The sequence below is a fragment of the Corynebacterium uberis genome, from assembly GCF_020616335.1.
GTDB lineage: Bacteria > Actinomycetota > Actinomycetes > Mycobacteriales > Mycobacteriaceae > Corynebacterium > Corynebacterium uberis.
On the sequence record NZ_CP085051.1, the window covers coordinates 1,898,569 to 1,955,963 of the forward strand.

Below are 57,395 nucleotides of genomic sequence, written 5' to 3' on the forward strand. Positions count from 1 at the left end.
GACATCCTGGCGTTGCGCGCCGCGCACCAGGGCGCGGCCGGCATCATCACCGACGGCGGAGTGCGCGATGCCGCAGAGGTGGCAAGCATCCCGCTGCCGGTGTTTAGCCGCAGCACCCACCCGGCGGTGCTCGGGCGCAAGCATGTGCCCTGGGACCGCGACGTCCCCATCGCCTGCGGCAACGCCACCGTCATTCCCGGCGACATCATCGTGGGCGATAGCGACGGGGTGATTGTCATCCCCCGCGACATCGCCGAGGAGGTAGTCACCGCCGCCCTGCGCAAGGAACACCAAGACGCCTGGGTGGCCGAGCGCGTCGCCGAAGGCCACGGCCTCGACGGCCTCTTCCCGCCCAGCGGGCACTGGAAGCAGGACTACCAGGACTATGTCGCGGCCCACCCCGTGGAAGCGCTGAACGCACCAGACCAAGACGCAAAGGATTCCGATGCCGCGCAATGAGACCAAGACCCAGCGGGCCTACAACTACCTGCGGGGCAAGATCCTTGACCACTCCTACGCACCCGGCCACCGCCTGGTGTTGAGCACCATCGCGGAGACCCTTGACGTCTCTGTCATCCCGGTGCGTGAGGCCATCCGCCAGCTTGAGGCGGAAAACCTGGTCAGCTTCGAGCGCAACGTCGGCGCCAAGGTCACCATGGTCGAGTCCAACGAGTACTTCGACGTCATGGAGACCGTCGCGCTGCTGGAGTCCCGCGCCACGGCGCTGGCTGCCCCGTTGATCCGCGACACCGACATCTCCACGGCCCGGGAGCTCAACGAGAAGATGGAGCGCGCGCTCAGCGATGAAGACGGCTTCGAGCCGGCCACGTTTACCCAGCTGAACAAGAAGTTCCACGAGACCCTCTTTTTGCCCTGCCCCAACGAGCGCCTCATCGACCTGATCTACGCGGAGTGGCAGCGCCTGGACTACCTGCGCGAGTCCATCTTTTCCTTCATCCCCGAGCGCGCCCGCGAATCAGTAGTTGAACACGAGATGCTGCTGCGCCTGATCGAGGGCCACTGCGACGCCGCCTGGATTGAGTCCTACGCCCGCGATCACCGGCTGCGCACCTCCGCCACCTTCGCGGACCAAACAGGCGGCCACGATCACCGCACACCGCGCCGCCCCCAGCGCAACCGCCAGAGTTCCCGCCTGCACGAGCCCGGGTAATCCCCGCCCCGTTGCACCCCTCCCCCCCTGCCCTACTCGACACGAAAGGAACACCTCCATGCCACACTCAGCACGTCCGGAGAATCTTCCTGAGAAGCTGCGCCACTACATCGGCGGCCAGTACGTTGACTCCGTCGATGGCTCCACCTTCGAGGTCATCGACCCCGTGAGCAACGAGCCCTACATCGAGGCCGCCTCAGGAAAGCCGGCGGATATCGACGCCGCCGTCGCCGCAGCCAAGCAGGCCTTCGACCACGGCCCCTGGCCCACCCTGCTGCCGCGGGAGCGCGCCCAGGTCCTCTACGCCATCGCCGACCAGATTGAACAGCGCGAACCCGAACTCGCCGCCATGGAGTCCTTCGACTCCGGCCTGCCGATCAGCCAGGCCAAGGGTCAGGCCCGCCGCGCCGCCGAGAACTTCCGCTTCTTCGCCGACCTCATCGTCGCCCAGGCCGATGATGCGTTCAAGGTTCCGGGCCGCCAGATCAACTACGTCAACCGCAAGCCCATCGGCGTCGCCGGCCTGATCACCCCGTGGAACACCCCGTTCATGTTGGAGTCCTGGAAGCTGGCTCCCGCGCTGGCCACCGGCAACACCGTGGTGCTCAAGCCGGCCGAATTCACCCCGCTGTCCGCATCCCTGTGGCCGGAGATCTTCTCCGCTGCGGGCCTGCCCGACGGCGTGTTCAACATGGTCAACGGCTTCGGCGAGGAAGGCTACGCCGGCGATAGCCTGGTCAAGCACCCTGATGTGCCACTGATTTCATTTACCGGAGAGTCGCGCACGGGGCAGATCATCTTTGCCAACGCCGCGCCCTTCCTCAAGGGCCTGTCCATGGAGCTGGGCGGCAAGTCCCCAGCCATTGTCTTCGATGACGCGGATCTGGATACGGCTATCGACGCCACCATCTTCGGCGTCTTCTCCCTCAACGGCGAGCGCTGCACGGCGGGCTCGCGCATCCTGGTCCAGCGCGGCATCTATGACGAGTTCGTCGAGCGCTACGCCGCGCAGGCCAGCCGGGTCAAGGTGGGCCTGCCCGCCGACCCGGACACCGAGGTCGGCGCCCTGGTCCACCCGGAGCACTATGAGAAGGTCTGCTCCTACATTGAGATCGGCAAGAAGGAAGCACGCCTGGTCGCCGGCGGGGAGCGCCCCGCAGAGTTTCCCACCGGAAACTTCATCTCGCCCACCGTCTTCGTGGACGTCGATCCCTCCGCGCGCATCTTCCAGGAGGAGATCTTTGGCCCGGTGGTAGCCATTACGCCCTTTGACACGGAGGAAGAAGCCCTCGAGCTGGCCAACAACACCAAGTACGGCCTGGCCGCCTATGTGTGGACCTCCGACCTGCGCCGCGCCCACAACTTCGCCCAGGCGGTCGATGCCGGCATGGTCTGGCTCAACTCCAACAACGTCCGTGACCTGCGCACCCCGTTTGGCGGTGTGAAGGCCTCCGGGCTGGGCAATGAGGGCGGCTACCGCTCCATTGAGTTCTACACCGACCAGCAAGCAGTCCACATCAACCTAGGCGAGGTCCACAACCCCGTCTTTGGAAAGCAGTAATTCACGCCCCTTCTTTTCCCCCTCACCTGTCCCAAGGAGATCTGCCATGTCCACCCCCACCCACCTGCCTGCTTCTCGTACGTGCCCGGAAGGCGCCCCTGACATTCTGCGCTGCGCGTACATGGAAATTGTGGTCACTGACTTGAAAAAGTCACGTGAGTTTTACGTCGACGTCCTCGGCCTGGTTGTCACCGAGGAGGACGACAAAGAGATCTACCTGCGCTCCCTGGAGGAGTTCATCCACCACAACATTGTGTTGCGGGAAGGCCCGGAGGCCGCGATCGGCGTCTTTGGCTACCGGGTCCGCGGACCGGAAGATGTGGACCTTGCAGAAGAGTTCTACCGCTCCCGCGGCTGCCGCGTGGAGCGGCGCAAGGACGGCTTTGTCAAGGGCATCGGCGATTCGGTGCGCGTGATGGACCCGCTGGGCTTCCCCGTGGAGTACTTCTACGACGTCGAGCACGTTGAGCGCTTGGCCTGGCACTACGAGCTCTACTCGCCCGGCGCGCTGGTGCGCCTGGATCACTTCAACCAGGTCACCCCGGATGTTCCCACGGCCTGCCGGTTCATGGAGGACTTGGGTTTCCGGATCACGGAGACCATCACTGATTCGGAGGGCACCGAGTATGCCGCCTGGGTGCGGCGCAAGCCCACCGTCCATGACACGGCCATGACCGGTGGGGATGGCCCCCGGATGCACCACATCGCCTTTGCCACCCACGAAAAGCACAACATCTTGTCCATCTGCGACAAGCTGGGCGCGCTGCGGCTGTCTGACCGCATCGAGCGTGGGCCTGGACGCCACGGCGTGTCCAACGCGTTCTACCTGTACCTGCGCGACCCGGATGGCCACCGTGTGGAGATCTACACTCAGGACTACTACACGGGCGACCCGGATAACCCGGTGGTCAACTGGGACGTGCATGACAATCAGCGCCGGGACTGGTGGGGAACGCCCATCGTGCCGTCCTGGTACACGGATGCTTCCCGGGTCTTGGACCTGGACGGCAACCTTGTCCCGCTGGTGACTCGCACTGATGCCTCCGAGTTGGAGGAGACCATCGGCGCGGATGGTTTCTCCTACACCCGGCGTGAGGAAGGCACCGCCTCGATGCCGGCGTGGAAGCTGGGCGAATTCAAGCTGGGCAACCAGCTCTAGCCGGCGCCCCCACGCTGGCCCGGAAAAGTTTCTTGCAAGGCAAAGGAAGGAAGACTGGCCCTCATGCTTGATAAGCAGACACTGGTGGCCATCGCCGACGCGTTGCGCCAGGCGGAGGCTGACCGCTCCATGATTCCCCGGCTGACAGCCGAGTACCCCGATATGACCGTGGAGGACTCTTATGCGGTCCAAAACGTGTGGAGGCAGCGCGGTATTGCCGCCGGGCGCCGCCTGGTGGGGCGCAAGATTGGGTTGACCTCCAAGGTGATGCAGGAGGCGACGGGGATCACCGAGCCGGACTATGGCGCCATCTTCGCGGACATGGTCTACGACAACGGTGCGGTTATTGAGCATGGGCAGTTTTCCAACGTGCGCATTGAGGTGGAGCTGGCCTTCATCCTGGGCGCCGATCTTTCCGGGCCGAACGTCAGCATTTTTGATGTGTTGCGCGCCACCGAGTACGTGGTGCCCGCCTTGGAGATCTTGTCCTCTCGCATTGAGATGGAGGGGCGCACCATCGTGGACACCATCGCCGACAATGCGGCTATGGGGGCGATGGTCTATGGCGGCAATCCGGTGCGCCCGGACGCGGTGGATCTGCGCTGGGTGTCTGCGCTGCTCTACCGCAATGAGCAGCTGGAGGACACCGGCGTGGCCGCAGCGATTCTCAACCATCCGGCACGCGGGGTGGCCTGGCTGGCCAATAAGCTCGCCGAGCACGGCGATACGCTGCACGCTGGGGACATCATCTTGGCCGGGTCCTTTACCAAGCCCATGTGGGTGAACAAGGGGGATTCGGTGCACGCAGACTTTGGTTCTTTGGGGGCGATCACGTGCCGCTTCCAGTGAGCCTTCCCCCCACTTTCGCATCCGCGCTTGCCGGCCCGGATCCGCTCATCGGCCTGTGGGCGAGTGCGGGCAGCGCGGCGACCGCGGAGATCGTCGCGGCGGCAGCGGATTGGGTGCTTATCGACGCCGAGCACTCCCCCTACGACCTCTCCACGGTCACCGACCTGCTGCGCGCGGTGAGCGCCTACCCTGCCATCCCGGTGGTGCGGGTGCCCACGTGTGACACGGTGGTGATCAAGCGCTTCTTGGACCTGGGCGCCCAAAACCTCATGGTCCCGATGGTCCACTCGCCGAGCATTGCCCAAGAGGCGGTCGCGGCCATGCACTACCCCCCGCGTGGCGTGCGCGGGGTGGGCTCCGCGCTCGCGCGGTCCTCGCGGTGGAACGCCGTGCCGGACTACCTGGCCCGGGCGAGCGAGACGCTCAGCCTCACCGTTCAGATCGAATCACCGGAGGCCGTCGCCGCGGCCGCGGACATCGCCCGAGTCGACAGCGTAGATGCGGTGTTCATCGGCCCCTCCGACCTGGCCGCCACGATGGGCCACCTGGGCAACCCACAGCATCCCGACGTCCGCGCCGCGGTAGCCCAGGCCATCGCCGCCGTGCGTGCCACGGGCACCCCGGTGGGGGTCAACTCCTTTGACCTCGCCGCGGCCCGCGGTTACCTGGAGGCCGGCGCTACATTTGTCAATATCGGTGCAGATGTCCAGCTGCTTGCGCAGGCTGTGCGCGCCGCAGTGTCGCAGTTCTAAAGAAAGGTACACACACTCATGTCTGCCAACGTGGAAAAGCTCTTAAGCTCCGTGCCTACCGGACTGCTCATCGGCGGGCGGTGGCGGGGGGCGTCGACAAGCGAAACCTTCCCCGTGCACAACCCGGCCACCGGTGAGGTGCTCGCCGAGGTGGCCGCTGCCAGCAGCGACGACGCCCGCGCGGCCCTCGACGCCGCCGTGGCCGCCCAAGACCAGTGGGCGGCGACCGCCCCGCAGGAGCGCGCCGACATCCTGCGCCGCGCCTATGACCTCATCGGGGAACGCAGCGAGGAATTTGCCACCCTGATGACCCTGGAGATGGGCAAGCCGATTGCCGAGGCCCGCGGCGAGGTCACCTACGGCGCGAACTACCTGCGCTGGTTCAGCGAGGAAACCGTGCGCACCTACGGGCGCTACAGCCCCAACCCCGAGGGCACCCAAACCATGATCACCCGCCGCAAGCCCGTGGGCCCCTGTCTGCTGATCACCCCCTGGAACTTCCCGCTGGCCATGGGCGCACGCAAGGTCGCCCCGGCGCTGGCCGCCGGCTGCACAGTAGTACTCAAGCCGGCAAAACTCACCCCCCTGACCACCGCCCTGTTCGCCGCGATCCTCCAGGAGGCCGGCGTGCCAGCCGGGGTGGTCAACGTGGTCCCCTCCGCCCACGCCGCGGCCATCTCCGAGCCACTGCTTGCCGACGCCCGCCTGCGCAAGGTCTCCTTCACCGGATCCACCGCAGTGGGGCGCACCCTGCTCACGCAGGCCGCCGACAACATCCTGCGCACCTCCATGGAACTCGGTGGCAACGCGCCCTTCATCGTCTTCGCGGACGCCGACATCCCCGCCGCCGCCGACGGCGCCATGGCCGCCAAGATGCGCAACATCGGCGAGGCCTGCACCGCCGCCAACCGCATCTTGGTCCACCAGGACGTCGCCGAGGAATTCACCGCCGAACTTGCCCGCCGCTTTGCCGAGCTCACGATAGGAAACGGCCTGGATGAAACCGTCACCGTCGGCCCCCTGATCCAGCCCAGCGCCGTCGACCACCTCACCGAGCTGGTCGAAGACGCCACCGCCCATGGCGGAGAAATCGTCTGCGGCGGAAGCCCCCTCGAGCGCGACGGCTACTTCTTTGCCCCCACCATCATCACCGGCGCGGATACCTCCGCGCGCGTGTTCACCGAAGAGATCTTTGGTCCCCTGGCGCCCATCTTCACCTTCTCTGACGAACAAGAGGCCTACGCCCTGGCAAACGACACCGAATACGGCCTGGCCTCCTACGTATTTACCGCCGACTACGCCACCGCCATGCGCGCCGCCGACGCCCTGGAATTCGGGCTCGTCGGCTGGAACGCCGGCGCGATCTCCAACGCGGCCGCACCGTTTGGCGGGGTCAAGCACTCCGGCATGGGGCGCGAAGGCAGCGTCGAAGGCATCGAAGAATACACGGAGGTCCAGTACATCGCGGTGCCGCGCTAAGCGTTATGCCTCGCAAGGTTGTCAACGCTGCTTGCCCGGGCACACCCGAAACTGCCTTCGCTGGCCTCCGCTCACGCACCGCCGCCCCCGCCGGGCGCCTGCTTCCGGTTCAACTCATCAACAACGACGGATAGGGCGGCTCGTCTCCGCCCGCCACGGCGCTAGCACTGAGCTGTGCCCCACCCGTAGACTCAGCTGCACCTGCACCACAGGAAAGGAGTAGTCATGCCAGCATCGACACCAGATCACAACGAGTCTCATGCGGATACCCCATCATCGAGCGGGGACAAGCAGCATTCACCAGAGCACATCCAGCTTGCCCAGCAGGTCATGGACAAGATCCGCCAGGCCCAGGAGAGCGGAACCACCCTGCCCTCGTTTTTTGCGGTGCCTCGGACCAAAGATGAGACAGCCAAGAACGAAGACTCGGCGGACAGCGAGTAGGTATCTGGAGTCCTCCCCGGGCTCCCAAACCAAGCCGCGGCGTAGGCGGCGCGGCGCCACTTTCCGTCAGATGCGCCGCGCCGACTAAATCAGAACCCCTGGGCGATGCGGTGGTACACCGAGTTCCAGCGCAGGGAGTCCTCGAATCCCTCCACCGTGGAGTCCTCATCAATGACGGCCAGCTCCACGCCCGCGATGCGCGCAAAGTCCCGCCACGTCTGCACATCAATCGCCGTAGACAGCACCGTGTGGTGGGCCGCACCCGCAGCCAGCCAGCACGCCGCAGAGGTATGGAAGTCCGGCGCCGGCTCCCACACGGCACGCGCAACCGGCAGCTTGGGAAGCGGCGCATCCGGCTCCACCACGTTGACCACGTTGGCCGTCAGGCGGAAACGATCCCGCAGGTCAGACCACGCGACCACAACACCGGGGCCCGGATCCGTATCAAAGACCAGGCGCACAGGGTCAAGGCGGTTACCAATGCCCAGCGGGTGGATCTCCATCCGCGGCCGCGCACTGGTCAGCGACGGGCAGACCTCCAACATGTGCGCGCCCAGGATCTTCTCCTGGCCCGGCACCATGTTGTAGCAGTAGTCCTCCATCAGGCTCGCCCCGCCGTCCAGGCCGTAGCCCATGACCTTGGCAATGCGGATGAGCAGGCCCGTCTTCCAGTCGCCCTCCGCGCCGAAACCATAGCCGTCTGCCATGAGGCGCTGCACGGCCAGGCCGGGCAGCTGTTCTAGGGCTCCTAAGTCCTCAAAGCTATCCGTAAACGCCTGGGCACCAACCTCTTCCAAGAACCCACGCAGGGCGGCCTCCTGGCGGGCCGCGTAGCGCAGCGCATCGTGCTGCGCCCCTCCTGCCCGCAGTTCGGGGACGACGTCGTAAAGCTCCTCGTACTCGTCGATGAGGCGATCGATCTCGGAGTCGGCGACGGCGTCGATAGCCGCGGCGAGGTCGTTGACGGCCCACGTGTTGACTGAGGTGCCAAAGACGATCTCAGCCTCGGTCTTATCGCCCTCGGTGACGGCAACATTGCGCATGTTATCGCCAAAACGCACCAGGTTGAGGTGCTGTGCCTCATCCCAGCCGGCGGCGGCGCGCGCCCACGTGCCAATGCGCTTGGTCACGCGCTCTTCCTTGCTGTGGCCCACCACCGTCACCCGCGGGATGCCCATCCGGGTGAGGATGTATCCGAACTCCCGGTCGCCGTGGGCCGCCTGGTTGAGGTTCATGAAGTCCATGTCGATGGTCGCCCACGGCAGCTGCGCCTCATCCTGGGTGTGCAGGTGCAACAGCGGCTTGCGCAGCGCGTCCAGGCCCCGGATCCACATCTTCGCCGGGGAGAACGTGTGCATCCAGGCGATCACGCCGATGACTTCCTTGCGGGCGCCTGCCTCCACGAGGGTATCGGCAATAGCATCCGAATCCGTCAGCGTGGGCTTCCACACCACGGGCACGGGGATATTGCCCGCATCATTGAGGTTGCTCACCACCGCCTGCGACTGCTCGGCCACCTGACGCAGCGTTTCTTCTCCGTAGAGATGCTGCGAGCCGGTGAGAAACCAGATTTCCTTTCCCTCAAAGGGATTCTTCATAGCCATGATGTTCGGCTCCTTATCTTGAGTGTGTATCCCGCCGTGTTGGGGGCGGTCTTATTGCCCGTAGACGTTTTGGTAGCGGTCATACAGGTGGTCGATTTTGTCCTGCGGAATGGGGCTAAGCTCGCCGAGTTGGCGGGCAAGATGCATGGCCTTGGCCACCTCTTCGACCATCACGGCGGCCTTGACGGCCGCCCGGCCCGTGGCGCCTATGGTGAATGGCCCGTGGTTTTTCATCAGCACGGCAGGCGAAGGCGAATCGCGCAGCGTATCCACGATCCCGCGCCCGATGGAGTCATCCCCGATGATGGCAAACGGGCCCACCGGCACCGGGCCCCCAAACTCGTCCGCCATCATGGTCAACCCGCAGGGGATGTCCTCGCCGCGGGCAGCCCACGCGCACGCATACGTCGAATGGGTGTGGACCACTCCGCCTACGTGAGGCATGTGCTCATAGACGTAGGCGTGGGCGGCGGTATCCGAACTCGGCTTGCCCTGCCCGTCGATGAGCCGGCCCTTGACGTCACAGACCACCATGGACTCGGGCGTCAGCTCGTCATAGCTGACCCCGGAGGGTTTGATCACCAAAAGATCCTTATCCGAGGCCACCCCGCTCGGATCCACGACCACGCGCTCAGAGACGTTTCCGGCCGTCCATACCACCAGCCCCCAGCGCGGCAACTCCGCGTGCAACGCGGCCACCCGGGCGCGGGTGTCTGCCACGGCACGGCGCACCTCCGCCGAATACTCGTGCAAAGACTGCACAGACTGCTGACTAACCACTCGAATTCAACTCCACTTCTTCACATCTTTAGGAAGGACTCCCAGCGCCGCCGGGTGCGGGCGCACTAGTCCCCCAACAACTCCACCGCCACGCGCTGAATGCCCAGGCCGGCCTCATAGCGAGCCAAGAACTGTTCAAACCCCTCCACCGCGGCGGGACGGGGCTCCACCACCTCCGGGGTGGCGTTGGCAAAAATCTGCTTATCCAGGAAGTCCGGGAGGCTTAAGCCCGCCTCCGCGTCCAGGTAGCGCGCCAGGATGGCAATGCCCCAGGCGCCACCCTCCGCCGCCGATTCCGCCACCCCCACGGGCGTATTCAGGGCCGCCGACAACAACCGCTGGCCCACGCCCTTGGTGCGGAAAAGCCCACCGTGGGCAAAGAGGACGTCAATATCCGTGCCCTCCTCTCGCAGGATGCGCATGCCCAGCTCCAAGGTGGCAAAGGCGGCATAGACCTGGGCGCGCAGGAAGTTGGACACGCTCAGCGTGGAGGTCGGACCCCGGACGATCAAGGGACGGCCCTGATCCAACCCGGTGATGGGCTCCCCGGACAGGTAGTTGTAGGCAAGCAGGCCGCCGGCGTCTTCATCCCCGGCCAGGGCCTCGGTGAGCAGCACCTGGTAGACGTCATCCATATTGGCAATCTGGCTGTGGCCAAAAGCCACGGCCACCTGGGCGAACAGCTCCATCCAGGCGGACAGCTCATTGGTGCCGTTGTTGCAGTGGACCATGGCCACAGGCGAGCCGTCCGGGGTGGCTACCGGGTCAATCTCTGCGTGAACGGCCCGGGAGATCTCGTCTTGGACCACCATGGCAAAAATGCTGGTGCCCACGGAGACGTTTCCGGTGCGCGGACGCACCGCATTGGTGGCCACCATGCCCGTTCCGGCATCGCCTTCCGGCGGGCAGCACTGGATCCCGGGGCGCAAGGCCCCGGTGGGATCGATCAAGCGTGCGCCCTCGGCCGTGAGGGTGCCTGCCGGCTCGCCGGCGCTCAAGACCTCGGGCAACAGCTCGCGCAGCGGGGCGATCCGGGGGCCGGGACGATCGGCCACCAGGGCGTCGAAAGCAGACACCATGGTTGCGTCATAGTCGCCGGTGGCGGTGTCGATGGGGAACATGCCCACGGCATCGCCCACGCCTAAGACCTTGCGGCCCGTCAGCTTCCAGTGGACATAGCCGGCCAGGGTGGTAAAGAACGCCACATCGGCCACGTGCTGTTCGCTATCGAGGATCGCCTGGTAGAGGTGCGCGATAGACCAGCGCAGGGGGATGTTACGGCTAAACAGCGCGGTGAGTTCCTCCGCGGCCGGGCCGGTGTAGGTATCCCGCCACGTCCGAAACGGGACGAGCTGCTCGTCGCGGTCATCAAAGGCCAGGTAGCCGTGCATCATCGCGGACACCCCCAGGGCGCGGAAGCGCGGTTCGATGGTGTGCTCCGCGAGGGCGTGGGCGAGCTGGCTATAGGCCTGCTGAAGGCCCTTCCACACGTCGTCGAGAGGGTAGCTCCAGTGTCCGTCGACCAGGGTGTTTTCCCATTCCGAGGCGCCGGTTGCCACGGTGGTTCCGGAGGCATCCACGGCGCAGGCCTTGATCCGGGTGGAGCCGAGTTCTATGCCGAGGTATAGCGCATCGCTTGGTATGAGGGTGGGGGTTCCTGTGGAGGTCATGCCAGGGCTGTCCTTTCGCTCGAATGTGAACGCTCATTTGGCTTATCCATGGACTTTTTAGGGGTATAGCTGCAACGCTAGCATCTCCGGTCACATTCCTCTCCTTAAATGTGATCGCTCACATCCAGCGGTGAAGCCCGGAGCACCCACCGGGGAAGCGCCCGCACGCCCCCACGCCAGCCGCATGTACCTGAAAGCCTTAGGCTTGACCTTGCCCTTTGCCCGCCACCCCCAAGCCACTAGAAGGCAGCGTGACCATGCCTCGCCGAGACCACAGCCCCACAGGACCTTCCCCCCACTCGGGGGCATCCTCCTCCAGCGAGACCACCGAGACAGCCGAGGCCACCGAGACCACCAGCGCTCCAAGGACCGCTAGCCACAACCCCACCATGGCCGAGGTCGCCGCCGAGGCTGGGGTCTCCCACCAAACCGTCTCTCGGGTGATCAACGAGTCCCCTGGGGTACGCCCGCAAACCAAGCAGCGGGTGCAGGCAGCCATAGACAAGCTGGGGTACCGCAGGAATCTCGCCGCCCGGGCGCTGGTCACGCGCCAATCCGGGCTCATTGGGGTCATCGCTGTCGGCTCTTTTCAGTACGGGCCGACCAGCACGCTGGCCTCACTGGAGCGCGCCGCGCGGGAGAACTCCTACCTCACGCTGATTGCCACCATCGCCGAGACAAGCCACGAGCAATTTCGCACGGCCCTCAACGAGTTTTTGGAGCGCTCCGTCGAGGCCATCGTGGTCATTGCCTCGCGGGAGTCCCTGGTCTGGTTCGCCGGCGCGCTGAACCTGGCCGTCCCGTTGATCGTGCTGGGCCCGCGCCCCGCCGACCTAGAGGGGCTGACCTGCCTGAGCGTGTCCCAGGCGGGCGGCGCACGCCTGGCGGTCTCCCATCTGCTGGAGCTGGGGCACCGGGACATCACGCTGCTAACCGGCCCGAGCAATTGGGTGGATGCGCAGCGCCGCCTCCAGGGTGCGCTCAGCGAGTGCGAGGCCCACGGGGTGCAGCCGCGCATCGCCTCGGGCGACTGGAATCCGGCTTCTGGCTACGAGGCGGGCATGCGGGTGGCCGACTTGCCTCCCGCCGCCCGGCCGACGGCCGTGTTCTGCGCCAATGACCACATGGCGCTGGGCTTTTTGGCGGCCTGCCACACTCAAGGCATTCGGGTGCCGGAGGACATCTCGGTGGTCGGGTTTGACGATATCCCCGGCGTGGCCTACTACACCCCCGGCCTGACCACGGTGCACCAGGACTTTTCGGAGCTCGGCTCCCGGGCCATCGGTGCCGCGCTGGAGATGATCGCGGGGCGCACGCCGGTCACGGAACCGGTGCCTGCGACGCTGGTGATTCGCGGATCCACGGCCCCACCGCGGCAGTAGGGGCGAAGCGGGGGCACGGGGGCGTCGCCAAGCGGGATGCATGCGCAGCGCTACCCCTCAAAGGGGGTATTTTTTTCGCTTTTCGACGCCCCCTTCCGCCCGCGACCGAGCGCCCGGAGCTGCACCTTTGCCACTCCAGGGTTTAAAAGTGATCCCGATCACTAATTGTTAGCGCTCTCATTTGGATAACATCAATCCTCATACCATGTATGAACACGTTGTTAGCGCTCATTAGTTGGGGTACCGCACGGTACGCCCCTCGACCTGACCCTAGGAGGCCTTCATGAGCACTGCCCCCCAGCCCACCGAAAAGTCGATCCCCCGCGGCTTTATTTACTTCTTCGGTGCCTTCGGCGGGATCCTTTTCGGCTACGACATCGGAGTGATGACCGGCGCCCTGCCCTTCCTCCAACATGACTGGAACCTCCAGGACAACGCCGCCACCATCGGATGGATCACCTCCTCCCTCATGCTGGGAGCCGTGCTCGGCGGCGCGCTATCCGGCCAGCTCTCCGACCGCTTTGGCCGCCGAAAGATGATCCTGGTCGCCGCGATTATCTTCGCCCTCGGATCCATCCTCTGCGGCATCTCCCCCACCAACGGCACCCTCTACCTCATCGCCGTGCGCATCCTGCTCGGCCTGGCCGTCGGCGCAGCCAGCGCGCTCGTGCCCGCCTACATGTCAGAAATGGCGCCCGCAGAACTGCGCGGACGGCTCTCCGGACTCAACCAAACGATGATCGTCTCCGGCATGCTGCTCAGCTACATCATGGCCTGGTTCCTGCGCCACCTGCCGCACACCTGGGCCTGGCGCTCCATGCTGGCCCTGGCCGCCGTTCCTGCCGTCATCCTGTTCCTCGGCGTGCTCAAGCTGCCCGAATCCCCGCGATTCCTGGTGAAAAACGGCAACCACGACCAAGCCCGCCAGGTGCTCAGCTACATCCGCGCACCCGAAGACATCGACGCGGAGCTGGCAGAAATTCAGCGCAACGCCGAAATCGAGCAACAAGCCAACGCCAGCACCTCCTGGTCAACGCTGCTGTCGAGCCGCTACCGCTACCTGGTCATCGCCGGCGTGGGCGTCGCCGCCTTCCAACAATTCCAGGGCGCCAACGCGATCTTCTACTACATTCCCCTCATCGTGGAAAGCGCCACGGGCACCGCGGCGTCCGACGCCCTGATGTGGCCCATCATTCAGGGCGCGATTCTGGTGATCGGCTCGCTGGTCTTCCTGGTCATCGCAGACAAGTTCAACCGCAAGACCCTGCTCATGATGGGCGGATCCGTCATGGCGGCATCCTTCCTGCTGCCGGCAATTATCAACCTGTTTACGGACAACGCCAACCCCATGCTCATCGTGGTGTTCCTGTCGCTCTACGTGGCGTTCTACTCCTTTACCTGGGCACCGCTGACCTGGGTGCTCGTCGGAGAGATCTTCCCGCTGCTGGTACGCGGACGCGCCAGCGGCCTGGCCAGCTCCTTTAACTGGATTGGCTCCTTTGCCATCGGCCTGCTCTTCCCCATCATGACCGCCTCCATGCCCCAAGACATGGTCTTTGCCATCTTTGGCCTGATCTGCATCGCTGGCGTGATCTTTGTGGCCACCCGGGTGCCGGAAACTCGCGGTCACTCGCTCGAGGAGATCGAGGAAGCCCACGCGGGTGTGCAGCCCGCAGTGCAGTAGCCCGGCGCGGCGCGACCTGCGGTGCGGTGGGGATCCTCTCCCCCCGCCCCGCACCGGTGCTGCCTAGCCGGTGTGACCCCCTGATGGAAGTTGTCCACAGCCAGGTGCGAAACCTACCCACACCTTGTCATGGACTTGCTAGACTCCTGGCATGCTTCTTGCACGATGCTTACAACAAGCTGTAGGGCTGGGCATCGTGGCACTACTAACCGGGGGAATGCTCACTTCATGCACCGCGTATGTCCCCGCGTTTTCTGCCGCGAACTGCCCGGAGATTGAGCTTCCCGAGGGCACCCCAGCCGGTGATCGCGCCTCCTGGAACATGAACAGGCACGGCCTGGCCACCGAGTTGCAGCGCTGCCTGACTGATGCGGATGCGCGTGGGTTTCTTGCCGATGCCCACGGCGGCGCACTTCCCCCAGCCGAAGACGTCGGGGTGCCCCACCCCACGCTAGGCACCCCCACTGCCCCCAACGATCTTCCCGCCACTCCGCCTTCCCCGCCCGCGCCGAGCAGGCCAGAGCGAGCCCAGCCGCCGCGCAACCAGAACCAGGAGCCGAAGGCTCCCGCGCGCCCAGAAGTGATCAAAGACCGGAAGATCTACCGCAACAGTGAGGACTTTACGTTCCTCAACGACATGGGCCGCGTGGCCCCCGGGGCAAAGTACCAAACCGAGCGCGGCATGTGCTCCTTCGGCTGGGCCGTCGCCTACGCCTCCAGTCCCTCGCGGAGGTTCAACCTCACAGCGGGCCACTGCGGTGAGATCGGAGAAAAGATCTACATCCCCTCCACCGACGGGCAGTTCTACAACGTTGGGGAGTTCGTGTGGAAGCGCCTCGACGGGTCTGGAAAAACCGTAGGACCAGGCCCGGACTACGGGCTCATTGAGATCTACCCCGACTATTATCGCTACGTCGACGGCACTCCCCCAGTCACCTTGGGTGGTCAACCACTACGCCTCAAGGGGTGGAAGTCCGCACAGTGGCTGGCCGCCGAAAAGCCCTATATTTGCAGGCTGGGCTGGCGCTCGGGGCTCTCGTGCGGCAACTACCAGGCCATGCTCAACTCCATGACCCTGACGTTTGATGCCATTCAGGATCATGGCGATTCCGGCGGCGCCATCTGGGCGATGGACCCGGCCGACCCCACCAACACAACCGTCTTTGCCGTCGGGGTCGCCAGTTGGATGCGCAATGATGATGCCACCACCGCCGGCGCGAAGGTCATCGAGCCGGTGATGGAGTCCCAGGGTCTGACCATTATCCAGTAGTGCGCGCGGGCCGCTGGGCCGCTCCGATTCACCACCCCGGTGGAGCCGGCTGCCCCAACTCAGTAGTGTCAAGGATTATGCGCAAAGACCTTGTTGCCCAGGGAATTGACCGGATACTTGCCCAGATCGCGGACGGCACGTGGGCGGAGGGCGCTGCGCTGCCCCCGGAGTCCCAGCTGGCCGAGTATCTGGATGTCTCTCGGCCCACCATGCGTGAGGTGGTGCGCTCCCTGGCGGATCGGGGTGTGCTGGATGTGGTGCACGGGCGCGGCACCTTCGTCCAGCCGATTGACCGGTGGACGTCGATGGAAACGGTCATCCGCACGCTGTCTGCCACCACCAGCCAACGCCAGATGGGCCGGTGGCTGGTGCAGGTTCGGCGGATGATTGAGGTGGGCTCTACCGGCCTGGCGGCGCAGAATGCCACGGCGGAGGATTGTGCGCGGATGCGCGCTTCCTTGGAGGATTTCACGGCTGCCGACGCCGCCGGGGACGTCGCCCGCGCCGCCGCCGCGGACATGGAGTTCCACAGCAGGGTCATCGCGGCGACGGGAAACCCGCTGCTCAACGTGGCCATCGCACCGTTGGCTGAGGCGCTGACCCGCTCGCGGGAGGCCACCAGCTCTATTCCGGAGGTGCGCGCTCGGGCGTTGCATCACCACCAGACGATCGCCGCGGCGATTGCCGCGGGCGACCCCACGCGGGCCAAGAATGCCATGCGCGCCCACATGGAGCAGACCGCCCGGGATATTGAGTCCTTCCTGCCTGAATAGCAAGAGGTGGCGTGGCGGGGGTGACAAGCGGGGGCGTCGCTAAGCGTGAACATGCTATGGTTGCCCCAATGACACCAGACCTCTGAGGTCTAAGGAATTGGAGAGTTTCTATGGCACGCCCACGCACCCTCGACGAACTGCTGGAAGGCCACGCCCCAGCGCCCACCATCACCGCAGCCGAGGTCGCGCAGGCCCACCGCGACAGCAACGGGCCCACGCTCATCGTCCTCGACGATGACCCCACCGGCACCCAATCCGTGGCCGACCTCCCGGTGATCACCTCCTGGGACACCGCCGACCTGCGCTGGGCGCTCGACCAAGGCGCCCCCGCCATCTACGTGATGACCAACTCCCGCTCGCTCGCCCCGGACGACGCCGCCCGCGTCAACCGGGAGGTCGTGGCCGCCGCCACCGCCGCAGCGCAGGAGACCGGCACGGCGCTGGCCTTCGTGTCCCGCTCCGATTCCACCCTGCGCGGCCACTTCCCCCTCGAACCCGACGTCCTGGCCGAGGCCAGCCCCACCCCCATTGACGGGGTCATCATCGTGCCCGCCTTCGGGGATGCCGGGCGCATCACCATCGATGCTATCCACTACGCCGGCAGTCAGGCGGACGGGTTCATCCCCGTGGGCGAATCCGAGTTCGCCCGTGACTCCACCTTCGGATACACCTCTTCTGACCTGCGCGAATGGGTGGCCGAAAAGACCCACGGCGCGGTGCCCATCACCCGCGTGGCACACGTCGACCTGGATACCCTGCGCACGGACACTCAGGCCACCACCGCCATCCTGGCACAGGCCACCGACCGGCAGCCCATCGTGTGTGACATCGTCACCGAGGAGGACCTACGCGCCCTGGCGCTGGCCGTCATCGCCGCCGAAGAGCAAGGCAAGCATTTCATCTACCGGGTCGGCCCGCCATTCGTCCGCGCGCGCATCGGGCAGGAGCCCCCGGCCGTGGTCACGGCACCTCCGGCTTCGGCGGAACCGCCGGCATCGCAGGCACCGCAGGCTCAGGCTGATGCCCCCGCCGAATCCGCTCGCCCGGCAACTCGCGGCGGGCTGGTCGTCGTGGGATCGCACGTGCCCACCACCACCCGCCAGCTTTCCCACCTGGTAGACACCGCCCAGCCGCTGACCGTGGAGATCAACGCCCGGCGCGTGCTCGACGGCGAGCCCGGCTATCTGGACACGCTTGCCCAGCAGGTCTGCGCCGGGCTGGAGCAGACCACGGTGGTGCTGCACACCTCCCGCGAGCTCATCGAGGGCAGCGACGAACAAGACTCGCTGCGCATCGCCCGCGACATTTCCGCGGCGGTGGTGGGCGTGGTCAACCGCACCGTGCACACGGTCGCTCCGCGGTTTGTCATTGCCAAGGGCGGGATCACCTCCTCTGATGTGGCCTCCAAGGGCTTGGAGATGACCCGCGCGCGGGTCATCGGCCCGATGGAGCCCGGGATCATCTCCATGTGGCAGGCCCTCGATGGGCCCGCCGCCGGGGTGCCCTACATCGTGTTTGCCGGCAACGTGGGCACGGATGAGTCCCTGGCCCACGTGGTCAGCGTGCTGTCCTAATACCCCCTTCCCCCACCTTCTTCCTACTGTCAAGGAGTTTCCTCATGTCCCCCACTGATCAAGCAGTACCCACCACGATCACCGTCATCGGGTTAGGCGCCATGGGCCTGCCCATGGCCACCAACCTGGCCACCCGCTTTTCCGTGCGCGGCGTGGACATTGCTGAAGATCGCCTGGAGCTGGGCCGCTCCGCGGGCTTAAGCGTGTACACCTCCGCCACGGAGGCAGTCGCGGGCGCGGACGTGGTGCTGTTGGCGGTCCGTGACCAGGCTCAGCTGACCGAGGTGCTCTTTGGCACCACCGGAATTGTGGAGCACATGTCCCCCGGCTCCGCCATCATCTTGACCTCCACCGTGGGCATGGGTGCGGTGGAGGCCGTGGCCCCCGCGCTTTCGGAGGCTGGCATTCGGCTTATCGACGCCCCCATCTCCGGCGGTCCCGCCCGCGCCGGCGCCGGCGACCTGTTGGTCACCGTTGGGGCAACCCAGGAGGACTTTGACCACCTGGCCCCAGTGCTGGAGACCATGAGCTCCACGCTGGTGCATGTGGGTAACGCCCCGGGCAAGGGCCAGGCGCTGAAAACCGTCAACCAATTGCTGTGCGGCATCCACATCGCCGCCGGCGCGGAGGCGCTGGCCCTGGCCGACCGCCTGGGCCTGGACCAGAAGACGGCCCTGGATGCCCTCATGGCGGGGGCTGCTGCCTCCTTCATGCTGGGTGATCGCGGTCCGCGCATGCTTGAGGCCTATGACGAGCCGGGTGCAGAAGTAAAGTCCCGCCTGGACATCTTTGTCAAGGACATGGGCATTGTCACGGATGCGGCCCACGCTGCGGGTATGCCGGTGCCGATCGCCGCCGCCGCGGAGCAAACCTATGCCGCGGGCCTAGTCCGCGGCTGGGGTGCCGATGATGATTCCTCCATCATCCGCGTCAACGCCCCCACCCGTGCGGAGAACGCTTCATGACGGGTATGGCGCTATTAGGGGTGGGCATCGCGGCGGTTGCCCTCCTCCTCGCGCTGGTCATCTGGGTGCGGCTGCCTGCCTTCGTGGCGCTGATCTTGGTCTCCGTCATCACCGCCATCGTCGCAGGTATCCCCCTGGCTGATGCCACCGGAACGGTCACTAAGGGCATTGGCAACACCTTAAGCTCCGTGCTGGTGGTGGTTGGCCTCGGCGCGATGCTGGGCCGGATGATCGAGGCGTCCGGCGGGGCGGACTCGCTGGCCACCTATTTCACGCTGAAGTTGGGCAAGAAGCGCGTGGTTGCGGCGGTGACCATCGCCGCGTTCATCCTGGGCATCCCGGTGTTCTTTGACGTCGGCTTTATCATCCTGGCGCCGATCATCTTCGCCTTCGCGCGCGTGGTGGGCCTCAACCCGCTGAAGATCGGCCTGCCGGTCGCCGGCATCATGCTCACCGTCCACGTGGTCACCCCGCCGCACCCCGGCCCGGTGGCCGCCGCGGGCCTGCTCGATGCTGACCTTGGCCTGGTCTTAGCATTCTCGCTGCCGCTGGCCGCCCTTGCCGGTGTGGCCGGCTACTGGCTGGCCCGCCTCATCCGGGTAGACACTGTCACCTTGCTGGACTCACCAGCCACGGAGGCACCGCCGGTCTCCGATACGGTGCCGCCGCGCCCGGGCATTGTCATGGGGCTGATCTTGCTGCCCATCGCCCAGATCATGGTGGGCACCGTGGGCTCGTTGCTTCTCGACGACCACCCCATCATCACCTTCTTAGGCTCCGCACCCATCGCGCTCCTCACCGCCGTACTCGTGGCCTTTGTGGTCCTGGGCCGCGACCAAGGCTGGGACCTGACCCGCCGCTCGACGATCCTGGATTCGGCGTTGCCAGACGTTGCCGTGATCATCTTTGTCACCGGCGCCGGCGGTGGCTTTGCCAACGTGCTGGTAGAAAGCGGCATCGGCCAGGTGGTCTCCGACATGCTCATCGCCACCGCCATGCCCCTGATCCTGTTGGCCTACGTGCTCTCCTTGCTGCTGCGCGCAGCCCAAGGATCCGCCACCGTAGCCATCCTGACCACCGCAGGTCTGCTGCTCACCCCGATTACCGACGCCGCCCTATCCAACACCCAGACAGCCCTACTGGCCTGCGCCATCGGTTTCGGCGCCCTGGGCTTAAGCCACATCAACGACTCCGGCTTCTGGATTGTCACCCGCTACCTGGGCCTATCCGTTAAGGACGGCCTGCGCACCTGGACAGTCTTGTCCACCGGATTCTCCGTGGCAGGCTTCGCCCTGACCTGGGCGGCGTACGCGCTGGTGTAACGGTAGACAACTGCACACGTCGGCCTCGGGCACCTCACCATCGGGTGTCCGGGGCCAACCTATTCTCCACTGCGCTGCTCCCCCACTTTGGGGGAAGATGAGATTAATAATTCCTGTCTTCCCTGCACAAGGTCTTGTGAGGCTCCCCCCCCCCCCCGCAGCTAAGGTTGAACTTAATCACGCGGAGTTTCCGCGGCCAGTACGGATGGCCGTATCAGTTCACAGCCGTCCCCCTCCCCTGCCCGCTGCGCCCCGCACTCATCAGCTACCCGGAGGTGACCCATGAACACCACCCAAAAGAACATCCTTGCGTGCCTCTTCGCCGCGATCGCAGCACTCCTCTTAGGCGTCACTCTTGGGCACTCAGTTGCCTGGGCAGCCACTATCGGGTGGCTCCTGGCCCTGGCTTTCTTCATCGGCGCCGCTGCCTTCTGGGCCAAAGGCACGCAGCACAAGCAGCACCAGTAGCCACACCCCGGTAGGCTCACACCGCCGCGGCGCGCCTTAACATGACTTACGGCCCCGCCCTGCACTCACACTCGTGAGGTAGGGCGGGGCCATCATTGTGCCAGCTTAGCTCGGCGTTTTAGCCGTTGAGCTTACGGTAGTCAAAGACCTGATCGATGATGCCGTACTCCACCGCGTCGGCGGCGGTGAGGATCTTATCGCGGTCAGTATCGGTGCGGATCTGCTCCGGGGTGCGCCCGGTGTGGCGCGCCAGGGTTTCATCCATCTGGCGGCGCATGCGCTCGATCTCCGCGGCCTGGATCTCCAGGTCAGAGACCTGGCCCTGGGTGCCCTGGGTGGCGGGCTGGTGGATGAGCACCCGGGCGTTGGGCAGGGCTGCGCGCTTGCCCTTGGTGCCCGCTGCCAGCAGCACGGCCGCGGCGGAGGCAGCCTGGCCCAGGCACACGGTCTGCACGTCCGGGCGGACGTACTGCATCGTGTCGTAGATCGCGGTCATCGCGGTGAAGGAGCCGCCCGGGGAGTTGATGTACATGGTGATGTCCCGGTCCGGGTCGAGGCCCTCAAGGACCAGCAGCTGGGCCATGATGTCATTGGCGGAGGTGTCATCGACCTGGGTGCCCAGGAAGATGATGCGCTCTTCGAAGAGCTTGGCGTACGGGTTGGTTTCCTTGGTGCCGTAGGCGGACTGCTCGATGAAGGAGGGCAGCACGTAGCGTGCAGAGGGCATCTGGAAGGCGTTGGTCATGGTTTATTCAGTGCTCCTTAGTTTCCCACGCTCGTCTGAACGGTCTCAATAACATGATCAACCAGGCCGTAGTCGCGTGCTTGCTCGGCGGTGAACCAGCGGTCGCGGTCGGAGTCCCGGGTGATCTGCTCGTAGGTTTGGCCGGAGTGCTCGGCGATGAGCTGGGCCATTTCCTTCTTGGTCAGGGCGAACTGTTCGGCCTGGATGGCAATATCGGCCGCGGTGCCGCCCACGCCGGCTGACGGCTGGTGCATGAGGATGCGCGCGTGCGGCAGGGCGAAGCGCTTGCCGGGGGTGCCTGCGGTGAGCAGGAATTGGCCCATGGAGGCGGCCAGGCCCATGCCGTAGGTGGCCACGTCGCACGGGGAGTACTTCATCGTGTCATAAATCGCCATACCCGCGGTCACGGAGCCGCCCGGGGAGTTGATGTACAGCGAGATGTCCCGGGTGGGGTCCTCGGCGGACAGCAGAAGAATCTGGGCGCACAGCTTGTTAGCAATCTCATCGTTGACCTCGCTGCCGAGGAAGATGATGCGCTCGCGCAAGAGGCGCTCAAATACTGAGTCGCTCAAGTTGAGGCCGTTGTGGTCGCTCATAGTTGTATCTCCTTGTGCACGTGTAACCGGACTGGTGTTTCTTCACGGATCGCCTCACCCAGGCTACCCATCGCGGTGCCTAAGGGCCCGCTTTTTCGCTGTCAGCGTAGGGCGCCGAAAAGGCCCAGGCGAATGCGCCCGGGCCTTCCTGTGGCAAGAGGTAATTTTAGTCCTCCGCGGACTCCGTCACGGAGTCGCCGTCAACCTCAATGGTGTCCTCGTTGCCGGCCGCAGTGGGATCTTCCTCCTCGCCGAAGTACTCGGCGGGGTCGACCTTGTTGCCGTCTTCGTCGGTGACGGCAACGCGGCAGATGGCGGCGGCCAGGGCCTTGCCGCGGCGCACGTCAGAGAACAGGTTAGCAATCTGGCCGGACTGGCTGATCTGCTGGACGAACTGGTTGGGGTCCATGCCGTAGGACTGCGCGGTGAACATGATGTGGTCCGTCAGCTCCTGCTGGCTGACCTCGGGGGACTCCTGCTCGGCAAGCGCGTCGAGGAAGAGCTGGGTGCGCACGGCCTCTTCGGCGTTGGAGCGCTGCTCGGCGTCGAACTCCTCGCGGGTGGTGCCCTGGGCTTCCAGCACGGAGTTGAAGGCGGCCTCGTCGTGGGCGATCTGGCCCATGAGCTGGTGCAGCTGGGCGTGGACCTGCTCGTCGACAACGCCTTCGGGCAGCGGGAAGGAGGCGTCGGCCAGCGCCTTCTTCAGTACCTCGTCGCGGATGGCGGTGGCCTGCTCGGCCTTCTTGGACTCCTCGACCTGGGTCTTGGTGGACTCGCGCAGCTCATCAACCGTGTCGAACTCGGAGGCCATCTGCACGAACTCTTCGTCGAGCTCCGGCAGGACGCGCTCCTTGGTCTGCTGAACGTGCACGGCGATGGTGGCTTCCTCGCCCTTGTGCTCGCCGCCCTGGATCTCGGCGACGAACTCGGCGTCCTCGCCGGTCTTCAGGCCCTTGATGGCCTTGTCCAGGCCGTCGATGAGGTCCTTGCTGCCCACCTCGTAGGACAGTCCCTCGGTGGTGGCCTCGTCGATGACCTCGCCGTCGATGGTGGCGGTGAGGTCAATGACGGCGAAGTCGCCCTTCTTGAGCTTGCGCTCGGTGTTCTTCAGCTCGCCGAAGCGGGCGCGCAGCTTGTCAATCTCTGCGTCAACGTCGCCGTCTTCGACCTTGAGGGCCGGCACGGTCACGGCGTAATCAGCAAAGTCGGGGACGGTGATCTCCGGGCGCACGTCCACCTCTGCGGTGAACTCCACGTAGTCCTTGTCCTCGATCTTGGTCACGTCCACCTCGGGCTGGCCCAAGGGGGTGATCTCTTCTTGCTCTAATGCCGCCTGGTAGCGCGAGGGCAGCATGTCATTGACTACCTGCTCCAGGATGGGACCGCGACCGAAGCGGGCGTCGATAAGCTGACGGGGAGCCTTGCCCCTGCGGAAGCCGGGGATGGAGACCTGCTGCGCAATGGCTGCGTAGGCCTGATCGATCTCGCTGCTCAGCTCGTCGAACGGAACGTTGACGGTGAGCTTGACGCGGGTGTCGCTCAGCTTCTCGACGGAACTCTTCACGAGTCACTCTCCTGGATAAATGTGTGGTGAAAATAAGGTACGTCGGGGCGACAGGATTTGAACCTGCGACCCCCTGCTCCCAAAGCAGGTGCGCTACCAAGCTGCGCCACGCCCCGTACGGTGGGCTAGCTTACCGATGCCCCTTTGATCGCGCTGACACCGGGGTACAAAAAGCCCCCCTGGCCGGCTGACCAGGGGGGTTGAACGTGGAGGGAACGACGGGAATCGAACCCGCGTCTTCAGCTTGGAAGGCTGAGGTATTAGCCACTATACGACGTTCCCACGATGGCTGCGGCGCGCCCCGCCTTGGAGAAACGGCAGCGCAACAACCGCGCACCATGCTAGCCCAGCGCCCCGGCAAGCACCAAACTTTGCCCCACCCGGAACCATGCACACGCGCTCCCCGTTGAGTAGGGCAGATACCCGGATGACCCACAGAAAGGCACCATGGACCACTTCTCAACCCTGCTCATCATCGCGCTGGTCGTCGGCGGATTGTTTGTGGTCAACTCCAACCGCAACCGCCAGTCCGGCCAAGCCCGCGCCGCCTCGCTCGCCGACGCCCAGGCAGACGCCCGCCGCTGGATCGACCGGCTAGGAAACCAGGTGCTCACCCTCTCCGGATCCGACACCGCCTCCACACAAGCGCTTGCCGACGCCTCCGAGCGCTACACCGCAGCCTCTGCCGCGATCTCCGACGCCACCACCGTCAAGCAAGCCATGCTGGCCCGCGAATCCGCCCTGGAAGGCATGCACTACGTCCAGGCTGCACGCGAAATCATGGGACTTCCCGACGGCCCCGAACTGCCCCCGCTGGAAGGGCAGCGCCAGGCCGGCCGCGTCACCGAAACCCGCACCATCGAACAAGACGGCCAAACCGTCACCGCCTCACCTACCGCCAGCGCCGAAACCCCCAACTACTACCCCGGCGGACGTATCGCCGGGCGCCCCGTGCCCGCCGGCTGGTACTCCACCCCCTGGTGGGCACCCGCCCTGGCCACCGGCGTGTGGACCGCCGGCTCCATGATGATGTTCTCCGCCCTGTTTAGCGGCATGGCCGGCATCGGCGCCGGCGTGGCCCACGCCGCCGAATACGGCGACACCCCGGACAACTTCGATTCCGGCGATGCAGGCGACATGGGCGACTCGGGCGACATGGGCGATGCCGCTGGTGGCGACTTCGGCGGGGATATGGGCGACTTCGGCGGGGATGCCTTCGGCGATTTCGGTGGCGGGGACTTTGGAGGAGGCGACTTCGGCGGCGGATTCGACTTCGGCGGATTCGACTTCTAGTCGCCCCGCACACCCGCACTGATCGCACCGCGCGCAGGTCAGGGGGCGTCGACAAGCGGGACAGTACCCGGTAGGCGGCGCCTGCGCGCGCGGCCGGGTATGAACGAAGGTATGCGCACTGCAGACCTCATCGAACTCCACGACGGCCACCACATCCCCCAGCTGGGGGTGGGCACCTACAAGATCGACCCCGGCATCACCGAAAGGGTGGTCACCGAGGCGTTCGCCGCTGGCGTGCGCCACGTGGACACCGCCGCCTACTACAACAACGAGACCCAGGTAGGCCACGCCATCGCCCGCTCCGGGGTGCCGCGCGAGGACATCTTTGTCACCACCAAACTCTGGAACGACCGCCACGGCGACCCCGCCGACGCGCTGCGCGAATCCCTAGACAAGCTGGGGCTTGAGCGCGTCAACCTCTACCTCATCCACTGGCCCTGCCCCGAGCAAGGCCGCTACCTCGACGCCTGGGAAAAGCTCATCGAGCTGCGCGAGGCCGGACTGACCGACTCCATCGGCGTATCCAACTTCGAGCCCGACCACCTCCAGCGCATCATCGACGCCACCGGCCAGACCCCCGTGGTCAACCAAATCGAGCTCAACCCCCTGCGCCAGCGCCGCGAACTCGTCGCCGACTGCCGCGCCCGCGGCATCGCCATCGAAGCCTGGGCCCCACTCGGGCAGGGCAGCCACACGCTTATCGACGCCCCCGCCGTCACCGCAGCAGCCCACGCTCACCGCGTCTCAGCCGCGCAGGTGCTCATCCGCTGGCACCTCCAGCACGGCAACATCATCTTCCCCGGCTCCAGCAACGGCCAGCATCTCAAAGACAACGCCAACGTCTTCGGTTTTGCGCTGTCAGACAAGGAAATGGCGGCCCTGGATGCCCTGGACGGGCAGGCCGCCTAAACCCCCGATCCGCCCCGTCCCGTGTTTACGCCTCCGCCTCCGGGCGGCTGACGGACGGGGCGATTCCGGTGCGCTCATAGTTGGACAGGATGTCAATGCGGCGCTGGTGACGCTCCGCCTTGGACCACGGCTGCTCCACAAACGCATCCACGATGGCCAGCGCCTCATCCACCGAGTGCATCCGTCCACCTAAACCAATGAGCTGGGCGTTATTGTGCTCGCGGGCCAGGCGCGCGGTCTCCTCCGACCACGCCAACGCACAGCGCGCCCCCTTGACCTTGTTGGCGGCCATCTGCTCGCCATTGCCCGATCCGCCCATCACGATGCCCAGCGACCCCGGGTCATTGACCGTACGGCTGGCAGCCTCAATGCAAAATGCCGGGTAATCATCCTCCGGATCCAACTCGAAAGCTCCGCAGTCAATAACCTCATGGCCCGCCTTGGTCAAATGGTCCACTACGGCGCTTTTCAGCTCAAATCCTGCATGGTCAGCTCCAACATAAACTCGCATGTCACCGATGATAGACGAGCAGGTCCATTGCCGCCGGACTACCAGCGCGCTGCCAGGCCCGTTCGATGGATTCGAACAAGAAACGGCAGCCGCGTCCCACCCGTTTCCTAGGGTCTGGAATGTATCCACCGCCCGGTGGATCCCCACCACCCCGCATGGTGCATGACGCGCCTTTACGGGGTTCGCCCGAAAGGATGCAGTCTCCATGTCCCAGCCCAACCAGCCCAACCAGCCTGACGGTTCCGTGCCTGGCGCTCCCGGGGCTCCCGGCGCTCCCGCACAACAGGTTGTCTACGTAGAAAAACCCAAGAAGCCCTTTTATAAGCGGCTCGGGTGCATGATCCCGCTCGGCCTGGTTGCCGTGGTGGTCATCGCCGTGGCCGTCAACGGCGGCTCCAAGGATTCCACCCCGTCCACCACCGCAGGCAACAAGTCCGACTCAGGCGCCTCCGAGCCGGCCGCAATCGGCGATACCGTGCACATGAAGAAGGCCGACGTCACCTTAAGCGGCGTGCGCGAGCAGACCGACCCGCTGGGTGGCAACCAAATCTGCGCGGACGTCTCCTTTGTCAACACCAGCGACAAGGACAAGCTCACCCTCAACGGCCTGACCGACTGGGAGGCCCAAGATCCCAACGGGGTCAGCCGCTCGCTGGCCCTGGGTGGATCCGACTACGATGCCGTTGACATCGCCCCTGGCGGATCGAAGGATGGCGTGGTGTGCTTCGACAGCGACGGCCTGTCCGGCGACTACACCTTTACATTCAAGGAAGGCCTGAGCTTCAGCAACGATTCCGCCCAGTGGAAGGCCAGCCTCTAACATCGCGCTCACAGCTCCGTTCATAGGAATGACATCGCGCACGATTATGACCAGCACTAGCGCACAATAAAACCGGCGCGATATGTCATCTTCCCCAATCTGAGTTATCGTGAGAGCTAGGCCAATTGGCCCCTTTCCCATGACTCCTACAGAAAGGACGCCTATGAAGATTTCCCAGAAGGTTGCTGTGACTGTCTCCGGCGCCGCTCTCGCCCTGACCGCTATGACCGCCCCGGCTTTCGCCTACCCGGTCAACAACGGCACCGCAGAAATCCCCGACACCGCCCCGGTGGCCGAGGAGAAGCCCGCACTGGTGATCGGAGAGGTGCCCGACACCGCCCCGACCGCCGAAGAGAAGCCCGCGCTGGTTATCGGTGAGGTCCCGGCTACTGCCCCGACCGCACCGGAGAAGCCGGCTAAGCTTACCCCGCAGGAGCAGGCGGACCTGTCCGCCAAGCGCCTGGACAACGCCCAGAAGGGTGTTGCCACCGCCAACCAGATCGTGGACACCCTGGGCAAGCTCGGAGGCCTGTTCGGTCTGACCTCCGGCAAGTAAGCCACAGCCACACGGCTGCTGTCTTTCACAGCCACCCGCCACCCCCGGCGCCTGGATCACCTCCAGGGCCGGGGGTGACGCATATCTCAAGCCCCATGAACAAGCTCAACCGTAACGCTGTTTGTCTTTACACCGATGCATGGATTGTCTCCCCCTCTGCCTGCCGAAATGAGGCCCGCCTTGCGCCCCTTCGTTGCCATCGACTTTGAAACCGCCAATGAGACGCGCCGCTCAGCATGCGCCATCGGCCTGGCCCGCTTTGATGAAACCGGCCAGCTCACCGCCACGGCAACGAGCCTCATCCGCCCCCACCAGGACGTCTTCTACTTCAACCCCATCAACACCTGGGTCCATGGCCTGACCAGCAACGACGTTGCAGACGCCCCCGAATGGAACGCAATGGCGCAAGAGGTCCGCGAGTTCATCGGCGACGCCCCACTCGTGGCCCACAACATGGGTTTTGATGGCAGCGTTCTCAACCACCTCACCGAGCTCTACGGCACGGACCCGCTACCCAATCGGCGGCTATGCACGCTGCGCCTGGCCCGGCGCCTGTTGGCCGAACAGCTAGACCGCAAATCACTGGACAACGTCTATGACTACTACTTCCCCGGCGAGACCTTCGTCCACCATGAGGCCTCCGCGGATGCTGAGGCCGCCGGACGCATCTTTGCCCGCATGCAAGACGAGCACGGCTACGAGGAATTAGAGCTCCTGTGTCCCCCGACCCGCGCCCGGAGTCGAGGCATCGGCGGATCCGCGGCACATCGCAGCGCCACCCTGGCCACCGCGGCAGAACTCATCGACCAGATCGGCGCCACCGGTACTCCCCTGGCAGGACATCGCGTGGTTTTCACCGGGACCCTCCAGCGCGCCACCCGCGCGACCGCACAGGAGGTGGTCACCGCCTGCGGCGGGCAGGCCGATAAAACCCTCACTCGCAAAACCACCATGCTGGTGGTGGGGATCCCCAACCCACAATCGTGGCGAGAAGGCCAGCCAGGCTCCAGCAAGATGGTCAAGGCCGCCGCCCTTCGGGAAAAAGGCTCCCCCATCATGGTGGTCTCTGAAGAAGAGTTCTTCGCCCAGCTGGCTGACTAAGCACCAGCCCACCACTGGGGCTGGGAGTAAAAGTGCAGGGCCTCGGGAGGCGCGCGCCTGAACAGACGATCTTCCGTGGAAAAGCTCTCGCCGGCACACTACCTCCCCCTAGTCCGAATTCCGGTCACCCGAGGGGACTAAACCTCCCCGAAGCGAGAGACACTGATGCTGCGGTACCAAGGGCCGCCCTTTTGTCACCCCTAAATAAGGCTCACCATAAGACACTCATTCAATCTGCAAATCCGGTTTGGGTTTTGTTGCGTCAAGGTTCTCTGTACCTGTTCACTTCAAGCGATGCCCACCTGGACTGATACCCATCCCACCGAGATCACGCTCAACAGCATCGGCGGATCCGTGACCATAGGAGTGAGGCAGGATTCTTGGTCTCCGACGCCCGCACCCACAGGGCATCGCCACCACCCCGCCCCACTGTCGTGTACCGAATTTTATAGGGTCCACGAATCGTTAAGAAAAGCACTCATTTTGGTTTAGTCGCTCTCAAACGCCCTTACCTTGCAGATACCTGAAATTTGCCACGAAACCCATCGCAAGAAGGATGCTAGTTGGCTACTATTATTCGCAGGCCTCGGGCACAGTGCACGCCACACTTACACAAGCCACTCCCCCTTAATTTAGGAACGCCCGAGGTCACCACATACCTCCTAGGCAAATGGTTCCCACCCAATGCCTAAATGCTCCCCTACCCGAGAGGCTAATCCATATGAGCAAGACCCCTGAGACAAAAGCTGATTCCGGCACCAAAAAACCTGTTTTCCAACGCCCCTGGTTTCAACTCCTCGTAGCCGTCATTGTCGTCGTCGCTATAGCTGGAGCATGCGGGGGCAATGGTGACAAAGACTCCACATCGAGCAACACGACCTCGCAAAGCGACTCGAAAGAACAAAAGCAAGATCGGAAGAACGCCGAGCGTGAGGCGAAGGAGCAGCAGCGAAAAGAACAAAAAGCTGCTCAAGAGGCTGAAGATGCAGAAAAAGGCAAGCTAGCCGACAGTTGGTACAAAACGCAGATGGGCCTTTCTGATGACGCCAGCTGGATGAGCATGCTTGATCGCGGTCCAGAAGTCTCCAAGTACGCATCTATCCAAAGCATCACGATTGGTCACGGTAGCAACGTGGTTGTGGAAGCTCAGCTCGACCGCAAGACAGAGGAAGACGTAGCCAAGAGTATGGCCGAGACGATGGCCGGTCTTTTGCGCAACGTTCGAGAAAAGCCGGAATGGAGCAAGGATGTTTCTTTTGTGATCATCGAAGATGGCACAAATACGCACATGGCACAGGTCCGTATCTAACACCCCTCGGCACCCCTGACGTGGAATCACCGTCAGGGGTAATCCAATCACCACCTAGGGCTACACCCATTAAGATCACAGCTCACCGAAGCACCAGAACTACGCGTTTGCTGCACCGTAGGTGGCGCGGGGATATTGTGGGGACATCGCCGAATTTGAGCCTGGTTCACGGGCCTCAAAACTGCGTTTGGCCAGGTAGAACCACCTTTTACACCTGCGGATCCTCGGTGCGGGTGCGCTTGAGCTCGAAGAAGTAGGGGTAGTCGGACAGGGCGACGGCGGCGTCGAAAAGCGATCCTGCCTCCTCGCCGGTGGGAACGCGGGTGATCACGGGGCCAAAGAACGCGGTATCGCCCAGCTTGATCACGGGGGTGCCTACCTCGTCGCCCACGGCGTCCATGGCGCCCTGGTGGAAGGCGCGCAGGGCGTCGTCCCAGTCCTCGGTTTCGGCAACAGCGGCGTATTCGGGCAGGCCCACCTGCTCCAGGGCGTCGGCGATGACCTGCTTGTAGGCCCCGTAGCCGCCCTTGGCGGACTCGCCGCCGGGATGGACGATGGTGCCCATGGCGGTGTAGAGCTCATCGACCTTGTCGGGGTGTTCGGTCTTGACCGCAGCGAACACGCGTGCCGGGCCCCAGTTGGCCTTCATCTTGCCCATGTAGGCGGGGTCGAGGTCGCGGCCTTCGTTGAGCACGGACAGGGACATGGGTACCCAGTCGACCGTGATGTCGCGGACCTTTTCTACCTCCTTGATCCAGCGGGAGGTTTGCCAGCAAAACGGGCAGGAGACGTCGAACCAGAAGGTGACGGCTTGCGTGGACATATGCGGTGACTCCTTTGTTTTGAGGGTGCTGGGTGGACACTTCTGTGAACAACACTCCCACCATAAATTGGGGTGGTGCGTCGTCCTTGCCCACCTTAGACGCAGTTGTCTCCCCTTGGCCGGGCGTGCGCGGCTACCGTAGATAACCATGACGTCTACCAATCTCACCCGTACGGAAGCCGTCGCGCGCGCGGCGCTGATCACCGTCGAGCACTATGACATTTCCCTTGACTTAAGCGATAACTGTGGGGCGTCTGACTCCCCGCACCGCACCGCGACCTTCCCCTCCACCACAACGGTGACCTTCACCGCGCGCGAGGCCGGAGACACGTTCATTGACCTGCGCGCCACCGCCCTCGAGTCGGCCACGTTGGATGGTACGGACATCACCCCGGCCGGCGACTACGACGAGGAGCATGGCCTGGCGCTGACCGGCCTGACGGCGGGAACCCACGAGCTGACGGTGACCGCCCAGTGCGTCTATTCGCGCTCTGGCCAGGGCCTGCACCGTTTTGTGGACCCCGCCGACGATGAGACCTACCTGTACACCCAGTTTGAAACCGCGGACGCCAAGCGCATGTTCGCCTGCTTTGACCAGCCGGACATGAAGGCCACCTACGCGCTGAGCATCACGGTCCCGGAGCACTGGACGGTCATTTCCAACGCCGCCCAACAGGTCAGCGAGCCGGAAAACGGCACCCGCACGCACACCTCCACCATTGACTACCAGCTGTCCACCTACCTGGTGGCCGTGTGCGCGGGGCCCTACCACGAGGTGCGCGACCAGTGGGACGGCGAGCTGACCCACCACCCGGAGACGCCGGAGGATCAGCCCACTGAGCTCTCGGTCCCGCTGGGCTTGTACTGCCGGCAGTCGCTGGCCCAGTACTTGGACTCAGACCGGCTATTCACGGAGACCAAGCAGGGCTTTGACTTCTACCACCGCAACTTTGGCGTGGCCTACCCCTTTAACAAGTATGACCAGGTCTTCTGCCCCGAGTACAACATGGGCGCCATGGAGAATGCCGGGTGTGTGACCATTCGGGATGAGTACGTCTTTTCCTCCAAGGCCACGCACTATCGCTATGAGCGGCGCGCGGATACGGTGCTCCACGAGCTGGCCCACATGTGGTTCGGGGACTTGGTGACCATGCGCTGGTGGGATGACTTGTGGCTCAATGAGTCCTTTGCCACCTGGTCGGCGGCGATCTCCCAGGCGGAGGAGACGGCTTATGACACCGCGTGGGTGACCTTTGCCAACGTGGAGAAGGCGTGGGCCTACCAGCAGGATCAGCTGCCATCGACGCACCCGGTGTCCACGGATGCCTCCGATCTGGAGACGGTGGAGCAGAACTTTGATGGCATCACCTATGCCAAGGGCGCGAGCGTGCTCAAGCAGCTGCAGGCCTATGTGGGTCGGGAGAATTTCTTTGCCGGGGTGCGCCGCCACTTTGCCGCCCACCGCTGGTCCAACGCCACGTTCGAGGATCTGCTTAAGGCCCTGGAGGCCGCTTCCGGCCGGGACCTGTCTGATTGGGCCGGCCAGTGGCTCAAGACCACGGGTATTTCGCAGCTGTCCCCGGATTTTGCGGTCACCGACGGCCACTACTCGTCCTTTGCGGTCACCCAGGGCGGCGACGTTCGCACGCACCGCATTGCGGTGGGCTTGTATTCGCTTAGCGACGCCGCCGTCACCCGCACCCAGCGCGTCGAACTGGATGTCACGGGCCCGCGCACCGAGGTGCCCGAGCTGGTGGGCGCCCCGGCCGCGGACCTGGTGTTGGTCAACGACGATGATCTGACCTACTGCCTGATGGGCCTGGATGAGGCCTCCAAGGATTTCCTGCTGGCACACATCGCCGAGATCTCTGACCCCATGGCGCGCACGCTGTGCTGGTCTGCGGCCTGGGAGATGACCCGGGCGGGCCAGCTTCCCGCCCGTGAGTTCGTGGCCTTGGTGGCCCGGGGCGCGCAGGCGGAAACGCAGCTGGCCGTGCTGGAGAAGATTCTGGCGCAAGCCGCCACGGCGGTGTCGCGCTATGCGGATCCGCAGTGGGCGCACACGACCGGGCGCGACCTGCTGGCGAACGCCCTGTTGGATGGTGCCCAGAATGCCGAGCCGGAGGCCGCGCTCATCTTCGCGCGCCAGCTCGCCGCAGTGGAGCTCAACGACGCCGCCGCCGAGTTCCTGACCGGCCAGCTCGACGGCACGGACAGCGACAATGAGCAGCGCTGGCTCGCGCTGACCGCCCTGGTCTCCCACGGGTATGTGGGTGCCGATGAGGTGGACGGGCGCATCGCCACCCTGCGCGAGCAGGACCCCTCGTCGACCGGCGCGCAGTCCGCGCTGCGAGTCCAAGCTGCCCGCCCGGATGCGCAGGCCAAGCGCCAGGCCTTCGACGCCGCGGTGGGCACCGAGCTGTCCAACCTGGAATCCCGCTTTACCTTGGAGGGCCTGACTTGGCCGGGATCGGACGAGCTGCTGGCAGAGTTCAACGAGGAGTTCTTCGCGGTGGTCACCCGGGTGTGGAACGACCAGGTCTCCGAGATCGCCCAGCGCACCATCAACGCGCTCTACCCCTACTGGGATGTCTCCGAGGAAGGCCTGGAGCGTGCTGAGCGCTTCTTAGCATCCACGCCCTCCGCCGGTCTGGCGCGTCTGATTGTGGAAAACAAGGACCGGGTGGCGCGCGCGCTGCGGCTGCGTGCCATCGACGCGCAGGCGAGCTAGCGTGCCCGCCTAGACCTCGGTGATGACCTGCATTTTCACGACGTCGGAACGCAATACCGACTCGTCGTAGGCCACCGGGGTCTTGTCCTTGTTAAACATCTGGGTGTGGATGCGCAGCAAGGGCACGTTGCGCGGCACCGCGAGCTGGTTTTGCTCCACCTCCGTGGCCACGCTGGGGGTCAGCGTGTCCGACTTGCGCACCGGGGTCAGATGGGGGGTAGCCGCCAGGATCTCCGGCAGCGGGGCGGACAGTTCGCCCTTGCCCAGCCCCTCAGAGACCTCCTCCGGCAGGTAGATGTTCTCCACCATCAGGGGGTGCCGTCGACGTACCGGATGCGGGTTACCGCCCCGACCGTCTGCCCCGGCTCCACGCCAAGGCCCTGGGCCACGCGCGCGGAGGCCTCCACGGGGCTGTGGGACAAGATCTTGGTGTTGAGCGCGAAGCCGAGCTTTTCTAGCTGCGCGGCGATGCCAGACAGGCACGTCAGCTCCACCAGCGGGGCCAGCCCGCGGATGAAGGTACCCCCGGCGCGCCCGCGGCGCCGGTCGATCAGCCCTTCGAGTTGGAGAATGTCTAGCGCATGACGCACCGTCATTCGTGCAACTCCAAAGGTATCTACGAGGCTGCGCTCATTAGGCAGCCGTTCGCCTTCCCGGTAGTCGCCGCGCTCGATCCATTTTCTCAACTCGTCCGCGATCACGACGTACGCGGGACTCTTTCTCGGCATTCGCTCAAGCACCCGTCTCATCATACTAATTCATGTAAATTTCTGCATATAGCAAGCAAAAGGCCACCATGAGGCCACTTGGGTACCGCCCGCAGCCGCCGGTGGAATCCATTACAAGATGCTACTGGAAGTGTTCCACATTTGAGAACGCGCCACTGCAACTACAGCACGCAACTTGAGAAAAATCCCTTGTCGCCGGGCCTGTTCACCCAATTACGGGGGTAGCTGAGGGGATTCGCTCCAGGATATTTTCCGCAGAAATTAAACACATGGGTACGCCTACGCCCGGAAGAGTGGTCCCGCCTGAATAAAAAAGATTGCGCACGCGCCGCGACGCGTTCGAACCGCGTAAAAATGCAGACTGCCGCAACGTGTGCGCCGGGCCAATCGCACCGGCCTGCCACGCGTGATAACGCTCATGAAAATCCCCCGGCCCGCGCACCGACCGCACCACCACGCGCCGCGCCAGGTCGGGCACCCCGATGCGCCGCCCAAGCTGGTCCACCACCGCCTGAGCAACCTGCTCGGTGGCCCCATATCCCGGGTCCGCCGGCACCGGAACCAAGACGAACAAGTTTTCGTATCCCGCCGGCGCAACCGTGGGATCCGTCGCTGAAGGCCTACACACGTAGATCGACTGGGAATACCGCGGCCACGCTCCGGAGTAGACCGCATCAAAATCCGGGCGCCAATCCTCACTCAACAGCAGGTTGTGGTGGCTCAACTGGTTGAGGCTGCCGCGCACCCCCAGCATGACCAACACCGTCGACGGGCCCGGGTCTCGCCGCGCCCACCACCGCTCCGGGTAGCTGCGCGCAGCCCGCGGCAGCAGCGCCGTCTCCGTGTGGTGAAGGTCAGCGGCGGAGACCACATAGTCCGCAGGCACGTAGCCCGCGCTGGTGTGCAGGCCCCGGGCGCGCGATCCCGCGACGTCAATGCCGGTGACTTCACAGTCCGTGAGCACCCGCACCCCATGCTGGGTGGCCAAGCGGGCGATCGATTCCACCACCGCATAGAAGCCGCCGGTGGGATAGAACACCCCCTGGGTTAAGTCCGTGTGGCTCATCAGGTGGTAGAGGGACGGAATGGCCTCCGGGCGCGAGGAGAGGAACACCGCCGGGTATTCCAGGATCTTGCGCAGCACGGGGTGGCGGGTAACCGCGGCCGCTTTGGTAGATAGCGGCCGGGTGAGCAGGCTGGCCAGGCGAGGCAGGTGGCCGGCGATCTCGGGGACAAGGAAGTCCCGGGGCCGGGTGAAGGTGGTGTAGAGGAAGTGGCGCAGCGCCAGGTTGTAGGTCAGCGCGGCGCTGTCCAAGTAGGCGTGCAGGCGCGCGCCGGATCCGGGGTCGATGGACTCGAAGAGTTCTTCAGCATGCCCGGTGCGCACGGACAGCGCCGGCGCCGCGGGCGAGTTGCCGCTGAAGATCTGGTACGCCGGGTCCAGCCTGGTCAGCCCGAATTCCTGTTGGGGGGTGGTGCCAAAGTGCGCGAAGTAGTGCTCGAAGGCTTCCGGCATGAGATACCAGCTGGGCCCGGTGTCGAAGCGGAAGCCGTCGATGCTCAAGGTGCCCATGCGGCCGCCGAGCTCGGAGCCGCGTTCGCACACGGTGACCTGGTGGCCGTGGCGGGCGAGCAGCGCTGCGGTGGCTATGCCGGCGATCCCGCCGCCGATGACACTGACGCTGCTCATGGTGTGCTCCTTTGGGTGCGGGGGTGGCCATCTTGGCGGCCGGTGGCCTCGGCGGCCTCAGCGGCCCGGGCGGCCTCAGTGACTGTAGTGGCCTGGTCGTGAATGTCACCGATGAGTTCGCGGACCAGGACGCGGGCTTTCGCCGGCCCGGGTACGCGGACTCGCCGGGCGGTGACGGCGGCGGGTGGGGTGGCGTCAAGGCGGTTGACGAGTTCTTCGTAGAGCCCGGTGGCCACGCGCACCCCCAGGCGCGCCCCGGTGGGCAGGCGCCGGGCGGCCTGCCGGGCCAACGCGAGGTCCGCGCGCACGCTGGCTACCAGGGCGTCCTTGTCTGCGTGGGTCAGCGCGGCGGGCAGGTAGTCCCGGCCGAGGCGGGTGGCGTCATCGGCCTTGTCGCGCAGGAAGTTGACCTGCTGGAACGCCGCCCCCAGGCGGCGGGCGCCGCGGGTAAGTTCGGGGTCGGCGACGGGGTGCCCAAAGAAGATGGTCAGGCACATCAGGCCGATGACTTCCGCGGAGCCGTAGATGTAGCCGTCGAGGGAGGTGGCGGTGTGGCGGGTCTGGGTCAGGTCGGTGCGCATGGAGGCAAAGAAGGCGTCCATGTGGGCGGGGTCGAGTTGGCAGCGCCGCGCCATGCGCGCGTAGGCGTGGAGGACCGGGTCGGTGTGGAAGGTGCGCTGCGGGGCGTTGAGGACGGCCTGTTGGTAGGCGCGCAGTTCGGTTTCTGGGTCTGCCAGGTGCGCTTGGGCGGCGCCGTCGACGATCTCATCGGCGATGCGCACCACGGCGTACAGGGCGCAGATGTCCTGGCGGATTCGGCGCCCGAGCAGCCTGGTGGCCAGGGAGAAGCTGGTGGAGTATTCGGCGATGACGGCCGCCGCCGCCCGCCTACTCATCCGGTCAAAGACCGTCTTCTCGCTCGCCTGCACCCTCCCAGATTAGCGCCTGTGCTTGAAATAGCGGCCTTCGCCTAGGCTGAGCATCAGTCGGTTTGCCCAGTTGAAAAACGCCACTGCGTTGATGACGTCCACGATCGCGTGGTCATCCAGGCCGCTCGCGCGCAGCGCACTGATTTCTGCGTCCCCGAAGGTGGCTGGCACGGCGGTCAGCGCGAGCGCTGCGCGGCGGATCTCCTCCCATCCGGCGGTCTCCAGGTGGGTGTGGGGGCCTTCTTCTAAGAGCTTATCGACGTCCCCCGCGTCACCGCCTTCTTCTACCGTGCGCGCCGAGTGCACCGACGCGCAGTAGGGGCAGCCGTTGCTGCGGGAGGTCACCGTGGCGGCCAGTTCCCGCTCCGCGCGGCCCAGTCCGCCGTCGGTGTTGTAGAAGATATCCATGTCTACCTTGGTGCGCGCCGCCAGGGCCGCAGGGTCGCGGGCGAGCATGCGGAAGTAGGGCATGTCGGCGCGCTCGGGTTTGATCAGGGCGGCGGTTTGTTCCGGGGTGAGATCCGCCTTGCGCACCGGGTCTACCCAGGGGTTCCACGCCATGGGTTGGCGCAGGAATTGCGGCGGTGTCGGGGAGCCGGGGTAGGTGACGGCCTGGGGGAAGGCGGCGCTGGGGGCGCCGGCGAGCGCGCGCAGGCCGTGGACGACGCGCTGCTGGAAGCTGAGGAAGCCGACGAGCTGGCCCAGGCTGACTATGCCTTCGGAGCTCCAGCCGGCCTGTGTCAGCGCCGCTATGTGATCCTTGGTGGTGCGGGCGGGGGCGTGGACGAGCAGGCGCACCCAGTCCAGGGCGGGATCGAGGCGGGCGGGGTCAGCCTGCACCTGTGCTGCCCGGTCGAGGTAGAAGGGGTCCGGGAAAACCTCGGCGGCGACGACGGCACGCTCGGCCAGGCTGAACTCGGCTGTGGTGGGGGCGCTTGGGTCGGGTGCCACGAGGGCGTCATAGGCTGCCTGCGCGTTGGCGCGGGCGGCGGGTCGGGCCGCGCGCAGGTCGGCGACCTGCGGGTTGGCCACGAGGGTATCGATGATGTCAACGGTCATGGGGGCTGCCTTCGGGGTTGGGGTCACGGGGCTACAGGCCCAGGTTGAGGGTGCCGGCGCGGTAGTTGCGCCCCGGGATGGCCTCAATGAGAGCCTGCGTGTAGGGGTGTTCGGAGTGGTCAAAGACCTGTGCGGTGGTGCCGTCTTCAATGATCTTGCCGCGTCGCATCACGGAGACGGAGTCGGCGATGTGGCGCACCACTGCCAGGTCGTGGGAGATAAACACGTAGGTCAGGCCGAGCTCCTGCTGGAGGCGTTCGAGCAGTTCCAGGATTTGGGCCTGCACGGTCACGTCGAGCGCGGAGACTGCCTCGTCGAGGATGACAAGCTCCGGCTCGACGATCATCGCCCGGGCGATGGCCACGCGTTGCAGCTGCCCGCCGGACAGTTGCTTCGGGCGCCGGCTGCCCAGGGCGGGGTCAAGGGCCACCAGCTCGAGGAACTCGGCAACCTTGGCGGCCCGGCGCGCCCTGGACAGGCGGGTGAGGTTGCTCAGCGGCTCGGCGATACTGGCTGCGATGCTGCGGCGCGGGTCCAGGGAGGAGTAGGGGTTTTGGTAGACCAGTTGGACGTGGCGGCGCAGGTCGCGCTCGCCGGCGCGCACCGGCTGCCCGGCCAGGGTGATCGTGCCTTCCGTGGGGGCGCGCAGCCCGGCCAGCGCCCGGCCTGTGGTGGTCTTCCCGGAACCGGACTCCCCCACGATGGCGTGGGTGTGGCCGCGCTGCACGGTCAGGTCTACGCCGTCGACGGCGGTAAATTCGCCGAAGCGTTGGGTCAGTCCGCTGACCTTGAGCAGGGGTTCTTCCTGCGCGGGTGGGGCGGTGCGGGGGCGCACGGGGGTGGAGAGGGAGGGGGCGTCGGCAAGCAGTTGGCGCGAGTAGGAGTCCTTCGGGTCGGTGAGCACCGCGGTGGCGAGTCCTGATTCGCGCACGTGCCCGCGGCGCATGACCACCACGTGATCAGCGCGGTCGCCGGCAACGGCCAGGTCATGGGTGATTAGCAGCACGCCCAGGTCGAGCTCGGCGCGCATCTCGTCGAGGAGGTCCAGGATGGTCTTTTGCACGGTCACATCCAGCGCGGAGGTGGGCTCATCGGCGATGAGCAGTTCCGGGCGTGGCGCGACGGCGGCGGCGATGAGCGCGCGCTGGCGCATCCCGCCGGACAGCTCGTGGGGGTACTGGTGGAAGCGGCGCTCGGGATCGTCAATGCCCACCCGTTCGAGCAGGTCCAGGGCTTGCCGACGCCGCTGCTGCGGCGTGCCTACGCGGTGGATGCTCAGCGCCTCTTCCACCGCGGAGCCGACCGTGCGCACGGGGTTGAAGGAGTTGTTGGTGTCCTGCGGGATGAACCCGACGCGCCGCCCGCGCACGGTGCGCCACCGCCGCCGCGACAGGGTGGTCAGTTCCTCGCCGTCGAGGCGGATGGACCCGGAGGTCACCCGGGCGCCGGCCGGCAGCAGCCCGATGGCCGCCAGGGCGGTGGTGGACTTTCCGGACCCGGACTCCCCCACGATGGCGGTGACTTCCCCGGGCCGGACCGCTAGGTCAATGCCCTGGACGGCCGGCTGGGTGCCGTAGGAAACGTGGAGGTCAGTAATGGTTAAGCCGCGATGTGTGGCCATGGGTGTGTCACGCCTCCTTCCGGATCAGGGTGCTTAAGTGATTGACGGCCACGACCACGGCGATGATGACCACGCCCGGGGCGACGGTCAGCCACCAGGCGGTGGCGATGTAATCGCGGGAGTCTGCGATGAGCAGCCCCCACTCCGGGGTCGGCGGCGGGGCGCCGTAGCCCAAGAATCCGAGGGTGGCCAGCTGGAGGATCGCCGAGCCGAATTGCACGGCCGCCAGGCCGAGGACCGGCGATAAGGAGTTGGGCAACACGTGGCGGGTGAGCACTCCCCAGCGGGTGCCGCCGGAGCCGTAGGCGGCCTCCACATAGTCGCTGGCCGCCACGCGCAGGACCTCGGAGCGCGCCAGGCGGGCGAAGGTAGCCACGCTGGATACGCCGACGGCCAGGGCGGCGTTGAGGGTACCAAAGCCCAGCAGAATGATCACGGACAGGCTCAGCAGGAGCGCCGGGACGGACAGCAGCACGTCCACCACCCGCATGGCTACCGCATCCACCCAGCCGCGCTGCGTGCCGGCAACCACGCCGATGAGCGTGCCCACGGTCATTCCTACTGCCACGGCTATCGACGCCCCCACCAGCGACGCCCGCGATCCGTGCACCACCCGAGCAAACAGGTCCCGGCCCACCGAGTCGGTGCCAAAGGGGTGATCCCAGCTGGGGGCGGCCAGCGGGGTGAAGGTCCCGCTGATGGGGTCGGCGGCGGTGAGCAGTCGGGGCGCGAGGGCGGCCAGGACCACCACCGCCAGCACGCCGCACGCCAGGATGGTTCCGGGGCGTAGCCACGCCCCCGTCGGGCGGCGGGTCATTGCCCGCGGCACCACGATGTCTGCGGTAGTCATCAGTGCACCTTCCTGCGCAGTCGCGCATCGAGCAAGGGGTAGGCCACGTCAACGATGAGGTTGATGAGCACATAGGTTGTGGCGGTGATCAGCACCACGGCCAGCAGGACCGGGGTATCCCGGTTAGCCACCGCGTCCACCGTGAGCTGGCCCAGCCCCTGGCGGGCGAACACGGCTTCTGTGACCACGGCCCCGCCGACGAGTTCGCCGAACAGCAGGCCCGCCATGGTCACCGCGGGCAGGGCGGCGATGCGGGCCACGTGGCGGGCCAGCACCCACCACTGCGACGCGCCGCGGGCCCGCACCACCCGCACGAAGGGCTCCCCGCGCGCCTGTTCCAGCGCGCGCACCAGCACCTGTGCCAGGGGTGCGGCGATGGGGATGGACAGCGTGAGCGCCGGGAGCACCAACGCCTGGGCGGAGGTGGGCTCAATGACCGGGATCCAGCCCAGCTGGAAGGAGACGACCTGAATGATGATGATGCCGATCCAGAAGCTGGGCACGGACACCATCAGGGAGGGCAGCGCACCGGCGCCCTTGACAAACCAGGCGGCCGCGGCGATGAGCGCGGCCAGCACCACCGCCAGCACGAACGCGACGGCAGCCAGCACCAGGGTCCCCGGCAGGGCCTGGGCGATCATAGAGGTCACCGACGCGCCCGTACGCACCGAATAGCCAAAGTCGCCGCTGAGAAAACCAGCCAGGGAGCTGAAATACTGGCGCCAGAGCGGCTCATCTGCCCCATAGGAATCCCGGATAGCGGTGAGCTCTTCGAGCGACAGCGCCAGATCCGGGCTGGCGTAGCGGGCCAGCACCCCGTCCGAGGGCAGTGCAGACAGCAGGAAGAAGGCCAGCGTGTAGGTGGCCAGCAGGACAACGAGCGCCTGGAGCAGCCGGCGGACAATCGCGGAAATACTCACGTTAGTTCCCTGCCTTTCCCCGCTGGCGGTCCTGATCAGCCCCGTGGTCAATGTGCACCCCGTAGAAGCTGGGTCGCCCGATCGACTCCGCGGCGAAGCCGCGAATGTAGGGGGCGACGCCGTAGACCACGGGCTCTTCAAAGAGGGGAAGCACGTAGGCGTGTGCCGTGAGGTAGTCCTGCACGTCCCCGGCGCGCTCGGCGGCGTGGTGGGGGTCGGCAGAGACGGCGTCGAGAAGCTTTTCTAGCTCCGGGTCGCCCAGGCTGTCGGTGGCGGAGTCATAGTTGAGCAGCTGGTTGCGGGTGGTGGAAAAGTACAGGGACTTAATCACCTCGGGGTCGGCGCGGCCGACCATGGTGTGGCGGACCTGAATCTTGTTGATGTCCAGCGAGTCCGCGTTTTGGGTGGCGTTATCTCCGGGATTGAGGTGCAGCTCAACGCCTACCCGGGCCAGCTGTTCTTGCACCTTGGTGATCACCTCGCGCGAGCGCGGCTGCGGCAGGGCCTCGTTGACCGTCAGGGAGAGCCGTTTGCCCTCGCGTTGCAGCACGCCGTCGGGCCCGCGTGACCAGCCGGCTTGGGCGAAGAGCTCCTCGGCGGCGTCCGGGTCGAAGCGGTAGGCCTGCGGGTCCTGGGCGCGGTGCCCGAGCGCGGTGCGCGCCATGGGGGCGTCGGCAAGCCGATAGGACGAGGAGAACAGGGTGCGCATGATCTCTTCGCGGTCGATCGCCAGGAAGAGGGCCCGGCGCGTGCGCTCGTCAGACAGCAGCGGGTGGCGGAAGCGCAGGGCCAGCTGGTTGTTCATCCCGTTGGTGCCGTGGGCCAGGATGGTCAGGCCGCGCTTGCGCACCAGCGCCTCCTCGGGTGCCTCGATTTGCCGGGCGATGTCCGCTTGTCCGGAGACGAGTCCGCCGACGCGCACCGACTCTTCCCCGGCGAGCACGTAGCGAACCTCATCAATATCCGCGCGCCCGTGGTGGGGGTGCGCCGGCGGGCCCCAGTGATAGTCCGTGCGGGCGGAGAGCACCAGCCGGGAGCCCTGCTGCTCCTCGGTGATGACGAAGGGCCCCGACCCGATGATCTGCGTGGCGTTGCCGGGCGCAAAGCCCTCCGTCCCGCGCGCGAGGGTGGCATCGGAGAGCAGGCCCGCGTTAAAGGAGCTGGTGGCCTGGGCGAAGCCGGGCGCGGGGGCGTGGAAGTGGAACCGCACCGTGTGGGGGCCAAGCACCTCCCCACCGGCGTAGTGGGAGATCTGCTCAGAGGAGGTCAGCTTGCGCTTCTTGTCGCCCTTGGCAAAAAGATCAAAGTTGGCCACCACGTTGGCGGCGGTCAGGGGTGTGCCGTCGGAGTAGGTGACATCGTCGCGCAGCTGGAAGGTGTACTCGGTGGCATCCGCGTTGACCTGGGGCAGCGAGGTGGCAATCCACGGGGAGAGCTCCAGGGTTTCCGGATCCTGGTAGAGCAGCCGATCGGTGATGTTGTTGACCACCGCACCGTTGGGGTAAAACCCGGCGGCCGGCGGGTAGAGCGTGTTAAAGAACAGCGGCTCTAGGTAGGTCACGGTCCGGGGCGCGTGGCCGGCCGGGGCGATAGCGTCGCCGTGGTGGGCGGGCGCGCAGCTGGCCAGGGTTAGGCTCAGGGTTGTTAGCACCGCCGCGGTGTCGCGCATCAGCTGGCGGCTGCTCCTGCGGCTGCGGCCGTGGCTGTGGCTGCGCCTGCTGGTGGCGCGGGGGCGCTCACTGACGCCGCGGCGGCGCCAGGGTAGGCGGCGTCCGTGGGCGGAGAAACGCATGGGGGTGTCCTTCTTCCTTCAGCTACTACACCGATAGCGCTGGAACGCTGGAATGGGCATGTGACCGGGGTGAATCCCGGGCACGCGCAATGGCTCCCAAACGTAGCACAAGAATGAACAGCTCTGTTTTTTGGGGGTAGACAGATCTGTTTATTCGCCACGGTATACCCTGGCACTATGACCACACCAGCCATCGCCATCGTGGGCGCCGGACCCCGCGGGATTTCCCTTATCGAGCGCATCGCCGCGTATCACCCCACCACGGACATCACCATCCACCTCATCGATGACTCCCAGATCGGCGCCGGGCGCATCTGGCTCACGGACCAAACCCGCACCCTGTGCATGAACACCCTGGCCGGGGCGGTAACCCTGTTTACCGAACCCGGCTCCACCGTCGGCGCCCCCGTCCTTCAAGGGCCCACCCAATACGAATGGATCCAGCTGCTCAAGGGCTCCACCGACGGCGTCGACGGGCCCATCAGCCCAGCCAAGATCGCCACCTTCCGCGCCCATCCGCCAGCCGCCTCGCTGGCACAGGACTTTGCCGCGGAGCTGGCCGATACCCGGCCGGAGTCCCACCCCACCCGCGCCCTCTACGGCGCCTACCTGGCCTGGGTCTATGACGTCGCCCGGGCCCAACTGCCCGAGACCGTCACCCTCGTCGAGCACCACGCGCGGGTCACCGCCCTGCGCCCCGCAGCCGATGCTGCTGGTGCTGCTACTGGGGATGCTGCTAGTGATGCTGCTGCGGGCGCTCCCGGCGCGGACATCCTTGAGCTTTCCGACGGCACCACCGTGCGCGCCGACGCCACCGTCCTGGCCATCGGCTGGCAGCGCCCCGGACCCACCCCCGCCGAGCAGGACCTCGCCGCCGCGATCGCCGCCGCCGACACACCCCTGACCTGGGTGCGCCCGGATAATCCCATCGAGCAGGACCTCAGCCAGATCGCCGGCGGCCAAGAGGTCCTGGTGCGCGGTTTCGGCATGGGCTTTTTTGATGCGATGGCACTGCTGACCATCGAGCGCGGCGGACGCTTTGAGCCGGACCCGCAGGCCCGCTCTGGGCTGGTCTACCACCCCAGCGGCGCCGAACCCCACCTGACGGTCAGCTCCCACCGCGGCTACCCCTACCTGCCCAAATCGGATTATGGCGGGCTGCCGCCGCGGGCGGAGCTAACCCACCTGCGCGCCGCCATCGAACGGCTGACCGGCGCTGAGCAGATCGACTTCACCGCCGAGGTGTGGCCGGCCATCGTGCGCGACGCCTACGCCGCCTACTACCGCGTCGCGGGCCAACCGGACAAGGCCGATGCCGTCGCGGAGGCGACCGTCACCGAGTTGCTGGCCAATACTGACCTGCCCATCGCCACCCTCCTCGACCCACTCGCCGGCCTGCACGGCTCCCCCGCCGAGGTCACCGATGCCATCGGCGAGTCCCTGGCCCGGGACATCGCCGCGGCCGCCGCGGGCGCATCTTGCCCCGTCAAGGCCGGTCTGTGGTCCATCAGCGCCTCCCGCAAACCCGTGTCCATCCTCGGCTCGCCCGGGCGCTACACCGCCGACTCCCGAGCGGCCTTAAGCGCCTTTATGGCGCTAGGCCAGATGGTCGGCTCCGGTCCGCCGCTGTTCCGCAGCCGCCAGCTCCTCGCGCTTATCGACGCCCACCTGGTCACCGTCCTCGGCTCCGGCACCTCCGTCACCGTCACCGACGGCGCCTTTGAGATGCGCACCGACTCCGCCACCGAGCCCGCCCGCGGCACCGTCCTCATCGACGCTTGGATGCACCAGCCGGACATCCGCCGCCCCGAAGACCCCCTGGCCCGCAGCCTGGAGGGCCGCTGGCGGCCATTCCAGGCCACCGGATCCCCCGAGGTTGACGAGCCCACCCGGGCGCTGATCACCCCCGCTGGCACCCCGGATCCCCGCGTCCACCTGGTGGGCATTCCCACCTACGGCCAACTGCCGGACACCACCATCTCCCCCATGCCCGGCACCGACCCGCTCATGCTCCAGGAGACGGACAAGACCGCCCGCCACCTCCTAGAGACCGTCGCAGCCCGCTAGGCCACCGCGGCTAGCTCACCCGCCGGCCTGCGATGTAGGTCCGCCACGACAACGGCATGCCCGGGCGGTAGGCCAGGTCCACCGCGTGCGGGGTATCCAGGACGTGCAGGTCCGCCGCGGCCCCCACCACCAAGGTGCCCTTGGCCGGGCGCCCCTGCGGGTCTCGGCCCTGCCCCACATCGTGGCGCAGCAGGGCCCGAGCCCCACCGGCAGTAGCCGCGGCGATGGCCTCATCCGGGGTCAAATACTGCTGCAACACCGCCGTGCCCACGCAGAAGTTCATCGCCGAGGTGTAGCTGGTTCCGGGGTTGAGATTGGAGGCGATGGCCACCGTGGCCCCGGCATCGAGAAGCCGCCGCGCCGGGGCCAGCGGCTCCCGGGTGGACAGATCGCAGGCAGGCAGCACCGTGGCCACGGTCGACGAGCCCGCCAGGGCCTCCACATCCGCGTCGCTGAGGTAGTTAACGTGGTCCACGCTCGCCGCGCCGAGCTCCACGGCCAAGCCCACCCCGGGGCCTTCCCCCAGCTGATTGCCGTGAACCCGCGGCACCAAACCAGCCTTCACCCCGGCGCCCAGCACCCGGCGCGACTGCTCCTCATCAAAGGCACCGCGCTCACAAAACACGTCCACAAACGTGCAGTGCGGCGCCACTGCGTCAAGCATCGGCCCGCAGACCTCATCCACGTACTCCTGCGCGTCCCGGCCCGGGGGCACCAGGTGGGCGCCCAGGAAGGTGACGTCATCAACGTAGTCGGCAGCCAGCTGGGCGGCTAAGGCCTCTGACTCCACATCCAACCCGTAGCCGGTCTTGGTCTCTAGCGTCGTGGTCCCCCCGGCGCGCGCCGCCGCCACCCGCCCGGCCACCAGCTCCCCCAGGCGCTCACGCCCCGCCGCCCGCGTGGCCTCCATGGTCACCGCGATACCCCCGGCCGCATAACTGCCGCCACTCAAGCGGGCCTCAAACTCCTCCGAGCGATCGCCATCAAAGACCATGTGCGTGTGCGAATCCACCCACCCGGGCAACACCGCCCGGCCACCCAGGTCCACCTGCTCATCCGCGTCCGGGGCCTGGCTGGCCGCACCCACCCACGCGACGGTGCCGGTGGTGGTATCGGCGATGAGGGCGGCGTCGATAAGCGTGCCCGCCTCCGAGACGGTGCGCAATTCACTAATGCCAGTGAACAATGTTGCGGCCATGAGCTTGTGAAACCTTTCTGTGGAGAATTACCAGGACGTAAATAGGGCGGCGGCAAGGACGGCCAAGGGAATGGTCAACACGATGCGCTGGAACCACATGACCACCATGTGCCAGATTTTCAGGGGGATCTCCGTGCCCAGCACCGCCGGGATCATCGAAGAAAAGAAGAAGATCTGGGAGATGGACACAACCGCGATGATAAACCGAAGCGCCTCGCTCGTGGCGGCCGTAACCAGCGTTGCTGGAAGGAATAGCTCGGCCAAACCGATGGCCATGGCCTCCGACGCCAGAGTTGGGTCAGGCACCCGGAATAGCACGTTAAAGGGCCAAAATACCCAACCCAACCATTCAAAAACCGGGGTGTACAGGGCCAAAGACAGCCCAATGAACCCCACGGACATGATGCCGGGAAGGATCTGCATGGTCATCACGATTCCGTCGCGCAGGTTGTACCACAGCACCTTGGCCAGCGAAGGGCAGCGAGCCAGCACCTCATCGGCCTGCTCCCACGCCCGCGCCACGCGGTGGCTGGTCACCTTTTCTTCAGGACGCGGGTGGGCGCCCTCAAAATATTCGTCAGGAATACGGCTCAGCGGTGGAACATGAACCAAAATCGCGCTGACCACAAAAGTGATAATAAAAGTGGCACCGAAATAGGGTCCCCACAACGGCATCAGCCCAAGCGTACGGGCGATCACCACCATAAACGTCACCGAAGCGGTGGAAAAACACCCGGCAATAATCGCAGCCTCGCGCGCGGTATACCCGCCCGCCTTATACACGCGGTTAGTAATAAGCAGCCCCAGGGAATAACTGCCCACAAAGGAGGCCACCGCATCCACCGCCGCACGTCCCGGGACGCGATACGTGGGGCGCATAATCCCCTGCACAAACACGCCGATGAACTCCATGAGCCCAAAGCCCACCAGCATGGCCAAGAAGATCGAGCCCACCGGAACCAACACGCCCACCGGGATGACTAGGTGATCATAAAGAAAGGGGCCAAGGTCCTCGCGGTGCACCCAGGCAGGGCCGATATGAAACACCAACGCCGTGGCCACCACCAGGCCAAAGACGTTGAGCGCGGCAAACACACCGCGCGCAAGGGAGGTTTTCCAACGCCCGGTCACCAGCGGATAGACAGCCCCGGCGAGGATGATGGCGTAGGCCACGAAGCGGTTGGCGTCACCCAACCAATCATCAATGGCCCCCACAACATGGTCCAACAAGATGGTGGTCTTTCCCCGGAAGGGAAACGGGATAAAGAAGGCAAAGATCCCAATGCCGCTGTAAAGGAAGAAGCGCCACCGGTCGGGGCGCCCCGAACGCGTAGCCTGCTCCGCTTTCGTGCTCATCGCCGGTCTCCTTCCGCTGCCGCGGCGCCCGCCGCCCACCGGGCAAGCAGGTCTGCCACCTCACCATTGTGTTGACCCAGCCGCGGGGCGGGCCGCGGTGGGCACGAACCACGCAACCGCAGCGGAGACGCCAAGGTAGAAAACCCATCGGGCTCTACCGCGACCACCCCGCGCTCCTGGGCAAGCGGGCCGCGCAAAGCCTGGCGGACGTCACAGACCGGGGAGGCCGGCACCCCGTGCTCAGATAGCATCGCCACGGCTTCCTCCACGGTGTAGGCCGCCAGCGCTTCTTCAAAAAGTTCCCGCACGTCTTCCCGGTGGGCCACCCGGGCGTCATTGGTGGAAAAGCGCGGATCCTGCGCCATCCACTCCAAGCCCAGGGCGTGCGTCAGGCGCGCAAAGAGGGTCTCATTGGTCACCGCGATGACCACCTGGCCATCGCTGGCGCCGTAGGTGGAAAACGGCACCGTCATGGCGTGATCATTTCCCACCGCCTGCGGGGTGGTATCCCCGTGCAGCTCGCGCATTCCCACGGACTCCAGCAGGGACACCAGGGCGTCAAACATCGCCAGATCAATATGCTGTCCGCGGCCGGAGGTGTCCCTTTCCCGCAGCGCAGCCAGGGTGGCAATCGCCGCGTACAGCCCAGGGATGAGATCCCCGATGCTGATGCCCACCCGCGTCGGCGGACCCCCTGGGTGTCCTGTGACGGACATGATCCCACTCATTGCCTGGGCGACCAGGTCATAGGCCGGGGCCGAAGCCATGGTGCCGGTCTGCCCAAAGCCGCTGATGCTGGTGATAATCAGCCGCGGATTGCGTGCCACAAGCTCGTCTGGCGCCAGGCCAAGGCGTGCCATGACTCCTGGCCGGAAGTTCTCCACCACCACGTCGGCGTGGTCAATGAGCGCACGGCAGGTGTCCCTGTCGGCTGGGTCTTTCAGGTCTAGGCTCAGCCCCAGCTTGGAGCGGTTAAACAGCCGGTAGTAACTCGATTCACCGTCGACGTACGGGCCGTATTGGCGGGAATCATCGCCCCACGGGGTTTCTACTTTGACTACCTCCGCGCCCAGGTCCGCCAATATCGTCGCGCAGAAGGGGCCGGCTAGGACTCGGGATAAGTCCACGACGCGAACCCCGGACAGTGCTCCGGCGTGGGCCTGGACGCGTTCCGGCTCGCCTTCCTGCGTTCCTGGGCGCGGGGGTGTTGCGGGAGAAGTGGCGTTCATCATCGCCGTCCTTTCTGCCTCCCGCGTGCCGAACGCGCGGCGAGGCGGATCGTGCCTTGGGTGTTTACACGAAGGCTGATTCCCCAGTCAGGGAGCGGCCAACAATGAGCTGGTTGATGTCATAGGTGCCCTCGTAGGTGTAGAGGGCTTCTGCGTCGCAGAAGATCTTGGCCATGTGGTGATCGGTGAGCATCCCGTTGCCGCCCATCAGCTCGCGGCCCAGGGCGACGGTCTCACGCGCCAGGCGGGTCGCCTGCGCCTTGGCCAGGGAGGCATGCTCGTTGTGGTCCTCCCCGCGGTCTTGGAGGCGACCCAGTGCGACCAGCATGGATTCAGAGGCAATGAGGTTGGCCTGCATGGTGGCAAGCTTGGACTGGATGAGCTGGAAGGACCCCAGCTTGCGCCCGAACTGTTCGCGGCTATCCGCATAGGCCACGGCGGCATCTAATGCGGCCATTTGCAGGCCCACGGCCTGCCATCCCACTACTGCGCGGGCTGCTTTGAACACCCGGTTGAGGTCCTTGAAGGTGTTGGCGTTAGCCAGCTTGTAGTCGTCGGGGACAAAAAGATTGTCCAGATAGATGTCCGCGTTTTGCACCGCCCGAATGGCAATGCGACCGGTCATCAACTCGGCGCGGTAGCCTTCCCATCCGGTTTCTACCAAAAAGCCCTTGACCTGGTCATCGTCCTCATCGCGGGCGTAGATGATGGCGTAGTCGGAGATCGTGGCGTTGCCAATCCAGGTCTTGTGCCCGTTGAGCACCCATCCGCCGTCGACTTTTCGCGCGGTGGTGCGCATCCCGCGGGCCACGTCGGATCCGGCCTCTGGTTCCGTGATGGCAAGGACGCCGAACTTTTTCACCGCGTAGCAGTCGGGCAGGAAGCGGTCGCGCTGCTCGTCTGATCCCAGCAGTTCGATGGAGCCGGTGAACAGCCCGTCATGGCCGGAGAAGAAGGTTCCCACCGAGCCGTCTGCCCGGTGCAGCTCGGCGGTGACCAGGCCGGCGAGCAGTCGGCTGCGGCCCTGGTGGCGAACCAGGCTGATGATGTCCAGCTTTCCGATTGCGGGCAACAAGTGGGAGGGAAATTCCCACTTGTTCCAGTACTCGGCGGCGTGGGGTTTGACCTCCTGTTGTGCCCATTCGCGCACGGTGTGCAGGATCTTCAGCTCTGCGTCCGGCAGGTCCTTTTCAAATCCGTAGAAGTCTCCGTTGGGGTAGCGTCCGGCCATGATTGTTCTCCTTTCTAGCGGGACGAGGGTGTAAAAGACCCACGGCTGCCTTGAGGGCCGTAGTGGCGCCGGGGTCAGGCACCCGTGGGGTTGGTGAGGAAAAAGGGGGTGGGGTGGGGCTAGCTCTCCCGGGAGTGGAACTCCATGGGCACGCGCACGCCGCGTTCGCGGGCGACCTCGGCGGCGCGGTCATAGCCGGCGTCGAAGTGGCGGATGACGCCCATGGCGGGGTCATTGGACAGCACGCGGGCGAGCTTTTGTTCTGCCAGGTCGGTGCCGTCGGCGACGGTGACCTGCCCGGCGTGGATGGAACGGCCAATACCCACGCCGCCGCCGTGGTGGATGGATACCCAGGTGGCGCCGGATGAGGTGTTGACCAGGGCGTTGAGCAGCGGCCAGTCGGCGATGGCGTCGGAGCCGTCGATCATGGCTTCGGTCTCCCGGTAGGGGGAGGCCACCGAGCCGGAGTCCAGGTGGTCGCGGCCGATGACAATCGGCGCGGAGACCTTGCCGTCGCGGACCAGGTCGTTGAAGATCTTGCCGGCCTTGTCGCGTTCGCCGTAGCCCAGCCAGCAGATGCGGGCGGGCAGGCCTTCGAACTCCACGTATTCTTCGGCGGCGTCGAGCCAGCGGTGGAGGTGTTCGTTGTCCGGGAAGGCCTCCTTGAGGGCCTGGTCGGTGACGCGGATGTCCTCCGGGTCGCCGGACAGGGCCGCCCAGCGGAAGGGTCCTAAGCCCTCACAGAACAGGGGGCGGATGTAGGCGGGGACAAAGCCGGGGAATTCGAAGGCGCGGGCGTAGCCGGCGTGGCGGGCTTCGTCGCGGATGGAGTTTCCGTAGTCGAAGACCTCGGCGCCCTCGTCCTGGAATTCCACCATGGCTTGGACCTGGGCGGCCATGGATTCGCGGGCCTTCTTGGTGAAGGTATCCGGGTCCTGCTGGGCTTCGCGCTGCCAGTCGGCCACCGGGATTTCCACGGGCAGGTAGCTCAAGGGGTCGTGGGCGGAGGTTTGGTCGGTGACCACGTCCACGGTGATCTCCCCGGCGCGCTGGCGGCGCAGCAGTTCGGGGAAGACCTCGGCGGCATTGGCCACGATGCCGATGGAGACGGCCTCCTTGTTGTCCTTGGCTTCCTTGGCGCGGGCGACGGCCTCGTCGAGGTCGGTGTAGATCTCGTCGAGGTAGCGCTTGGCTTGGCGGCGGCGCAGGCGGTGTTCGTCAACATCGGCGATCAGGCAGGTGCCGCCATTGAGGGTGACGGCTAGTGGCTGGGCGCCGCCCATGCCGCCGCAGCCCCCGGTGAGGGTGAGCGTTCCGGCCAGGGTGCCGCCGAAGCGCTTGGTGGCCACGGCGGCAAACGTTTCAAAGGTGCCTTGTAGGATGCCCTGGGTGGCAATGTAGATCCAGGATCCGGCGGTCATCTGGCCGTACATGATCAGGCCTTCTGCCTCCAGCTTGCGGAACTCCGGCCACGTGGCCCAGTCCCCGACCAGGTTGGAGTTGGCAATGAGCACGCGCGGCGCCCACGGGTTGGTGCGCAGGACGCCGACGGGCTTGCCGGACTGCACCAGCAGCGTCTCATCGTCTTCGAGGTCTTTAAGCGTTGCGACGATCGCGTCAAAGGCCTCCCAGCTTCGTGCGGCTCGTCCGGTGCCGCCGTAGACCACGAGGTCTTCGGGGCGTTCGGCAACCTCGGGGTCGAGGTTGTTCATGAGCATGCGCATGGGGGCTTCTGTTTGCCAGGACTTGGCGGTGATCTCGGTGCCGCGGGGGGCGCGTACGGTGCGCGGGGCGGAGTGCTCAGACACAGGCTTCCTGCTTTCTTTTTCGCTGGCTGGGACGGTGGGTGCGGCCACGGCGCCGGATGTGCTGTGCCACGCCTCGGGATTGCCCTGCACTGTAAGCCCAGTCACAGAGGGTGGGCTAGGCCCTCCCCCACCCAGGTGTCCGGGATACCGGACTGCCCTGGCCGCAGGGGTTTCCCACGGCCTTGTTGGTACGGCAACCGCTATCCTGGGCCACGCGACCTCACCGCAAAGGAGTCCCCCATGTCCACCACCCCAGCAGACACCACGGGGCTTGCCCTCGCCATCGCGTGCATTGGCTTAGGCGGCGCGCTCACCGTCCTGGCTGTTCCCGGTTTCTTTTCCGGTCACGTCCATGTCGCGCTGCTCGGGGCTGGGCTGATCATCCTCGCCAGCGGCATAGTCTTGATGCGCCGCGCCAAGCGCGCAACCCCCAAGCAGTGATCCCCCCGAGAAGGCCCCCAGTTACTGCAGCGGGCCAACCGCCTCTTCGACCGCGGCGCGCAGCTTGCCTGTGACCACCAGCTCAAGGGCGGCGGCGATTTCCGGGGCTAAGAAACGGTCCGGGCCCGCCGGCGGAACCTGCGCGCGCAGCGCGGCAATGGCCGCCCCCGTCCCCGGCGCGGGCTGCCCCTCGCGCAGCTCAATCGCGCGCGCGGCGGTGAGCACCTCGATGGCCAGTACCCGGGAGAGCCCGTCGATGGCGCGCCGCAGCTTGCGCGCCGCCGACCAGCCCATGGACACGTGGTCCTCCTGCATGGCTGAGGACGGGATGGAGTCCACGCTAGCCGGGACGGCCAGGCGCTTGAGCTCGGAAACGATGCCCGCCTGGGTGTATTGGGCGATCATGTGCCCGGAGTCCACGCCGGGGTCATCGGCCAAGAAGGCGTTGAGGCCGCGGTTGCGCGCCGGGTCTAAGAAGCGGTCGGTGCGCCGCTCAGAGATGCTGGCCAGGTCCGCGGTGACGATGCTCAAGAAGTCCAGCACATAGGCGATGGGCGCGCCGTGGAAGTTTCCGTTGGAGGTCACCCGGCCATCAAGGGCCACCACGGGGTTGTCTACCGCGGCGGCCAGCTCGCGCTCGCAGACCTGGCGGGCGTGGGCCACGGTGTCTCGGCAACCGCCGGCTACCTGGGGCGCGCAGCGCACCGAGTAGGCATCTTGCACGCTGACCTGGGCGAATTCGGCTGCCGCGGCGTCGAGGATGGCGGACCCGGCGGCGATGGTGCGCACGTTGGCGGCGGCGGCCGCCTGGCCTGGGTGGGGCCGCAGCTCTTGGAGGTCTGCGTCGAAGACGGTCAGCGTTCCCAGCAGGCCTTCCACGGTCATGGACACGGCGATGTCCGCCACCCCGAGCAGGGCTTCTAAGTCCGTGATGGCCAGGCACAGCTGCCCGGTCATGCCGTCGGTGCCGTTGATCAGCGCCAGGCCCTCTTTTTCCTCCAGCACCAGCGGGGTGATGCCGGCGTCCTCCAGCAGCTCGGGCACGGGGCGGCGGGTGCCGGAGGCGTCCCGGGCTTCGCCCGCGCCCTGGAGCACCAGCGCGCAGTGTGCCAGGGGGGCGAGGTCCCCGGAGCAGCCCAGCGAGCCGTATTCGTAGACGATGGGCGTGATCCCTGCGTTGAGCAGCGCCGCGTAGGTGGTGGCCACGACGGGGCGCACGCCGGTGCGCCCGGTGCACAGGGTGGCCAGGCGCAGCAGCATGAGGGCGCGGACGACCTCGCGTTCGACCTCTGGCCCAGATCCGGCGGCGTGGGAGGCGACCAGGCTGCGTTGGAGTTGGGCGCGCATCTGGGTGGGGATATGCCGGCTGGCCAGGGCCCCAAATCCGGTGGAGATCCCGTAGACGGGGGTGGGGTTGTTGGCGAGTTCTTCGACGCGCGCGCGGGTGCGGGCGACCTCGGCCAGCGCCGATTCTGCGATGGTGATCGGCGCGTTGTGGCGGGCGACGGCGACGACGTCGGCAATGCTCAGCGGATGGGCGCCGACGGTGACGGTGGTCTGGCTCATGGTGTACCTCTCCTGTGCTGGTTGGGAGAATGTGGTGGAATGAGCGTCAGCCTAGCGGCGTTGCGTAGACCTTGTGGGACAAGTGCGCGGCGGCGGACGTCAGCGCCACCAGCAGTTCCGCGCGTTCCTGCGCTTCGAGGCGGTCGACGGGAAAGGTCACGGCCATGGCCGCGGCGGGGCGGCCCACGTGGTCACGCACCGCCACCGCCAGGCTTTGTTGCCCCCGGGAGACCTCCTCGACCTCGGCGGCGTAGCCGTCGGCGCGGATGCGGGTGAGCTGGGCGCGCAGCTGTGCCCACTGGGAGCCGCGCACCCCGGCAGTGGCGCAGATGGCTTTGGCGGCGGCGTCGTCAAGCATGGCCAGCATGACTCGCCCGGAGGCGGTGCGATGCGCGTGCAGGCGCACCCCCACCTGCGTGACCAGGGCGTGGGCACCGGCGGCGCGCACCTCGCACAGGTAGACGATCTCTTCCCCGGACAGCCGCGACAGGTGCCCCGAGCCTCCCGCCTGCTCCGCCAGACGCCGCAGGTGCCGCTCCCCCAGGCGCACGAGGGGCTGCTGGGTGGCGTAGGCCGCGGACATGGAATAGGCCGCCATGCCCAGCCCGTAGGTCTGCGCCTCAGCCAGGTGCACGACGAACCCGGCGCGCTCCAACTCCCCTAAAAGGTCATAGGTGGTGGAGCGGGGCAGGCCTAGCTCGGTGCGAATGCGCGCGGCGGACACCGGCACGTCGATGGCGGAGAGCAGCGTCAGGATGCGCAGCGTGTTGCGCGCGGCAGGTACCGGCCCCATGGCAACCAGTATGCCGCTACCGTGGCAGCCATGGTCAACGATTGCCTGCACACCCCCTTCAATCCTGATTTGTGGTCTGGCCGCAGCGACGGACCCGGCCCGCTCCACGCCCGCTGGCACAGCGTCATCGGCCCCGTCGCCGACACCCCCGGCATCGCTGTGCTGGGATTCGCCTCCGACGAAGGCGTGGCGCGCAACGGCGGGCGCGTCGGCGCAGCCCAAGGCCCTGCGGCACTGCGCGGGGCGTTGTCCAGCCTGGCCATCCACGACGATCGCCCGCGTTACGACGCCGGAACCATCACCACCCGCGGCACCGACCTGGAGAGCGCACAACAGGCCGTCACCGACACCGTGGCACAGCTGGTCACCGCCGGCCACACCGTGGTGTGCCTGGGCGGCGGCCACGAGACCGCCTGGGCCACCCACCGCGGGCTGCACGCGGCCACCGATGGCCGGTCCTGCGCAATTATCAACCTGGACGCCCACTTTGACCTGCGCGAGGCCCCCCGGGCCACCTCCGGCACCCCGTTCCTCCAGATCGCTGGCCTGCGCGGCGCCGACTTTGACTACCACGTGCTGGGCATCTCTCGGCCCAATAACACCGCGGTGCTTTTTGAGACCGCCGCGGCTTTGGGCGTGCACACCGTCACCGACGAGGAGTTGCTGGAGTTATCGCCCAGCGCCGCCGGCGAGCTGGTCACCCAGGCCGCAGCGCACGCCGATGTGGTGCACTTAAGCATTGACCTCGACGGCCTGCCCGCCGCGGTGGCCCCCGGGGTATCGGCGCCGGCGGGGCTGGGCGTGTCGCTGACCCACTACCGGGCGATGGCGCGCGCCGCCGCGGCGAGCGGAAAGTTGGCCCTGGTTGACGTCGTGGAGCTCAACCCGCTTTTCGACGTCGATGCCCGCACCGCACGCGTGGCCGCCCGGCTCATCGACGACATCATCACCGCCCTGCCCGCATAGTCACCCCTGCAGCTAGCCGAGCGCGGCAAGCGCCTGCCGGATGTCCGCAACCAGGTCCGCTTCATCTTCGATCCCCACCGAAATGCGCACCAGGTCGGCGGGCACCTCCAGCGCGGACCCCGAGGCAGACAGGTGCGTCATCGCCGCCGGCAACTCCAGCAAGGATTCCACCCCGCCCAGCGACTCAGCCAGGCAAAACAGCCGCGTGGACTCACAGAACGTGCGCGCGGCGGCAGGTCCTCCGGCAAAACGCACCGAGACCATCCCCCCAAAATCGCGCATCTGGGCACGCGCAACCTCATGGCCCGGATGGTCCTCCAACCCGGGGTAGAACACCTGGCTGACCGCCGGGCTGGCCGCCAGCTCGCGCGCCACGGCGGCGGCGTTGGCGCAGTGGCGGTCCATCCGCACAGCCAGAGTCTTGATTCCCCGGTAGGTCAGGTAGGCATCAAACGGGCTGGACACCGCCCCTACACCCCCCTGCAAGAACAGCACCTGGGCGTCAAAGTCCGCATCGCTGCTGACCACCATTCCTCCCACAACGTCGGAGTGCCCGCCCAGGTACTTGGTACACGAGTGCACCACCACGTCCGCCCCCAGCTCTAGCGGCCGCTGCAGGTAGGGGGTGGCAAAGGTGTTGTCCACCACGATCGTGGGCGCCTGCTGCCCCGCGGCGGCAGCCCGCACGGCCGCGGAGACCGACGGGATGTCCGTGATGGACAGCAGCGGGTTGGTGGGCGTTTCCAGCCACACCACCCGCGTGGTGGGCCGCACGGCGGCCGCCACCTGGGCGGGGTCGGTGGTGTCTACCACCGTGTACTCCACGCCCCAGTCCTTAAAGAACGTATCGATGAGCCGGAAGGTACCCCCGTAGGCGTCCGTGCCCATGATCAGGTGCTCGCCCGGGTGGAGCAGCACCCGCAACACCGTATCCGTGGCCGCCATCCCGGAGGCAAAGGCCCGGCCGAACTGCCCGCCCTCCAGGGCCGCCACGGCCTGTTCGCAGGCGGCGACGGTGGGGTTGCCCACCCGGGTGTATTCGTACCCACCGCGCAGGCTGGCCACCGCGTCCTGGGCGAACGTGGTGGAGGCGTAGATGGGGACGTTGATCGCCCCGGTCTGGCCATCCGGGTGGTAGCCGGCGTGGATGGAGTTCGTGGAAAACCCGCGGCGTGCGGGGTCAGTGTCCGGGTTGGCGGCGGCCTGCGCCTGGGCGGCAATGCGGGCTTGGGTTCCAGCGTCGGCGCGCTCGGTGGTGCTCATGGGCGAAAAGGCCTCCTGGGTCG

Annotated in this window: 49 protein-coding genes, 2 tRNA genes and 1 pseudogene (1 of these 52 running past the window's edge); 26 read left to right on the forward strand and 26 right to left on the reverse strand. The window is 66.1% G+C overall.

Annotated features, from left to right (window positions below):
• The 8 genes from LH390_RS08650 to LH390_RS08685 form a co-directional block, all read left to right on the forward strand.
• Window positions 1-459, forward strand: partial view of a fumarylacetoacetate hydrolase family protein gene (locus LH390_RS08650; RefSeq protein ID WP_227288197.1) — the 3' portion only. The gene continues 1,113 nt to the left of window position 1, outside the view; 459 of the gene's 1,572 nt are visible here — the last part of the coding sequence; the start codon falls outside the window, past its left edge; it ends in the stop codon at window positions 457-459.
• Window positions 446-1,171: a GntR family transcriptional regulator gene (locus LH390_RS08655; RefSeq protein ID WP_227281692.1), complete on the forward strand. Its 726-nt coding sequence runs from the start codon at window positions 446-448 to the stop codon at window positions 1,169-1,171. The genes LH390_RS08650 and LH390_RS08655 overlap by 14 nt, the downstream gene beginning before the upstream one ends.
• Before the next feature lie 58 nt (window positions 1,172-1,229).
• On the forward strand, window positions 1,230-2,732 hold the full coding sequence (gene hpaE / locus LH390_RS08660) for a 5-carboxymethyl-2-hydroxymuconate semialdehyde dehydrogenase (RefSeq protein ID WP_227281691.1): 1,503 nt from the start codon (window positions 1,230-1,232) through the stop codon (window positions 2,730-2,732).
• Between the two features lie 46 nt (window positions 2,733-2,778).
• Window positions 2,779-3,891: a 3,4-dihydroxyphenylacetate 2,3-dioxygenase gene (gene hpaD, locus LH390_RS08665; RefSeq protein ID WP_227281690.1), complete on the forward strand. Its 1,113-nt coding sequence runs from the start codon at window positions 2,779-2,781 to the stop codon at window positions 3,889-3,891.
• Between the two features lie 63 nt (window positions 3,892-3,954).
• Complete coding sequence (gene hpaH, locus LH390_RS08670) at window positions 3,955-4,740, forward strand: 2-oxo-hept-4-ene-1,7-dioate hydratase (RefSeq protein ID WP_227281689.1); 786 nt, start codon at window positions 3,955-3,957, stop codon at window positions 4,738-4,740.
• Window positions 4,725-5,492: an aldolase/citrate lyase family protein gene (locus LH390_RS08675; RefSeq protein ID WP_227326811.1), complete on the forward strand. Its 768-nt coding sequence runs from the start codon at window positions 4,725-4,727 to the stop codon at window positions 5,490-5,492. Before hpaH ends, LH390_RS08675 begins: the two co-directional genes overlap by 16 nt.
• 18 nt (window positions 5,493-5,510) lie before the next feature.
• A complete protein-coding gene (locus tag LH390_RS08680; protein WP_227281687.1) occupies window positions 5,511-6,971 on the forward strand; it encodes an NAD-dependent succinate-semialdehyde dehydrogenase in 1,461 nt (486 codons plus the stop codon).
• Window positions 6,972-7,196: 225 nt separating this feature from the next.
• On the forward strand, window positions 7,197-7,415 hold the full coding sequence (locus LH390_RS08685; protein ID WP_227281686.1) for a hypothetical protein: 219 nt from the start codon (window positions 7,197-7,199) through the stop codon (window positions 7,413-7,415).
• A gap of 89 nt (window positions 7,416-7,504) precedes the next feature.
• Here the strand turns inward: LH390_RS08685 and araA are convergent, their stop codons facing one another.
• The 3 genes from araA to LH390_RS08700 form a co-directional block, all read right to left on the reverse strand.
• Complete coding sequence (araA, locus tag LH390_RS08690) at window positions 7,505-9,019, reverse strand: L-arabinose isomerase (RefSeq protein WP_428845000.1); 1,515 nt, start codon at window positions 9,017-9,019, stop codon at window positions 7,505-7,507.
• A gap of 51 nt (window positions 9,020-9,070) precedes the next feature.
• On the reverse strand, window positions 9,071-9,772 hold the full coding sequence (locus LH390_RS08695) for an L-ribulose-5-phosphate 4-epimerase (RefSeq protein ID WP_227282716.1): 702 nt from the start codon (window positions 9,770-9,772) through the stop codon (window positions 9,071-9,073).
• Between the two features lie 92 nt (window positions 9,773-9,864).
• Window positions 9,865-11,469, reverse strand: coding sequence for a xylulokinase (locus LH390_RS08700; protein WP_227281685.1), 1,605 nt, complete (start codon window positions 11,467-11,469; stop codon window positions 9,865-9,867).
• Between the two features lie 257 nt (window positions 11,470-11,726).
• Between LH390_RS08700 and LH390_RS08705 the strand changes: the two genes are divergently transcribed.
• From LH390_RS08705 to LH390_RS08740, 8 genes are all read left to right on the forward strand, one after another.
• Window positions 11,727-12,851: a LacI family DNA-binding transcriptional regulator gene (locus LH390_RS08705; protein WP_227281684.1), complete on the forward strand. Its 1,125-nt coding sequence runs from the start codon at window positions 11,727-11,729 to the stop codon at window positions 12,849-12,851.
• 283 nt (window positions 12,852-13,134) lie between these two features.
• Entirely contained in the window at window positions 13,135-14,535 is a 1,401-nt protein-coding gene (locus LH390_RS08710; protein ID WP_227281683.1) for a sugar porter family MFS transporter, read from the forward strand.
• A gap of 217 nt (window positions 14,536-14,752) precedes the next feature.
• Window positions 14,753-15,805 (forward strand): chymotrypsin family serine protease, encoded by a 1,053-nt coding sequence (locus LH390_RS08715; RefSeq protein ID WP_227281682.1) that lies wholly within the window; start codon window positions 14,753-14,755, stop codon window positions 15,803-15,805.
• Between the two features lie 77 nt (window positions 15,806-15,882).
• Window positions 15,883-16,578: a FadR/GntR family transcriptional regulator gene (locus LH390_RS08720; protein ID WP_227281681.1), complete on the forward strand. Its 696-nt coding sequence runs from the start codon at window positions 15,883-15,885 to the stop codon at window positions 16,576-16,578.
• 110 nt (window positions 16,579-16,688) lie between these two features.
• Window positions 16,689-18,152: a four-carbon acid sugar kinase family protein gene (locus LH390_RS08725; RefSeq protein ID WP_227281680.1), complete on the forward strand. Its 1,464-nt coding sequence runs from the start codon at window positions 16,689-16,691 to the stop codon at window positions 18,150-18,152.
• Window positions 18,153-18,196: 44 nt separating this feature from the next.
• Window positions 18,197-19,117, forward strand: a complete 921-nt coding sequence (locus tag LH390_RS08730) for an NAD(P)-dependent oxidoreductase (RefSeq protein ID WP_227281679.1) — start codon at window positions 18,197-18,199, stop codon at window positions 19,115-19,117.
• Complete coding sequence (locus tag LH390_RS08735) at window positions 19,114-20,439, forward strand: GntP family transporter (RefSeq protein ID WP_227281678.1); 1,326 nt, start codon at window positions 19,114-19,116, stop codon at window positions 20,437-20,439. Before LH390_RS08730 ends, LH390_RS08735 begins: the two co-directional genes overlap by 4 nt.
• Window positions 20,440-20,721: 282 nt before the next feature.
• Entirely contained in the window at window positions 20,722-20,907 is a 186-nt protein-coding gene (locus tag LH390_RS08740; protein WP_227281677.1) for a hypothetical protein, read from the forward strand.
• Between the two features lie 118 nt (window positions 20,908-21,025).
• Here LH390_RS08740 and LH390_RS08745 read toward each other — a convergent pair whose 3' ends face one another.
• The 5 genes from LH390_RS08745 to LH390_RS08765 form a co-directional block, all read right to left on the reverse strand.
• A complete protein-coding gene (locus LH390_RS08745; protein ID WP_227281676.1) occupies window positions 21,026-21,652 on the reverse strand; it encodes an ATP-dependent Clp protease proteolytic subunit in 627 nt (208 codons plus the stop codon).
• A gap of 17 nt (window positions 21,653-21,669) precedes the next feature.
• On the reverse strand, window positions 21,670-22,248 hold the full coding sequence (locus LH390_RS08750; RefSeq protein WP_227281675.1) for an ATP-dependent Clp protease proteolytic subunit: 579 nt from the start codon (window positions 22,246-22,248) through the stop codon (window positions 21,670-21,672).
• 166 nt (window positions 22,249-22,414) lie between these two features.
• Window positions 22,415-23,812, reverse strand: coding sequence for a trigger factor (tig, locus tag LH390_RS08755; RefSeq protein ID WP_227281674.1), 1,398 nt, complete (start codon window positions 23,810-23,812; stop codon window positions 22,415-22,417).
• Window positions 23,813-23,854: 42 nt separating this feature from the next.
• Window positions 23,855-23,928: transfer RNA gene (locus LH390_RS08760), tRNA-Pro, on the reverse strand.
• A 91-nt stretch (window positions 23,929-24,019) separates the two neighbouring features.
• Window positions 24,020-24,094: transfer RNA gene (locus tag LH390_RS08765), tRNA-Gly, on the reverse strand.
• A 165-nt stretch (window positions 24,095-24,259) separates the two neighbouring features.
• Between LH390_RS08765 and LH390_RS08770 the strand changes: the two genes are divergently transcribed.
• Window positions 24,260-25,105: a DUF1542 domain-containing protein gene (locus LH390_RS08770; RefSeq protein ID WP_227281673.1), complete on the forward strand. Its 846-nt coding sequence runs from the start codon at window positions 24,260-24,262 to the stop codon at window positions 25,103-25,105.
• 111 nt (window positions 25,106-25,216) lie between these two features.
• Window positions 25,217-26,014: an aldo/keto reductase gene (locus LH390_RS08775; RefSeq protein WP_227281672.1), complete on the forward strand. Its 798-nt coding sequence runs from the start codon at window positions 25,217-25,219 to the stop codon at window positions 26,012-26,014.
• 25 nt (window positions 26,015-26,039) lie between these two features.
• On the opposite strand, the gene LH390_RS08780 is transcribed toward LH390_RS08775, so the two are convergent.
• Entirely contained in the window at window positions 26,040-26,525 is a 486-nt protein-coding gene (locus tag LH390_RS08780; RefSeq protein ID WP_227281671.1) for a ribose-5-phosphate isomerase, read from the reverse strand.
• 205 nt (window positions 26,526-26,730) lie between these two features.
• On the opposite strand from LH390_RS08780, the gene LH390_RS08785 reads away from it, so the two are divergent.
• The 4 genes from LH390_RS08785 (at window position 26,731) to LH390_RS08800 (ending at window position 30,311) form a co-directional block, all read left to right on the forward strand.
• Window positions 26,731-27,345: a DUF4352 domain-containing protein gene (locus LH390_RS08785; RefSeq protein ID WP_227281670.1), complete on the forward strand. Its 615-nt coding sequence runs from the start codon at window positions 26,731-26,733 to the stop codon at window positions 27,343-27,345.
• 163 nt (window positions 27,346-27,508) lie between these two features.
• Entirely contained in the window at window positions 27,509-27,901 is a 393-nt protein-coding gene (locus LH390_RS08790) for a hypothetical protein (protein WP_227281669.1), read from the forward strand.
• A 168-nt stretch (window positions 27,902-28,069) separates the two neighbouring features.
• Complete coding sequence (locus LH390_RS08795; RefSeq protein WP_227281668.1) at window positions 28,070-29,002, forward strand: exonuclease domain-containing protein; 933 nt, start codon at window positions 28,070-28,072, stop codon at window positions 29,000-29,002.
• Window positions 29,003-29,723: 721 nt separating this feature from the next.
• Window positions 29,724-30,311, forward strand: coding sequence for a hypothetical protein (locus tag LH390_RS08800; RefSeq protein WP_227324265.1), 588 nt, complete (start codon window positions 29,724-29,726; stop codon window positions 30,309-30,311).
• Window positions 30,312-30,519: 208 nt separating this feature from the next.
• Here the strand turns inward: LH390_RS08800 and LH390_RS08805 are convergent, their stop codons facing one another.
• Window positions 30,520-31,134: a DsbA family protein gene (locus LH390_RS08805; RefSeq protein WP_227281666.1), complete on the reverse strand. Its 615-nt coding sequence runs from the start codon at window positions 31,132-31,134 to the stop codon at window positions 30,520-30,522.
• Between the two features lie 148 nt (window positions 31,135-31,282).
• Between LH390_RS08805 and pepN the strand changes: the two genes are divergently transcribed.
• Window positions 31,283-33,865, forward strand: coding sequence for an aminopeptidase N (pepN, locus tag LH390_RS08810; protein WP_227281665.1), 2,583 nt, complete (start codon window positions 31,283-31,285; stop codon window positions 33,863-33,865).
• A 9-nt stretch (window positions 33,866-33,874) separates the two neighbouring features.
• On the opposite strand, the pseudogene LH390_RS11695 reads toward pepN, so the two are convergent.
• The 8 genes and pseudogenes from LH390_RS11695 to LH390_RS08850 form a co-directional block, all read right to left on the reverse strand.
• Window positions 33,875-34,617 (reverse strand): annotated as a pseudogene (locus LH390_RS11695) (GntR family transcriptional regulator).
• 181 nt (window positions 34,618-34,798) lie between these two features.
• A complete protein-coding gene (gene crtI, locus LH390_RS08820; RefSeq protein WP_227281663.1) occupies window positions 34,799-36,283 on the reverse strand; it encodes a phytoene desaturase family protein in 1,485 nt (494 codons plus the stop codon).
• Window positions 36,280-37,212 carry a phytoene/squalene synthase family protein gene (locus LH390_RS08825; protein WP_227281662.1) on the reverse strand — a complete coding sequence of 311 codons (933 nt, stop codon included), beginning with the start codon at window positions 37,210-37,212 and terminating at the stop codon, window positions 36,280-36,282. Before LH390_RS08825 ends, crtI begins: the two co-directional genes overlap by 4 nt.
• A gap of 9 nt (window positions 37,213-37,221) precedes the next feature.
• Entirely contained in the window at window positions 37,222-38,271 is a 1,050-nt protein-coding gene (locus LH390_RS08830) for an alkylhydroperoxidase domain protein (protein ID WP_269961706.1), read from the reverse strand.
• A 31-nt stretch (window positions 38,272-38,302) separates the two neighbouring features.
• On the reverse strand, window positions 38,303-39,892 hold the full coding sequence (locus tag LH390_RS08835; RefSeq protein WP_227337367.1) for a dipeptide ABC transporter ATP-binding protein: 1,590 nt from the start codon (window positions 39,890-39,892) through the stop codon (window positions 38,303-38,305).
• 7 nt (window positions 39,893-39,899) lie between these two features.
• On the reverse strand, window positions 39,900-40,742 hold the full coding sequence (locus tag LH390_RS08840) for an ABC transporter permease (RefSeq protein ID WP_227281661.1): 843 nt from the start codon (window positions 40,740-40,742) through the stop codon (window positions 39,900-39,902).
• Window positions 40,742-41,662, reverse strand: a complete 921-nt coding sequence (locus tag LH390_RS08845) for an ABC transporter permease (protein WP_227281660.1) — start codon at window positions 41,660-41,662, stop codon at window positions 40,742-40,744. The genes LH390_RS08840 and LH390_RS08845 overlap by 1 nt, the downstream gene beginning before the upstream one ends.
• Before the next feature lies 1 nt (window position 41,663).
• Window positions 41,664-43,331, reverse strand: a complete 1,668-nt coding sequence (locus LH390_RS08850) for a TIGR04028 family ABC transporter substrate-binding protein (protein ID WP_399524473.1) — start codon at window positions 43,329-43,331, stop codon at window positions 41,664-41,666.
• Window positions 43,332-43,631: 300 nt separating this feature from the next.
• On the opposite strand from LH390_RS08850, the gene LH390_RS08855 reads away from it, so the two are divergent.
• Window positions 43,632-45,521 (forward strand): FAD/NAD(P)-binding protein, encoded by a 1,890-nt coding sequence (locus LH390_RS08855; protein ID WP_227281658.1) that lies wholly within the window; start codon window positions 43,632-43,634, stop codon window positions 45,519-45,521.
• A 10-nt stretch (window positions 45,522-45,531) separates the two neighbouring features.
• Here LH390_RS08855 and hutI read toward each other — a convergent pair whose 3' ends face one another.
• The 5 genes from hutI to hutU form a co-directional block, all read right to left on the reverse strand.
• Window positions 45,532-46,719 carry an imidazolonepropionase gene (hutI, locus tag LH390_RS08860; protein ID WP_227281657.1) on the reverse strand — a complete coding sequence of 396 codons (1,188 nt, stop codon included), beginning with the start codon at window positions 46,717-46,719 and terminating at the stop codon, window positions 45,532-45,534.
• A gap of 27 nt (window positions 46,720-46,746) precedes the next feature.
• Window positions 46,747-48,075, reverse strand: coding sequence for a YjiH family protein (locus LH390_RS08865; protein WP_227281656.1), 1,329 nt, complete (start codon window positions 48,073-48,075; stop codon window positions 46,747-46,749).
• Window positions 48,072-49,307, reverse strand: a complete 1,236-nt coding sequence (locus tag LH390_RS08870; RefSeq protein WP_227281655.1) for a CaiB/BaiF CoA transferase family protein — start codon at window positions 49,305-49,307, stop codon at window positions 48,072-48,074. Before LH390_RS08870 ends, LH390_RS08865 begins: the two co-directional genes overlap by 4 nt.
• 61 nt (window positions 49,308-49,368) lie before the next feature.
• Window positions 49,369-50,535 (reverse strand): acyl-CoA dehydrogenase family protein, encoded by a 1,167-nt coding sequence (locus LH390_RS08875; RefSeq protein ID WP_227281654.1) that lies wholly within the window; start codon window positions 50,533-50,535, stop codon window positions 49,369-49,371.
• Window positions 50,536-50,654: 119 nt separating this feature from the next.
• A complete protein-coding gene (gene hutU, locus LH390_RS08880; RefSeq protein WP_227282715.1) occupies window positions 50,655-52,343 on the reverse strand; it encodes a urocanate hydratase in 1,689 nt (562 codons plus the stop codon).
• A gap of 240 nt (window positions 52,344-52,583) precedes the next feature.
• Between hutU and LH390_RS08885 the strand changes: the two genes are divergently transcribed.
• Window positions 52,584-52,784, forward strand: a complete 201-nt coding sequence (locus LH390_RS08885; RefSeq protein ID WP_227281653.1) for a hypothetical protein — start codon at window positions 52,584-52,586, stop codon at window positions 52,782-52,784.
• Window positions 52,785-52,805: 21 nt separating this feature from the next.
• Here LH390_RS08885 and hutH read toward each other — a convergent pair whose 3' ends face one another.
• A complete protein-coding gene (gene hutH / locus LH390_RS08890) occupies window positions 52,806-54,350 on the reverse strand; it encodes a histidine ammonia-lyase (protein ID WP_227281652.1) in 1,545 nt (514 codons plus the stop codon).
• A gap of 46 nt (window positions 54,351-54,396) precedes the next feature.
• Window positions 54,397-55,143 (reverse strand): IclR family transcriptional regulator, encoded by a 747-nt coding sequence (locus LH390_RS08895; RefSeq protein WP_227281651.1) that lies wholly within the window; start codon window positions 55,141-55,143, stop codon window positions 54,397-54,399.
• Window positions 55,144-55,173: 30 nt separating this feature from the next.
• Between LH390_RS08895 and hutG the strand changes: the two genes are divergently transcribed.
• Window positions 55,174-56,109 carry a formimidoylglutamase gene (gene hutG / locus LH390_RS08900; RefSeq protein ID WP_227281650.1) on the forward strand — a complete coding sequence of 312 codons (936 nt, stop codon included), beginning with the start codon at window positions 55,174-55,176 and terminating at the stop codon, window positions 56,107-56,109.
• A 12-nt stretch (window positions 56,110-56,121) separates the two neighbouring features.
• Here the strand turns inward: hutG and LH390_RS08905 are convergent, their stop codons facing one another.
• On the reverse strand, window positions 56,122-57,372 hold the full coding sequence (locus LH390_RS08905) for a cystathionine gamma-synthase (protein WP_227281649.1): 1,251 nt from the start codon (window positions 57,370-57,372) through the stop codon (window positions 56,122-56,124).
• Between the last annotated feature and the right edge of the window lie 23 nt (window positions 57,373-57,395).

Excerpts from the sequence above, each read along its gene's own strand:
- hpaE (WP_227281691.1), top strand. The coding sequence starts at position 1,230 with ATGCCACACTCAGCACGTCCGGAGAATCTTCCTGAGAAGCTGCGCCAC.
- LH390_RS08790 (WP_227281669.1), top strand. The coding sequence starts at position 27,509 with ATGAAGATTTCCCAGAAGGTTGCTGTGACTGTCTCCGGCGCCGCTCTC.
- LH390_RS08805 (WP_227281666.1), bottom strand. The coding sequence starts at position 31,134 with ATGTCCACGCAAGCCGTCACCTTCTGGTTCGACGTCTCCTGCCCGTTT.
- LH390_RS08770 (WP_227281673.1), top strand. The coding sequence starts at position 24,260 with ATGGACCACTTCTCAACCCTGCTCATCATCGCGCTGGTCGTCGGCGGA.
- LH390_RS08730 (WP_227281679.1), top strand. The coding sequence starts at position 18,197 with ATGTCCCCCACTGATCAAGCAGTACCCACCACGATCACCGTCATCGGG.
- crtI (WP_227281663.1), bottom strand. The coding sequence starts at position 36,283 with ATGAGCAGCGTCAGTGTCATCGGCGGCGGGATCGCCGGCATAGCCACC.
- LH390_RS08735 (WP_227281678.1), top strand. The coding sequence starts at position 19,114 with ATGACGGGTATGGCGCTATTAGGGGTGGGCATCGCGGCGGTTGCCCTC.
- hutG (WP_227281650.1), top strand. The coding sequence starts at position 55,174 with ATGGTCAACGATTGCCTGCACACCCCCTTCAATCCTGATTTGTGGTCT.
- LH390_RS08905 (WP_227281649.1), bottom strand. The coding sequence starts at position 57,372 with ATGAGCACCACCGAGCGCGCCGACGCTGGAACCCAAGCCCGCATTGCC.
- LH390_RS08655 (WP_227281692.1), top strand. The coding sequence starts at position 446 with ATGCCGCGCAATGAGACCAAGACCCAGCGGGCCTACAACTACCTGCGG.
- LH390_RS08745 (WP_227281676.1), bottom strand. The coding sequence starts at position 21,652 with ATGACCAACGCCTTCCAGATGCCCTCTGCACGCTACGTGCTGCCCTCC.
- hpaH (WP_227281689.1), top strand. The coding sequence starts at position 3,955 with ATGCTTGATAAGCAGACACTGGTGGCCATCGCCGACGCGTTGCGCCAG.
- LH390_RS08830 (WP_269961706.1), bottom strand. The coding sequence starts at position 38,271 with ATGACCGTTGACATCATCGATACCCTCGTGGCCAACCCGCAGGTCGCC.
- LH390_RS08685 (WP_227281686.1), top strand. The coding sequence starts at position 7,197 with ATGCCAGCATCGACACCAGATCACAACGAGTCTCATGCGGATACCCCA.
- hpaD (WP_227281690.1), top strand. The coding sequence starts at position 2,779 with ATGTCCACCCCCACCCACCTGCCTGCTTCTCGTACGTGCCCGGAAGGC.
- LH390_RS08850 (WP_399524473.1), bottom strand. The coding sequence starts at position 43,331 with ATGCGCGACACCGCGGCGGTGCTAACAACCCTGAGCCTAACCCTGGCC.
- LH390_RS08710 (WP_227281683.1), top strand. The coding sequence starts at position 13,135 with ATGAGCACTGCCCCCCAGCCCACCGAAAAGTCGATCCCCCGCGGCTTT.
- LH390_RS08840 (WP_227281661.1), bottom strand. The coding sequence starts at position 40,742 with ATGACTACCGCAGACATCGTGGTGCCGCGGGCAATGACCCGCCGCCCG.
- LH390_RS08875 (WP_227281654.1), bottom strand. The coding sequence starts at position 50,535 with ATGGCCGGACGCTACCCCAACGGAGACTTCTACGGATTTGAAAAGGAC.
- araA (WP_428845000.1), bottom strand. The coding sequence starts at position 9,019 with ATGGCTATGAAGAATCCCTTTGAGGGAAAGGAAATCTGGTTTCTCACC.
- LH390_RS08855 (WP_227281658.1), top strand. The coding sequence starts at position 43,632 with ATGACCACACCAGCCATCGCCATCGTGGGCGCCGGACCCCGCGGGATT.
- LH390_RS08700 (WP_227281685.1), bottom strand. The coding sequence starts at position 11,469 with ATGACCTCCACAGGAACCCCCACCCTCATACCAAGCGATGCGCTATAC.
- hutH (WP_227281652.1), bottom strand. The coding sequence starts at position 54,350 with ATGAGCCAGACCACCGTCACCGTCGGCGCCCATCCGCTGAGCATTGCC.
- LH390_RS08680 (WP_227281687.1), top strand. The coding sequence starts at position 5,511 with ATGTCTGCCAACGTGGAAAAGCTCTTAAGCTCCGTGCCTACCGGACTG.
- LH390_RS08785 (WP_227281670.1), top strand. The coding sequence starts at position 26,731 with ATGTCCCAGCCCAACCAGCCCAACCAGCCTGACGGTTCCGTGCCTGGC.
- LH390_RS08870 (WP_227281655.1), bottom strand. The coding sequence starts at position 49,307 with ATGATGAACGCCACTTCTCCCGCAACACCCCCGCGCCCAGGAACGCAG.
- LH390_RS08715 (WP_227281682.1), top strand. The coding sequence starts at position 14,753 with ATGCTCACTTCATGCACCGCGTATGTCCCCGCGTTTTCTGCCGCGAAC.
- LH390_RS08865 (WP_227281656.1), bottom strand. The coding sequence starts at position 48,075 with ATGAGCACGAAAGCGGAGCAGGCTACGCGTTCGGGGCGCCCCGACCGG.
- LH390_RS08835 (WP_227337367.1), bottom strand. The coding sequence starts at position 39,892 with ATGGCCACACATCGCGGCTTAACCATTACTGACCTCCACGTTTCCTAC.
- LH390_RS08775 (WP_227281672.1), top strand. The coding sequence starts at position 25,217 with ATGCGCACTGCAGACCTCATCGAACTCCACGACGGCCACCACATCCCC.
- LH390_RS08885 (WP_227281653.1), top strand. The coding sequence starts at position 52,584 with ATGTCCACCACCCCAGCAGACACCACGGGGCTTGCCCTCGCCATCGCG.
- LH390_RS08725 (WP_227281680.1), top strand. The coding sequence starts at position 16,689 with ATGGCACGCCCACGCACCCTCGACGAACTGCTGGAAGGCCACGCCCCA.
- hutI (WP_227281657.1), bottom strand. The coding sequence starts at position 46,719 with ATGGCCGCAACATTGTTCACTGGCATTAGTGAATTGCGCACCGTCTCG.
- LH390_RS08895 (WP_227281651.1), bottom strand. The coding sequence starts at position 55,143 with ATGGGGCCGGTACCTGCCGCGCGCAACACGCTGCGCATCCTGACGCTG.
- LH390_RS08795 (WP_227281668.1), top strand. The coding sequence starts at position 28,070 with ATGAGGCCCGCCTTGCGCCCCTTCGTTGCCATCGACTTTGAAACCGCC.
- LH390_RS08720 (WP_227281681.1), top strand. The coding sequence starts at position 15,883 with ATGCGCAAAGACCTTGTTGCCCAGGGAATTGACCGGATACTTGCCCAG.
- pepN (WP_227281665.1), top strand. The coding sequence starts at position 31,283 with ATGACGTCTACCAATCTCACCCGTACGGAAGCCGTCGCGCGCGCGGCG.
- LH390_RS08800 (WP_227324265.1), top strand. The coding sequence starts at position 29,724 with ATGAGCAAGACCCCTGAGACAAAAGCTGATTCCGGCACCAAAAAACCT.
- LH390_RS08750 (WP_227281675.1), bottom strand. The coding sequence starts at position 22,248 with ATGAGCGACCACAACGGCCTCAACTTGAGCGACTCAGTATTTGAGCGC.
- LH390_RS08705 (WP_227281684.1), top strand. The coding sequence starts at position 11,727 with ATGCCTCGCCGAGACCACAGCCCCACAGGACCTTCCCCCCACTCGGGG.
- LH390_RS08740 (WP_227281677.1), top strand. The coding sequence starts at position 20,722 with ATGAACACCACCCAAAAGAACATCCTTGCGTGCCTCTTCGCCGCGATC.
- LH390_RS08780 (WP_227281671.1), bottom strand. The coding sequence starts at position 26,525 with ATGCGAGTTTATGTTGGAGCTGACCATGCAGGATTTGAGCTGAAAAGC.